60 protein-coding genes and 3 riboswitches (2 of these 63 only partly in view) are annotated in these 56,642 nt (G+C 49.8%); of the genes, 14 read left to right on the top strand and 46 right to left on the bottom strand.

Annotated elements, in window-relative coordinates; genetic code table 11:
* From atpD to prfA, 23 genes are all read right to left on the bottom strand, one after another.
* Positions 1–1,302: the 5' portion of a F0F1 ATP synthase subunit beta gene (gene atpD, locus AC3B4V_RS14935; protein ID WP_023469494.1), read on the bottom strand. Its footprint begins 117 nt before the window's first position; only the first 1,302 of its 1,419 coding nucleotides appear in the window; it begins with the start codon at positions 1,300–1,302; its stop codon lies beyond the left edge, outside the window.
* A gap of 36 nt (positions 1,303–1,338) precedes the next feature.
* Positions 1,339–2,190 carry an ATP synthase F1 subunit gamma gene (gene atpG, locus AC3B4V_RS14930; RefSeq protein WP_214747105.1) on the bottom strand — a complete coding sequence of 284 codons (852 nt, stop codon included), beginning with the start codon at positions 2,188–2,190 and terminating at the stop codon, positions 1,339–1,341.
* Positions 2,191–2,232: 42 nt separating this feature from the next.
* Positions 2,233–3,741, bottom strand: a complete 1,509-nt coding sequence (gene atpA, locus AC3B4V_RS14925; RefSeq protein ID WP_035395863.1) for a F0F1 ATP synthase subunit alpha — start codon at positions 3,739–3,741, stop codon at positions 2,233–2,235.
* Positions 3,742–3,760: 19 nt separating this feature from the next.
* Positions 3,761–4,294: a F0F1 ATP synthase subunit delta gene (locus tag AC3B4V_RS14920; protein WP_050676947.1), complete on the bottom strand. Its 534-nt coding sequence runs from the start codon at positions 4,292–4,294 to the stop codon at positions 3,761–3,763.
* Entirely contained in the window at positions 4,294–4,827 is a 534-nt protein-coding gene (gene atpF / locus AC3B4V_RS14915) for a F0F1 ATP synthase subunit B (protein WP_214858428.1), read from the bottom strand. Before atpF ends, AC3B4V_RS14920 begins: the two co-directional genes overlap by 1 nt.
* A 127-nt stretch (positions 4,828–4,954) precedes the next feature.
* Complete coding sequence (gene atpE, locus AC3B4V_RS14910) at positions 4,955–5,167, bottom strand: F0F1 ATP synthase subunit C (RefSeq protein ID WP_023469499.1); 213 nt, start codon at positions 5,165–5,167, stop codon at positions 4,955–4,957.
* 75 nt (positions 5,168–5,242) lie between these two features.
* Positions 5,243–5,986 carry a F0F1 ATP synthase subunit A gene (gene atpB / locus AC3B4V_RS14905; RefSeq protein ID WP_214858430.1) on the bottom strand — a complete coding sequence of 248 codons (744 nt, stop codon included), beginning with the start codon at positions 5,984–5,986 and terminating at the stop codon, positions 5,243–5,245.
* A gap of 8 nt (positions 5,987–5,994) precedes the next feature.
* Positions 5,995–6,381, bottom strand: coding sequence for an ATP synthase subunit I (locus AC3B4V_RS14900; protein ID WP_023469501.1), 387 nt, complete (start codon positions 6,379–6,381; stop codon positions 5,995–5,997).
* On the bottom strand, positions 6,378–6,596 hold the full coding sequence (locus AC3B4V_RS14895) for an AtpZ/AtpI family protein (protein WP_023469502.1): 219 nt from the start codon (positions 6,594–6,596) through the stop codon (positions 6,378–6,380). Before AC3B4V_RS14895 ends, AC3B4V_RS14900 begins: the two co-directional genes overlap by 4 nt.
* A 765-nt stretch (positions 6,597–7,361) precedes the next feature.
* Complete coding sequence (gene wecB, locus AC3B4V_RS14890) at positions 7,362–8,495, bottom strand: non-hydrolyzing UDP-N-acetylglucosamine 2-epimerase (protein ID WP_488378804.1); 1,134 nt, start codon at positions 8,493–8,495, stop codon at positions 7,362–7,364.
* Positions 8,496–8,620: 125 nt separating this feature from the next.
* On the bottom strand, positions 8,621–9,250 hold the full coding sequence (upp, locus tag AC3B4V_RS14885; RefSeq protein WP_029342745.1) for a uracil phosphoribosyltransferase: 630 nt from the start codon (positions 9,248–9,250) through the stop codon (positions 8,621–8,623).
* 72 nt (positions 9,251–9,322) lie between these two features.
* Positions 9,323–10,279, bottom strand: a complete 957-nt coding sequence (locus AC3B4V_RS14880) for a plant Invertase/pectin methylesterase inhibitor family protein (RefSeq protein ID WP_215147014.1) — start codon at positions 10,277–10,279, stop codon at positions 9,323–9,325.
* Between the two features lie 154 nt (positions 10,280–10,433).
* Positions 10,434–11,102: an ABC transporter ATP-binding protein gene (locus tag AC3B4V_RS14875; protein ID WP_488378803.1), complete on the bottom strand. Its 669-nt coding sequence runs from the start codon at positions 11,100–11,102 to the stop codon at positions 10,434–10,436.
* Positions 11,099–12,127: an ABC transporter permease gene (locus AC3B4V_RS14870; protein ID WP_488378802.1), complete on the bottom strand. Its 1,029-nt coding sequence runs from the start codon at positions 12,125–12,127 to the stop codon at positions 11,099–11,101. The genes AC3B4V_RS14875 and AC3B4V_RS14870 overlap by 4 nt, the downstream gene beginning before the upstream one ends.
* A gap of 75 nt (positions 12,128–12,202) precedes the next feature.
* On the bottom strand, positions 12,203–13,558 hold the full coding sequence (locus AC3B4V_RS14865; RefSeq protein WP_488378801.1) for a HAMP domain-containing sensor histidine kinase: 1,356 nt from the start codon (positions 13,556–13,558) through the stop codon (positions 12,203–12,205).
* A complete protein-coding gene (locus AC3B4V_RS14860; protein WP_029342750.1) occupies positions 13,555–14,223 on the bottom strand; it encodes a response regulator transcription factor in 669 nt (222 codons plus the stop codon). Before AC3B4V_RS14860 ends, AC3B4V_RS14865 begins: the two co-directional genes overlap by 4 nt.
* Positions 14,224–14,296: 73 nt before the next feature.
* Positions 14,297–15,556 (bottom strand): serine hydroxymethyltransferase, encoded by a 1,260-nt coding sequence (gene glyA, locus AC3B4V_RS14855; protein WP_029342751.1) that lies wholly within the window; start codon positions 15,554–15,556, stop codon positions 14,297–14,299.
* 111 nt (positions 15,557–15,667) lie between these two features.
* Positions 15,668–16,207, bottom strand: coding sequence for a TIGR01440 family protein (locus AC3B4V_RS14850; protein WP_023469511.1), 540 nt, complete (start codon positions 16,205–16,207; stop codon positions 15,668–15,670).
* Complete coding sequence (rpiB, locus tag AC3B4V_RS14845) at positions 16,207–16,647, bottom strand: ribose 5-phosphate isomerase B (protein ID WP_023469512.1); 441 nt, start codon at positions 16,645–16,647, stop codon at positions 16,207–16,209. Before rpiB ends, AC3B4V_RS14850 begins: the two co-directional genes overlap by 1 nt.
* Positions 16,648–16,652: 5 nt before the next feature.
* Positions 16,653–17,168, bottom strand: coding sequence for a low molecular weight protein arginine phosphatase (locus tag AC3B4V_RS14840; protein ID WP_023469513.1), 516 nt, complete (start codon positions 17,166–17,168; stop codon positions 16,653–16,655).
* Between the two features lie 17 nt (positions 17,169–17,185).
* Positions 17,186–18,184 (bottom strand): L-threonylcarbamoyladenylate synthase, encoded by a 999-nt coding sequence (locus AC3B4V_RS14835; RefSeq protein WP_064299235.1) that lies wholly within the window; start codon positions 18,182–18,184, stop codon positions 17,186–17,188.
* On the bottom strand, positions 18,181–19,029 hold the full coding sequence (gene prmC / locus AC3B4V_RS14830; protein WP_488378800.1) for a peptide chain release factor N(5)-glutamine methyltransferase: 849 nt from the start codon (positions 19,027–19,029) through the stop codon (positions 18,181–18,183). The genes AC3B4V_RS14835 and prmC overlap by 4 nt, the downstream gene beginning before the upstream one ends.
* A complete protein-coding gene (gene prfA, locus AC3B4V_RS14825; protein WP_023469516.1) occupies positions 19,029–20,087 on the bottom strand; it encodes a peptide chain release factor 1 in 1,059 nt (352 codons plus the stop codon). Before prfA ends, prmC begins: the two co-directional genes overlap by 1 nt.
* A 156-nt stretch (positions 20,088–20,243) precedes the next feature.
* Between prfA and AC3B4V_RS14820 the strand changes: the two genes are divergently transcribed.
* From AC3B4V_RS14820 to treC, 8 genes are all read left to right on the top strand, one after another.
* The gene (locus AC3B4V_RS14820; RefSeq protein ID WP_029342757.1) at positions 20,244–20,612 is read left to right on the top strand and encodes a GntR family transcriptional regulator; all 369 of its coding nucleotides are present in this window, start codon (positions 20,244–20,246) and stop codon (positions 20,610–20,612) included.
* Positions 20,606–21,472, top strand: coding sequence for an ATP-binding cassette domain-containing protein (locus AC3B4V_RS14815; RefSeq protein WP_029342758.1), 867 nt, complete (start codon positions 20,606–20,608; stop codon positions 21,470–21,472). Before AC3B4V_RS14820 ends, AC3B4V_RS14815 begins: the two co-directional genes overlap by 7 nt.
* Positions 21,465–22,439, top strand: a complete 975-nt coding sequence (locus AC3B4V_RS14810) for an ABC transporter permease subunit (RefSeq protein ID WP_488378799.1) — start codon at positions 21,465–21,467, stop codon at positions 22,437–22,439. Before AC3B4V_RS14815 ends, AC3B4V_RS14810 begins: the two co-directional genes overlap by 8 nt.
* Positions 22,440–22,609: 170 nt before the next feature.
* On the top strand, positions 22,610–23,968 hold the full coding sequence (locus tag AC3B4V_RS14805) for an alkaline phosphatase (protein ID WP_058704141.1): 1,359 nt from the start codon (positions 22,610–22,612) through the stop codon (positions 23,966–23,968).
* Between the two features lie 11 nt (positions 23,969–23,979).
* Complete coding sequence (locus AC3B4V_RS14800; protein ID WP_488378798.1) at positions 23,980–24,627, top strand: DUF4352 domain-containing protein; 648 nt, start codon at positions 23,980–23,982, stop codon at positions 24,625–24,627.
* A gap of 128 nt (positions 24,628–24,755) precedes the next feature.
* The gene (treR, locus tag AC3B4V_RS14795) at positions 24,756–25,463 is read left to right on the top strand and encodes a trehalose operon repressor (RefSeq protein WP_488378797.1); all 708 of its coding nucleotides are present in this window, start codon (positions 24,756–24,758) and stop codon (positions 25,461–25,463) included.
* Positions 25,464–25,646: 183 nt separating this feature from the next.
* Positions 25,647–27,086: a PTS system trehalose-specific EIIBC component gene (treP, locus tag AC3B4V_RS14790; protein WP_087681522.1), complete on the top strand. Its 1,440-nt coding sequence runs from the start codon at positions 25,647–25,649 to the stop codon at positions 27,084–27,086.
* 21 nt (positions 27,087–27,107) lie between these two features.
* Entirely contained in the window at positions 27,108–28,748 is a 1,641-nt protein-coding gene (treC, locus tag AC3B4V_RS14785; protein ID WP_488378796.1) for an alpha,alpha-phosphotrehalase, read from the top strand.
* A gap of 297 nt (positions 28,749–29,045) precedes the next feature.
* Here treC and AC3B4V_RS14780 read toward each other — a convergent pair whose 3' ends face one another.
* A complete protein-coding gene (locus AC3B4V_RS14780) occupies positions 29,046–30,404 on the bottom strand; it encodes an alanine/glycine:cation symporter family protein (RefSeq protein WP_029342765.1) in 1,359 nt (452 codons plus the stop codon).
* A gap of 188 nt (positions 30,405–30,592) precedes the next feature.
* Between AC3B4V_RS14780 and AC3B4V_RS14775 the strand changes: the two genes are divergently transcribed.
* A complete protein-coding gene (locus AC3B4V_RS14775) occupies positions 30,593–32,296 on the top strand; it encodes a methyl-accepting chemotaxis protein (RefSeq protein ID WP_488378795.1) in 1,704 nt (567 codons plus the stop codon).
* Positions 32,297–32,348: 52 nt separating this feature from the next.
* Here the strand turns inward: AC3B4V_RS14775 and AC3B4V_RS14770 are convergent, their stop codons facing one another.
* The 9 genes from AC3B4V_RS14770 to AC3B4V_RS14730 form a co-directional block, all read right to left on the bottom strand.
* A complete protein-coding gene (locus AC3B4V_RS14770; protein WP_064299228.1) occupies positions 32,349–33,170 on the bottom strand; it encodes a DUF6612 family protein in 822 nt (273 codons plus the stop codon).
* A 212-nt stretch (positions 33,171–33,382) separates the two neighbouring features.
* Positions 33,383–33,841: a 6,7-dimethyl-8-ribityllumazine synthase gene (ribH, locus tag AC3B4V_RS14765; protein WP_035395821.1), complete on the bottom strand. Its 459-nt coding sequence runs from the start codon at positions 33,839–33,841 to the stop codon at positions 33,383–33,385.
* On the bottom strand, positions 33,838–35,028 hold the full coding sequence (gene ribA, locus AC3B4V_RS14760; protein ID WP_488378794.1) for a GTP cyclohydrolase II: 1,191 nt from the start codon (positions 35,026–35,028) through the stop codon (positions 33,838–33,840). The genes ribH and ribA overlap by 4 nt, the downstream gene beginning before the upstream one ends.
* A complete protein-coding gene (gene ribE, locus AC3B4V_RS14755; protein WP_133207847.1) occupies positions 35,028–35,654 on the bottom strand; it encodes a riboflavin synthase in 627 nt (208 codons plus the stop codon). The genes ribA and ribE overlap by 1 nt, the downstream gene beginning before the upstream one ends.
* Entirely contained in the window at positions 35,639–36,679 is a 1,041-nt protein-coding gene (gene ribD / locus AC3B4V_RS14750; protein ID WP_488378793.1) for a bifunctional diaminohydroxyphosphoribosylaminopyrimidine deaminase/5-amino-6-(5-phosphoribosylamino)uracil reductase RibD, read from the bottom strand. The genes ribE and ribD overlap by 16 nt, the downstream gene beginning before the upstream one ends.
* Positions 36,680–36,838: 159 nt before the next feature.
* A riboswitch (FMN riboswitch) is annotated at positions 36,839–36,983 on the bottom strand.
* Between the two features lie 183 nt (positions 36,984–37,166).
* Positions 37,167–38,372 carry a M20 family metallopeptidase gene (locus tag AC3B4V_RS14745; protein WP_214724189.1) on the bottom strand — a complete coding sequence of 402 codons (1,206 nt, stop codon included), beginning with the start codon at positions 38,370–38,372 and terminating at the stop codon, positions 37,167–37,169.
* A gap of 22 nt (positions 38,373–38,394) precedes the next feature.
* Positions 38,395–39,213, bottom strand: coding sequence for a MetQ/NlpA family ABC transporter substrate-binding protein (locus AC3B4V_RS14740; protein WP_050676974.1), 819 nt, complete (start codon positions 39,211–39,213; stop codon positions 38,395–38,397).
* Positions 39,214–39,232: 19 nt separating this feature from the next.
* The gene (locus tag AC3B4V_RS14735) at positions 39,233–39,883 is read right to left on the bottom strand and encodes a methionine ABC transporter permease (protein ID WP_029342774.1); all 651 of its coding nucleotides are present in this window, start codon (positions 39,881–39,883) and stop codon (positions 39,233–39,235) included.
* Positions 39,873–40,901, bottom strand: a complete 1,029-nt coding sequence (locus AC3B4V_RS14730) for a methionine ABC transporter ATP-binding protein (protein WP_488378792.1) — start codon at positions 40,899–40,901, stop codon at positions 39,873–39,875. The genes AC3B4V_RS14735 and AC3B4V_RS14730 overlap by 11 nt, the downstream gene beginning before the upstream one ends.
* An 86-nt stretch (positions 40,902–40,987) precedes the next feature.
* A riboswitch (SAM riboswitch) is annotated at positions 40,988–41,091 on the bottom strand.
* Between the two features lie 249 nt (positions 41,092–41,340).
* Positions 41,341–41,442, top strand: a riboswitch (SAM riboswitch).
* Positions 41,443–41,509: 67 nt separating this feature from the next.
* Between AC3B4V_RS14730 and AC3B4V_RS14725 the strand changes: the two genes are divergently transcribed.
* Positions 41,510–42,268, top strand: coding sequence for an alpha/beta hydrolase (locus tag AC3B4V_RS14725; protein ID WP_488378791.1), 759 nt, complete (start codon positions 41,510–41,512; stop codon positions 42,266–42,268).
* Between the two features lie 72 nt (positions 42,269–42,340).
* Here the strand turns inward: AC3B4V_RS14725 and AC3B4V_RS14720 are convergent, their stop codons facing one another.
* Positions 42,341–42,955: a thymidine kinase gene (locus AC3B4V_RS14720; protein ID WP_029342777.1), complete on the bottom strand. Its 615-nt coding sequence runs from the start codon at positions 42,953–42,955 to the stop codon at positions 42,341–42,343.
* A gap of 183 nt (positions 42,956–43,138) precedes the next feature.
* On the opposite strand from AC3B4V_RS14720, the gene AC3B4V_RS14715 reads away from it, so the two are divergent.
* The gene (locus tag AC3B4V_RS14715) at positions 43,139–43,789 is read left to right on the top strand and encodes a DedA family protein (protein WP_050676976.1); all 651 of its coding nucleotides are present in this window, start codon (positions 43,139–43,141) and stop codon (positions 43,787–43,789) included.
* Positions 43,790–43,825: 36 nt separating this feature from the next.
* Here AC3B4V_RS14715 and AC3B4V_RS14710 read toward each other — a convergent pair whose 3' ends face one another.
* On the bottom strand, positions 43,826–44,071 hold the full coding sequence (locus AC3B4V_RS14710) for a type B 50S ribosomal protein L31 (protein WP_023469546.1): 246 nt from the start codon (positions 44,069–44,071) through the stop codon (positions 43,826–43,828).
* Positions 44,072–44,162: 91 nt separating this feature from the next.
* Positions 44,163–45,536, bottom strand: a complete 1,374-nt coding sequence (rho, locus tag AC3B4V_RS14705) for a transcription termination factor Rho (RefSeq protein ID WP_214771749.1) — start codon at positions 45,534–45,536, stop codon at positions 44,163–44,165.
* Between the two features lie 355 nt (positions 45,537–45,891).
* Here rho and AC3B4V_RS14700 point away from each other — a divergent pair, with 355 nt between their 5' ends.
* Positions 45,892–46,569, top strand: a complete 678-nt coding sequence (locus tag AC3B4V_RS14700) for a C40 family peptidase (RefSeq protein WP_058704154.1) — start codon at positions 45,892–45,894, stop codon at positions 46,567–46,569.
* Positions 46,570–46,639: 70 nt separating this feature from the next.
* Positions 46,640–47,407, top strand: a complete 768-nt coding sequence (locus AC3B4V_RS14695; RefSeq protein WP_488378790.1) for an SDR family NAD(P)-dependent oxidoreductase — start codon at positions 46,640–46,642, stop codon at positions 47,405–47,407.
* A gap of 276 nt (positions 47,408–47,683) precedes the next feature.
* Here AC3B4V_RS14695 and glpX read toward each other — a convergent pair whose 3' ends face one another.
* From glpX to AC3B4V_RS14670, 5 genes are all read right to left on the bottom strand, one after another.
* A complete protein-coding gene (gene glpX / locus AC3B4V_RS14690; protein WP_064299220.1) occupies positions 47,684–48,649 on the bottom strand; it encodes a class II fructose-bisphosphatase in 966 nt (321 codons plus the stop codon).
* A 32-nt stretch (positions 48,650–48,681) separates the two neighbouring features.
* Positions 48,682–49,929, bottom strand: a complete 1,248-nt coding sequence (gene murA, locus AC3B4V_RS14685; protein WP_488378789.1) for a UDP-N-acetylglucosamine 1-carboxyvinyltransferase — start codon at positions 49,927–49,929, stop codon at positions 48,682–48,684.
* 28 nt (positions 49,930–49,957) lie between these two features.
* Positions 49,958–50,605, bottom strand: coding sequence for a fructose-6-phosphate aldolase (gene fsa, locus AC3B4V_RS14680; RefSeq protein ID WP_023469552.1), 648 nt, complete (start codon positions 50,603–50,605; stop codon positions 49,958–49,960).
* A gap of 154 nt (positions 50,606–50,759) precedes the next feature.
* Complete coding sequence (fba, locus tag AC3B4V_RS14675; protein ID WP_058704156.1) at positions 50,760–51,614, bottom strand: class II fructose-1,6-bisphosphate aldolase; 855 nt, start codon at positions 51,612–51,614, stop codon at positions 50,760–50,762.
* A 132-nt stretch (positions 51,615–51,746) separates the two neighbouring features.
* On the bottom strand, positions 51,747–52,121 hold the full coding sequence (locus AC3B4V_RS14670) for a response regulator (RefSeq protein WP_035395791.1): 375 nt from the start codon (positions 52,119–52,121) through the stop codon (positions 51,747–51,749).
* Positions 52,122–52,215: 94 nt separating this feature from the next.
* Between AC3B4V_RS14670 and AC3B4V_RS14665 the strand changes: the two genes are divergently transcribed.
* Positions 52,216–52,725 carry a DUF2529 family protein gene (locus AC3B4V_RS14665; protein WP_035395788.1) on the top strand — a complete coding sequence of 170 codons (510 nt, stop codon included), beginning with the start codon at positions 52,216–52,218 and terminating at the stop codon, positions 52,723–52,725.
* 138 nt (positions 52,726–52,863) lie between these two features.
* Here AC3B4V_RS14665 and AC3B4V_RS14660 read toward each other — a convergent pair whose 3' ends face one another.
* From AC3B4V_RS14660 to AC3B4V_RS14640, 5 genes are all read right to left on the bottom strand, one after another.
* On the bottom strand, positions 52,864–54,186 hold the full coding sequence (locus AC3B4V_RS14660) for a PTS sugar transporter subunit IIC (protein WP_023469556.1): 1,323 nt from the start codon (positions 54,184–54,186) through the stop codon (positions 52,864–52,866).
* Between the two features lie 12 nt (positions 54,187–54,198).
* A complete protein-coding gene (locus AC3B4V_RS14655) occupies positions 54,199–55,605 on the bottom strand; it encodes a GH1 family beta-glucosidase (protein WP_214724197.1) in 1,407 nt (468 codons plus the stop codon).
* Between the two features lie 12 nt (positions 55,606–55,617).
* Entirely contained in the window at positions 55,618–55,926 is a 309-nt protein-coding gene (locus AC3B4V_RS14650) for a PTS sugar transporter subunit IIB (RefSeq protein WP_055969344.1), read from the bottom strand.
* The gene (locus tag AC3B4V_RS14645; RefSeq protein WP_488378788.1) at positions 55,926–56,270 is read right to left on the bottom strand and encodes a PTS lactose/cellobiose transporter subunit IIA; all 345 of its coding nucleotides are present in this window, start codon (positions 56,268–56,270) and stop codon (positions 55,926–55,928) included. Before AC3B4V_RS14645 ends, AC3B4V_RS14650 begins: the two co-directional genes overlap by 1 nt.
* A gap of 151 nt (positions 56,271–56,421) precedes the next feature.
* Positions 56,422–56,642 carry the end of a GntR family transcriptional regulator gene (locus AC3B4V_RS14640; protein WP_023469560.1) on the bottom strand. It continues 487 nt past the right edge of the window, so only the last 221 of its 708 coding nucleotides appear in the window; its start codon lies beyond the right edge, outside the window; it ends in the stop codon at positions 56,422–56,424.

Below are 56,642 nucleotides of genomic sequence, written 5' to 3'. Positions count from 1 at the left end.
GTCCTTAACTGGGACGTACGATCCTTTTTGTCCTGTGAACTGCTCAGCTACGTGGAAGTTCTGCGACAAGAAGAACTGGATACGACGCGCACGGTGTACAGTCAATTTGTCGTCTTCTGACAACTCGTCCATACCGAGGATTGCGATGATATCTTGAAGTTCTTTATAACGCTGAAGTGTTTCCTGAACTTGACGTGCAACACCGTAGTGCTCTTCGCCGACGATTTCCGGTGAAAGGGCGCGTGATGTCGAAGCAAGTGGATCCACGGCAGGATAGATCCCCATCTCAGAGAGACGGCGCTCAAGGTTCGTCGTTGCATCTAAGTGAGCAAACGTCGTCGCAGGAGCCGGGTCAGTATAGTCATCGGCTGGTACATAAACTGCTTGGATCGATGTAACCGAACCTTTGTTTGTTGATGTGATTCGCTCTTGGAGCATACCCATCTCTGTTGCGAGTGTTGGCTGGTAACCAACGGCAGATGGCATACGACCGAGAAGGGCCGATACCTCAGAACCTGCTTGTGTGTAACGGAAGATGTTATCAACGAAGAGAAGAACGTCTTGTCCTTGCTCATCACGGAAGTATTCTGCCATTGTCAAACCAGTCAAGGCAACACGAAGACGTGCACCCGGTGGTTCGTTCATCTGACCGAAGACCATCGCTGTTTGTTTGATAACGCCTGAATCCGTCATCTCGTGGAACAAGTCATTTCCTTCACGAGTTCGCTCACCAACACCTGCGAATACCGAGATACCGCTGTGCTCTTGGGCGATGTTGTTGATCAATTCCTGGATGAGGACGGTCTTACCTACACCGGCACCACCGAAGAGACCGATCTTACCACCCTTGATGTAAGGAGCGAGCAAGTCGACGACTTTAATTCCAGTCTCGAGGATTTCAACTTTCGTTGAAAGGTTATCGAAAGTCGGTGCTTTTTTGTGGATCGGAAGACGTTCCACGTCAGCAGCGATTTCTTTTTCATCAATTGGGTTACCGAGTACGTTGAAGACGCGACCAAGTGTCGCTTCTCCGACGGGTACCGAGATTGGAGCATTCGTATCGAGTACTTCCATTCCACGGCGTACTCCATCCGTAGAGTCCATCGCAATGGTACGGACGACGTCGTCACCAAGGTGCAGGGCGACCTCAAGCGTCAAGTCGATAGCCACTTCTTCTACAGTTTGCGGCGTATATTGAATACGAAGCGCGTTGTAGATGTTCGGTAAGTGTCCTTCGAACTTAACGTCGATGACAGGTCCCATGACCGCGACGACGCGGCCTTTTAAACCGAGTTCGTTCATCGTGTTTCCTCCTACCTATCGTTACGCCAGTCGGGATTACTGCTGCGCAGCAGCCCCACTGACGATCTCTGTGATTTCTTGCGTGATCGCAGCTTGTCGAGCTCGGTTGTAGACGAGAGTCAATCGACCGATCAAGTCATCTGCGTTATCTGTCGCACTTTGCATTGCTGTCATACGTGACGCATGTTCTGCTACTTTCGCGTCAAGAAGCGCACCGAAGATCAAGCTCTCCGCATAACGCGGGAGGAGTTCCGCAAGGATTTGTTCCTCGCTTGGCTCGTACTCATAAGTCGTCGAAGACGAAGCTTCGATTTCTCCGAGTGGGAGAAGGGTTTCGACTTTCACTTCTTGGCTGATGACAGATAAGAAGTGGTTGTAGCACAGCTTGAGCTCGTCGATTTCGCCGATCGTGAACGCACTCACTGTGCGCTTCACGATTTCAGCGACGTCGACATACGAAGGAGAATCGTTCAAGCCTGTGATCGCATCCGTGACCGTGATTCCGCGTGAACGGAAGAACTGGACACCGACTTTACCGACCACGAAGAGAACGTAACTGTCCGTAGTATGCTTTTCTTTGATTTCCCGGTAGACTTCACGCAGCACGTTGGCGTTATATGCACCAGCTAAGCCGCGATCCGATGTGATGACGATGTAGCCCGTCTTTTGGACGGGACGTTTCTCGAGCATCGGATGGCTCGCACCTGTCGTGCCATTCGCAATGGTTCCGAGTACCTCTTGCATTTTCAGCATGTAAGGTTGGAACTTCGCGCTATGTGCTTGAGCGCGGTTCAGTTTCGACGCCGAAACCATGTTCATCGCTTTCGTGATCTGTTTCGTACTTTTCGTCGAGTTGATCCGCGTTTGTATCTCGCGCAACGATGCCATTTCGATTCACCACCTTGTTAGTATCAAGAGCGTTCCGCCGGATTAAACCGTCGCTTGGAACGTTTTCTTAAATTCTGAGATTGCTGCTACGAGCTCTTCGTCTGCTGGAAGGTTACCTGTCTTACGGATCTCATCGCAAAGTTGTTTGCGGTTTTGATCGAGCCAGAGGTTGAGTTCCTTTTCAAAACGACGAATATCCGTTACAGCAACATCATCAAGGTGACCACGAGTCAAGGCATAGATGATGATGACTTGCTTATCGACAGTAAGTGGTTGGTTCAAGTCTTGTTTCAAGACTTCAACTGTCCGCTCACCACGGTTAAGCTTCGATTGAGTCGCTTTATCAAGGTCAGATCCGAACTGTGCGAATGCTTCAAGCTCACGGTAAGATGCGAGGTCAAGACGGAGCGTACCCGCTACCTTCTTCATCGCTTTTACTTGAGCCGAACCACCTACACGCGATACCGAGAGACCCGGGTTGATCGCGGGACGGACACCTGAGAAGAAGAGATCCGATTGAAGGAAGATTTGACCATCCGTGATCGAGATAACGTTCGTCGGGATGTAAGCTGAGATATCCGACGCTTGTGTTTCGATGAACGGAAGGGCAGTCAAACTACCTGCGCCAAGCTCGTCGTTCAACTTCGCCGCACGCTCAAGAAGGCGTGAGTGGAGGTAGAAGACATCCCCTGGGTAAGCTTCGCGGCCTGGTGGGCGTTTCAAGAGAAGTGAAAGCTCACGGTAAGCAGCTGCTTGTTTTGAAAGATCATCATAGATGACAAGAACGTGTTTGCCTTGGTCCATGAAGTGTTCACCCATCGCGACACCTGCGAATGGTGCGAGGTAAAGAAGTGGAGCTGGCTGTGAAGCCGCTGCCGAAACGACGATCGTGTAATCGAGGGCACCGTTTTTACGGAGCGTCTCGACGACGCCACGGACTGTTGATTCTTTTTGTCCGATTGCGACGTAGATACAGATCATGTTTTCTTCTTTTTGGTTGATGATCGTATCGATCGCGATCGACGTTTTACCCGTCTGACGGTCACCGATGATCAACTCACGCTGTCCACGACCGATTGGAACGAGGGCATCGATCGCCTTGATTCCCGTCTGAAGTGGTTCGTGTACCGATTTACGCGCCATGACGCCAGACGCCTTACGCTCGATCGGGTTGTAGTGTTCTGTTTCGATTGGACCAAGACCATCGATTGGCATACCGAGTGGGTTAACGACACGTCCGAGGAGTGCGTCTCCTGTTGGTACTTCCATGATGCGACCCGTACGGCGAACAGAGTCGCCTTCTTTGATTTCAAGGTAGTCACCGAGGATGATGATACCGACGTTGCCTTCTTCTAAGTTTTGCGCCAAGCCCATTGTGCCGTTAGCGAATTCTACGAGCTCTCCCGACATGACGTTGTCGAGTCCGTGTGCACGAGCGATACCATCACCGATTTGGATGACCGTACCTGTCTCGTTCACTTCCATCGTAGAACCGTACTGCGCGATACGCGCTTTAAGCAGGGCGCTGATTTCTTCAGCTCTAATGCTCATGCGTTTCACCCCTATTTTCTTACGCTTTTAACAGCTCACGCTCAAGGCGCGTTAGTTTAGTTTCGATCGTACCGTCATATGTCGTGTAACCGATTTGAACGCGAAGTCCTCCGATGACACGCGTGTCGACGACGTTCTCGACTTCAAGCGTTTTACCTGATTTTTGGCCAAACGTCTCTTTCACTTTCGTGAGTTCCTCGTCTGACAATTTGTATGCACTCGTGACGATTGCCGTCGCGACATTGCGGTGTTCATTCAACAATGCAATGAAGTGTTCCGGTAATGTAACGATCTCTGCTGCCCGGTCGTTTTCGACCATGACGAGCAATGTGTTCAAGACGATCGAGTTGAAGCCAGTGAAGCTTGTTTGAAGAACTTGCTTGAGCTCTTCAGCAGAAATCGATGGGTTATCTAAAACCGAAGCGAGCTCTGGTGTTGCGTGGAGCACTTCGCCGAGCGTCCGCACATCAGCTTCTGCTTGCTCGAGCACATGGTGCTCAAGCGCAAGATCGAAGAGCGCTTTTGCGTAGCGTCCCGCTACGTGATCACGCATTAGTTCGTGCCCTTAGTATCAGCAAGGAATTGATCGACGAGTGCTTTTTGAGCCGCTTCGTCCGTCGCAAGCTGTGTTTTCATGACGTGGCGTGCTGCAGCGATTGCTTGAAGAGCGACATCGTTCTTCAAAGCAGCTTGTGCTTCAGCGCGTTCACGTTCGATCGCACGGCGAGCTTCTTCCTTACTCATTTCGGATTCAAGACGTGCCTGCTCCATCGCACGTGCTTGCTCTGCTTCTGCCTGACGGCGTGATGCTTCTAAAAGGTCGCGTGCTTCCGTACGCGCCTTGTTTAATTCTTCGCGTTGTTGTTCTACGTAGACTTCAGCGTCTTTACGGCTCTTTTCAGCCGAGTTGATCTCGCTAGCCACATGCTCTTCCCGCGCTTTCATCATGTTGACGAGCGGGCCCCATGCGAATTTCTTCAAGAGGATGAGGAGCAAGAGGAAAACGACGATCGTGACGATCATGTTGGCGATAAGGGGTTCGTTGGATTCCGATACTCCTTCAGCCGCAAGATACGTTAGATTCATTCGATTACACTCCCCTCGTGGTTGGTTCGACTTCAATATCTACATAAGGGAGCCTAAGCTCCCGTGACGGTTCACTCAAACGTTGAACGAATAGCGCCCTATGTAGTCCGTTCTCGTTAATCGTGGATTAAGAGTTGAGAAGAAGGAAACCGACCGCTACACCGATGATTGGAAGTGCCTCGACGAGACCGATACCGATGAACATTGTTTGACGAAGTTCGTTTTTGAGTTCTGGCTGACGTGCTTGACCTAATACTGTACCGTTTACGATAAGACCGTTACCGATACCTGCGCCGAGTGCGCCGAGTCCGATGATGATCGCTGTTGCAATAAGATTCATGATAAATTGCCTCCCTAGAGTATGTTCATTGATTTGTCGTGCTGTTATCGGAAAAGCGGATGCTTTACCTTCGAATTAATGGTCGTGCGCTGCCTTATGTCCGATGTAAACCATCGTCAGGATAAGGAAGATGTACGCTTGGATACCACCGATGAAGAGTGAGAATCCTTGCCAGATCAACATCGGGATACCCGAGATGATCGCGCCTAGTGGTCCGGCGAATTGGAAATCGTTCGTACCAGAGACGATACCGATCGAAAGAATGATTCCGATCATGATTTCACCAGCGAAGATGTTTCCGTAAAGACGAAGACCAAGCGTCAACGTGTTTGCAAACTCCTCGATGATGGTAATGATAAACATCGGCGTCATGAATGTTTTCGCATAAGCGCCGAAGCCTCGCATCTTCACACCGTAGTAATGGCTCATGACCACTACCATAGATGAAAGTGCCAGTGTCACGTAAGGATCTGCAGTTGGTGAGTTGAACCAAATGTAGTGTCCCGTCACGACGTTGAATGGGAGACCCATGATGTTGGACACAAGGATGAACAGGAATAATGTCATTCCGAACGTAAGGAAGCGACCCCCTGTTTTCCAGTCCATCGTGCTGCTGATGATACCGCGAACGAATTCGAGGAACATCTCCATCACGTTTTGAGCACCGGTTGGCTTCATCACAAGACGTCGCGTACCGGCCACGGCAATCAAGAAGACGAGAGCAGCAGCAATCAATACTGTGATCAAGTTCGTCCAGCTACCGTACAGAACGAAGTCACCCCAGAGTGGGATTTCGTAAAGTGGCATTTCGTGGTTCATTTGACTATTCACCTCTTTTCCCGCTTGAGTTCGTGAGTCAAGAACTCACAAAATTGTATGACGTGGCCGGCGAGAAGGCCTATTACCACCGCAGTTAATGACAATTCAGTTTGATATTTCAAACCGATCATCACACAAAGTACCGCGACCGCCATGCGTGAAACGGTCCCTCGAGACACTGGCTTGCGCCCCGTCTCAATTACACGATACATTCGATCGACGCTGAGTCGTTGAAGCGTCAAGATCAGAAAGCTGCCAGTTCCACCAAGTGCTAGTCCATAAATGACTGGATCACTCGGGCGTCCAATGAGCAGCAGGACAGCCAGGATTCCATAAAAGAGTCCAAACCATCGTAAGTACGCACGATACAACGCATCTTGAAGGATGATGTTCATGTCTTCTCCCCTAACAAGTGCCTGATCATGGCGATCATGCAAAGAATGCCGATGAAAATCCCGATGAACACAGCGAACGTCGCACCCATTTTTTCCCACCATTGTTGTTGTTCCCCATAGTTCCCAACCAAAAAGCCAATGACGATCGGTGCAGCCAGTGCCGTCGAAATTTGCGAGGCCATGACCATACTCTTCGCGAGCCCACTTTGGCGCACTAGAGACGACCCCCTTTTTTCCCAATTGTGAGTTCTTTTTCTTTCCCACAATTTGCGGATTTTCATACTAGTCAAGAATACAATGAAGCAGCTTTCATAGTCAAATGAATTCACAATAAAAACAGAGCCGAAAAACCTATACATATCAACGATTGATAAGGTTTTCACAGATGTCTTCCGTGCAAGTCATTTCACGAAGATGTGAAGAAAATATGTAGTGCTATCAACGGTTAAAGAGATTGTTCATATGGTGAACAAAACCGTTGAACAGTAACGTTATATCGTGCCCGTTAAAGCGAAACAAGACCTCTAAAATTGATTTGTGTCGATTTTGTGAAAAAACATTTTTTGTTCACAATTGAAAACGCTTCCGAATCGGGACATAAAAACAGCTCTGACATCTGTTTGTAACAATACATTTCAGCGATTTCCATTTTTTCAATCGTGCGGTACGTCACAGCTTGAATCGTCATCGTTTCCTTTCCAGTTTCAAGGTCATCTGGTTTTACATTTTCTAAACAAATGAGCTGATTTTAGCGGAAATGACAAAAATAATATAGCTCCTTCGTGTAAGAAGCTACATATACTAGTATTTTATCTTGCTTTGAATTTTCCACGCTTCCTTCACCCGCTTTCCTCAGGCGAGACACAAGCCAGGATTCACGTTCCTTCCGGTCCGTGAATTCGGGTCTTGTTCGTCTCTGACAGCGCGACTTGTCGCGCTTTCTCCTGTAGGAGTCGGGTGATGACGCGTGTTGTCCTACTTCATTGCGTGAGTAACGGTGCCGGAGCTTCCCCTTGACCGAAGTGATGCAAGATCGCTTGGACGATCCGTTCTGAGGCATGACCATCTCCGTACGGGTTCGAAGCATGTGCCATCTCTTGATAAAGTGTTTCGTTCGTCAAGAGTTCCGTTGCCATCTGATAGATCGTCTCTTCTTCCGTACCGGCAAGTTTCAACGTTCCAGCAGCAATCCCTTCCGGACGCTCTGTCGTATCGCGTAAGACGAGTACAGGTACACCAAGTGACGGCGCTTCTTCCTGTACGCCACCCGAGTCAGTCAGGATTAAATGCGCACGACTTGCGAAGTTGTGGAAGTCGAACACATCGAGTGGGGCGATCAGAGAAATTCGATCATGCCCATCAAAGACCGTCTTCGCCGCTTCTTGAACGACTGGGTTGAGGTGGACCGGATAGACGACGTGTGTATCCGGGAACGCATCGACGAGACGGCGAATCGCTCGGAACATCTGATGCATCTTCTCGCCTTGGTTCTCACGACGATGTGCCGTCATCAGGATCAGCTTCCGGTCCCCGACCGTCTCAAGCATCGGATGGACATAATCGGTTTGAACGGTCGTCTGCAGAGCATCGATTGCCGTATTCCCCGTGATGTAGACACCAGCGTGACGGTTCTCGGATGCGAGATTCGCTGCAGCTTGTGCTGTCGGAGCAAAGTGTAAGTCCGCGAGCGACGACGTCAACTGACGATTGACCTCTTCCGGGAACGGCGAGTATTTATTATATGTCCGCAGTCCCGCCTCGACGTGACCGACTGCTATCTGATTGTAATAGGCAGCCAGGCTTCCGACGAACGTCGTCGTCGTATCCCCATGAACGAGGACAAGATCCGGCTTGATCTCCTTCATAATCGCATCGAGTCCCTCGAGACCACGCGTCGTAATATCAACAAGTGTCTGACGTTGCTTCATGATATTTAAATCATGATCGGGTTCAATCTCGAACAGTTCGAGCACTTGATCGAGCATCTCGCGGTGCTGGGCAGTGATCGTAACATGAACATCAAAAGCAGGGTGTTGCTTCAGGGCATTGACGAGCGGTGCCATCTTGATGGCTTCCGGTCGTGTCCCGAAAATCGGCATGACTGTAATCGGCATGGTGACTTCCTCCTTTTTTCCTTTTTTCATTAAAGCATATTTCAGCAGTCTTGCGCAGTTTACGAAATAGCAACGAAAAGACCGCAGATCATCGTCTGCGGTCTTTTTGTGTATCTTGCTGTTTTTTACTTCGTTCCGAAGAGACGGTCTCCTGCATCACCGAGTCCTGGGACGATATATCCGTGGTCGTCCAACTTCTCGTCGAGTGCCGCGAGGTAGATGTCGACATCCGGGTGTTCTTCTTGAACGCGTTTGACGCCTTCAGGTGCTGCACAGAGACATGCGAGCTTGATGCTCTTTGCCCCTTGTTTCTTTAAGGAGGAGATGGCGTCTGCCGCCGAACCACCTGTCGCAAGCATCGGGTCAACGACGACGAAATCACGTTCTGCGACGTCTGTTGGAAGCTTGAGGTAGTATTCCGTTGGCTCGAGTGTCTCTGGGTCACGGTACAAACCGATGTGACCGACTTTGACGTTCGGCATCATGCGGAGCATGCCGTCGACCATACCGAGACCGGCGCGGAGAATCGGGACGATCCCGAGTTTCTTGCCTTCGATCATCTTTTGCGTCGTCTTCGTGACCGGTGTCTCGATCGCGACATCTGTGAGTGGAAGGTCACGTGTGATTTCATATGCCATCAATGAAGCCACCTCGTCGACAAGTTCCCGGAATTGTTTCGTTCCTGTTTCGACTTTACGCATGATCGTCATCTTGTGCTGAATCAATGGGTGATCAAATACATGTACTTTACTCATTGTTTGCATCTCCTCTCCATTCTCTTTTCGCATTGTACTCTAAAAACGTACTGCTTGGGAACTGTTTTTTCGTCAGTTCCCGAGCGTACTCTTCCCTGATAGAATTGCTTTTGCGGCGTAAGACCATTCATTGTCCGGTTGTTTCGCGAGTTCTTGCAAGGTCGCACGATAATCACCTTTTTTATATTTTTGTTCATAGACCGCTTGCATCCAGAGGACGTCACTCATGTATCCGGACTTCGGGAAATCTTTCCGATAGGCAATATAATCCGCCTGTGTCGTCTGCTTGAGCTTTCCGGCAGCAATCAACTTATAGAAGCGTGCCATACCTGCTGTCTCTTTGTTCGTCAAGACGGATCCGGTCAAGACACTGTCTGCTCGTTTGTAGTCTTTCGCCTGAACAGCAGCAACCCCTTGCTCGAGCGCGTCTTTCGCAGACACTTTTGGCTCCTGCGTTTCCGTTTTTGTTTCCTTCTTCTCTGGCTTGATCGCTTTCGCCTTCTCTTGCTCACTTGCCAACTGTTCGTTTTTTTCTTTTAACTGTTCGACTTCCGTTTGCAACGCTGCGAGTTGTTGCTCGACCTCTGTTTGTTTCGTTGCGACCGGTGTTGCGGGTTCGCTATCCAACTGTGTCCAGACGAGAATGAGAGAGACGACAGCAACAGCTCCACCAATCCACCACTGGTTCATTTTTCCGAGTCTCTTCCAGTCTTTCAATTGTGGATGATTCTGAACCGTCATCGGAAACGATGACAGTCGTTTCTGCACAATGCGTTTTCCGCCTGCTTTTCCTGCAATCGCCAGGCGATAACGATAGACTTCTGCTGGCATCGGTAAGGTCTTCCACTGTTCAAAACGAGCATCTGCCTGTTCATAAAATCCTGCCTGTTGCATGATGACGATTGCTTTGAAATCTTCGAGCATCCGTTGATATTCCCGGCGCTCGCGGCTTTTATGTGTAAACCATTCCGTCAATCGTTCGGTCTGGATGGCTTGTAATTCACTTTGAATCAAGGCTGTCAAATTCACATTTATTTCCACCCTTATCTTTTTTTACTATGGTTAAGTATAACAAAGATAACGCTTCCGCAAATGGTCCGTTTCCCCTATCTTGTGGACAAATCATCAAAAAAACCTTTTGCTTTTACATGCACTGACGCACGAAAGCAAAAGGAAAAGTCGTTCAGCTATGAGAATAGGATCGGGATGCTGTTGCTTCCGTGATCCGCCCATCTTCAATCCGCCAAATCCGGTCACAGACGTCAAGCATCCGTTCGTCATGCGTGATGACGATGACGGTCTTGTTCGACTCATGCGCTTGTTGTTGCAACAGCTCCATCACCCGGCGACCATTCGGATAATCGAGACTTGCCGTCGGTTCATCCGCGAGTACAAGTCGTGGTTCATTGACGAAGGCCCGGGCAATCGCGACACGTTGTCGTTCGCCACCTGATAAGGCGTGCGGCAAATGGTCTTTCCGGTGCTCGAGTCCGAACACGGCGAGCGCCGCCGTCGCGTCAACCGTCCGTCCAGCCTCCTTTGCGACCAATTCGAGTTGCTCTCCTGCTGTCAAAAATGGTACGAGATGCGATTCTTGAAAGATGAACCCTACTTCCTCGAGACGCAAACGACGACGTTCTTCGTCCGCTGCTTCACTGACGCACGTATCATCAAAGTAGACGGCACCGTTCGTTGGTGTCTGTAACAATCCAAGCAACTGGAGCAATGTACTTTTCCCACTACCACTTGGTCCGACGAGGGCAATCAACTCACCCGCTTCTGCTTGTAAGTTGATGTCATGCAGAACCGTCATCTCACCATAACTTTGTTTAATCTGATCTAATCGAATCATCCGTTCATTCCTCCCATCGCCTCTGCCGCTTCAAGTTTTTTGACCATCCGTAACGGAACGAGCGCTCCAAGAATCGCTGTTACGAGTAAAATGCCGCCGTACATCAGACTGGTCGACCATTCAAAACGGAATGGAAGATCCGACGGTAGGAAACGACTCGTCAGATAGGTGATCGTGACACTGACACCGAAAGCGAGGCTCGTCAGAATCATGACTTGCACGAGCAGACTCGCACCCATCGTCCGTGTTCGGATGCCGATTGCCTTCAAGACACCGAGCTGTTTCATCTTCTGCATCGTCAAGATATAGAAGAAGGCTGTCAGAATCAATGCCCCGATGACAACGAGTGCGACCCGCATCATCTGGAAAGAGTTTTGCTCCGCTGCATAGCCTGGTACATTCTCAACGACCGCTTGTTTTGAAAAGACGGCTTGATCCGTTTGCAACGACTGACCAATGTACGCCGAAACATATGACGCACCCATCTTTAATTGCCACGCTTGCCATGATTCATCCGTCATCCAGAGGACCGGTGCGTGACTATAACGTCCGTCCGTCACTGTACCGGCAATCTGAAACGTCTCTTTCGTTCGAAAATCCGTGATCGTATCGCCGACACGGGTTCCGCGTTGCTCTGCATACGCAGCATCAACGAGAACTTCACCTTTTGCTAACGATTGCAGCTGTTCCGGACCATAGTTCGTCGTCTGTGGTAACGAAAAGACTGTCACATCGTCCTTCGTTCCGTCCTTCTTCTCAAGCACCATGTTCTGGACACCGAGCGCTTCCGCGCCCTCCGGTGTCTCGTCCGCCTGTAAGAACGAACGGGTCAGCTGCCCTTCCGCGTCTTTACTCAGCGCAAACTGTTCGACCGGCAGATTCCGGACGGCAGCCCCATTGTCGTAGGCCAGCCCGTCCGCAAGACCGGTAATCATCAAGATCAATAAGACGATCAACATCGTCACGATCGTCATCCAACCGAATCGTCCTTTCATTCGGACGAGTTCTTTCCATCCTAACTTCATCGCGTGATCCCTCCTGTATGTTCGCTACAGGATTGATGATACGACTGCAATATGAACGGAACATGAACGCACGCGTCAAATGCGTAAAAAAGTCAATGTCACAGTCAGACCGGATGAGTCAGACGACAAGCTCGCGTCCCCACCAAGTTGGCGCATCGTCTCTTTGACGATGGCAAGCCCAAGACCCGTTCCGCGTGACGTTCGAGAAACATCGCCTTGGTAAAAACGTTCAAAGGCATGTTCCATCTGTTGTTCGGTCATACCTGGTCCTTCATCCTTGATTCGGACGATGACCTGGTTCGCTTGTTCTTCCGCTTGAATATGAATCGTCGCCCCTTCTTTCGAGACCGAGACGGCATTTCGAATGACATTTTGGAAGACATGTTCCAGCGCACTGGCATCTGCTTGAATCTGTAGTGCTGGCGATACATCGAGTGCGACAGCGATGCCTTGCTCATCCAGCTGAAAGGCAAGTGTTGTGAGTGTCGTCTCTAGACTCGTTCGTAGATCGAGTGCTTGTCGCTTGAAGCGCCGTCCTTCATCGAGCTTTGCTAAGATCAATAATTGACGCGTCAGCTCCGACATTCGCGCTGCCTCTTGTTGAATGATTGCCCGTCTCCTGACGTCTTCTCCCGTCACGTCGAGTTGTCCAGCGTACCCCGAGATCGTCGTCAACGGCGACTGGAATTCATGCGAGACGTTTGCAACGAACCGGCGTCGTTCCGTATCGGACGCTTCAATCGCCATCGCCATCTCGTCAAAGCGTCGGGACAGTTCACCAATCTCATCGCGCGCCTTCGTTCCGACGCGAATTCCATAGTCGCCGTCTGCCATTTGTTCCGTTGCTTTTGTCAGGCGCCGGATCGGACGCACGAGATACCGGATCGAGAAGACGAGCAAGAGAAAGCTGATCACGACAAGCAGTCCGAGGAACAGACCAACGAACAGGTGTAACTCGCGAATCTGCCGACTCAAGTCCGGACGGACGAAGATTGCATCCGTTCCTTGTGCCGTCTTGACCGACGTCCCGTACGTGTTGATGACTTCGTTATCGAATAGTCCAAGCAGGAAGAGATGAAACGGATACTCACGCATCCCGTAGTACGGTTGACCATTTTTCACTTGCTCGATGACTTGACTCGAGAGCGTTTCATTGCGAAATGTGTTTCCGTAACGCTCCGTTCCGTCATCTGTTCGAACATACAGTTGAAAGCCAGTTGCTTGTAACATCCGGTAAAACGATTCCGTCTTTCCGTCACCGTGCGTCTCGTAATAATCGATCGCTGTCTCGACCGCTTCCTCGACTTTTTGGCTATAGCTGTCCTGCCAAAACGAATAGTAGGCAATGTTACTGATTAAAAGAGCGAGTAGTGCGGACACGAGTAGGACGACACAGACGAGTCCGACGATTTTCGTATAGAGGCTTCTCATGCTTCGACCTCCAACCGGTAGCCGAGTCCGCGGACGGTCTCGATCTTCACCTGATTCGTCTCCTTTAAGCGTCCACGAAGTCGTTTGATGTGGACGTCAATCGTCCGGTCATCCCCCATGAAATCAAGTCCCCAGACGTGTTCGATCAATTCCTCGCGGCTGAAGACCCGTCCCGGGAAACTTGCCAGCTGATGTAATAATTCGAACTCGCGCCGCGGGAGTGTCCACTCGGTCGACTGGATCGTTACGAGCTGACTTCGTTTATCAATCGTGACATCCCCGAGATGTAGAACGGGTTGCGCCGCTTTTTGATAGCGCCGAGCCACGGCGTGAAGCCGAAACACTAATTCTTCCGGATCGAACGGCTTTGTGATGTAATCATCAGCACCTGCTGCAAAGCCGTCTCGCTTATCCGTCAGTTCACCGAGTGCCGTCAGCATCAAGATTGGGATGTCCCCGTTTTGCCGTAATCGCTCACATAGGACGAGACCGGTCTGCCCGGGGAGCAAGACGTCGAGCACGGCTGCTTCAAACGTCATCGTCTCGATCCAAGCGAGCGCTTCGTTTCCGTCTGCTGTCGCTCGGACGGAATGTCCATCGGCTTGTAACGTTGAACAGACGAGTGCTTGAATATGTGGATCATCTTCAACGACTAGAATATACATCGTACGCCTCCTTTTTTAGACAAACAAAATCCCCTTCCCCTTCTCATAACGAAAAGGACGAAGGGGATGACGGTCACCCGCGCTCTGGGTAGAGTGGGAAACGACCTGTCAAAGCAACGACACGCTCGCGTGCTTGTGCGAGAACGTCTGCTTCTTCTGGATGGTTCAAGACGAGTTCGATCAACTCGGCGATTTCTTTCATCTCGGCTTCCTTGAAGCCACGTGATGTCATGGCTGCCGTTCCGATCCGGATACCACTCGTGACGAACGGGCTCGCTGGGTCGAACGGAATCGTGTTCTTGTTGACCGTGATGCCGGCTTCGTCAAGTGCATGCTCTGCGAGTTTCCCTGTGATACCGAGCGGTTGTAAGTCGACGAGGAGCAAGTGATTGTCCGTTCCGCCTGAGACGATCCGGAGTCCACGCTTCGTCAATTCCTCACCGAGGACTTTTGCGTTTGTGACGACTTGACCGATGTAGTCCTTGAACTCTGGTGCAAGAGCTTCACCGAACGCGACAGCTTTCGCGGCGATGACATGCATGAGTGGACCACCTTGGATGCCTGGGAAGATCGCTTTATCGATTGCTTTCGCATGCTCTTCTTTACAGAGGATCATCCCACCACGTGGACCACGCAATGTCTTATGCGTCGTCGTCGTGACGAAGTGTGCATGCTCAACCGGGTTCGGGTGCTGACCTGCTGCGACGAGTCCAGCGATGTGTGCCATGTCGACCATCAAGTAAGCGCCGACGCTGTCTGCGATTTCACGGAAACGTTTGAAGTCGATGACGCGCGGATACGCCGATGCGCCCGCGACGATTAATTTTGGTTTGTGCTCTTCTGCTAATTTCGCGACGACGTCGTAATCAATCATCTCTGTCTCTTGATCGACACCGTATTCCACGAAGTTGTACTGGACACCGGAGAAATTGACGGGGCTACCGTGCGTCAGATGGCCACCGTGTGAGAGGTTCATCCCGAGGACCGTATCGCCTTGCTCGAGAATCGTGAAGTAGACCGCCATGTTCGCTTGTGCGCCCGAGTGTGGTTGCACGTTCGCGTGCTCCGCTCCGAAGATTTCCTTCGCGCGGTCGCGTGCTAAATTCTCAGCGAGATCGACATACTCACAGCCACCATAATAACGACGACCTGGGTAACCTTCTGCGTACTTGTTCGTCAAGACGCTGCCTTGTGCTTCCATGACAGCTTGCGAGACGAAGTTCTCGGATGCGATCAATTCGATGTTATCCCGTTGACGACCTAGTTCCTGGCGCATTGCCGAAAAGAGTGCCTCATCTTGTTGTTTCAGATACGTAAGCGGTGTTTGTTCCATCTGAATTCCCCCATTTCATTTCGATAGACCTATCTTAACACGAATGTTTCGTTCTCGGCATCCCTAAAAACAACATCAAAAAAGCAAGGGGTGCGCAACCCCTTGCATCAATCATTCGTATTTAGCACGTGCTCCACCGATTAATTTCGGTCGTGTCACGGCTGCCGTCACGTGTGCCTCACCGATTTCCTTGTGCGGCAAGCGCACGGGAATCGCAACAGCTTTCAAGTGCATCCCGATGAACGTATCACCGATATCAATCCCGGCGTCTGCCTGAATCGCTTCGACGACGACCGGTGCCGAGAAGCGCTGATAGGCAGCACTCGCCATCGATCCACCGGCTTCTGGAACAGGAACGACCGTCACCGGATCGAGCCCGAGTCGTTCTGCCGTTTGCCGCTCAAGCGTCAGCGCCCGGTTGATATGCTCACAGCCTTGGAAGGCAAGATCGACTTGGTGCGACCGACGAAAGGCATCAAAAACGTCGAACAAGGCGTCCGCGACTTCCGGTGAACCGGCCTTGCCGATTTGTTTGCCGATGACTTCACTCGTCGAACAGCCGATCACGAGCAATTTTCCTTTTAAGGAAAATCGTTCATCCAGAGCGTTCAGTGCTTCTTCTAAATCGTGCTGGATGCGTGTCAAGTCCATTACTTCACCTCATAATCTGAAATTTTACAAACGCGGTTCTCATGACGTCCGCCTTCGAATTCCGTTTCAAGCCAAAGCTGTGCAATCTCACGAGCCAGTCCTGGACCGATGACGCGTTCGCCCATCGTTAAGATGTTCGAATCGTTGTGCTGACGCGTCGCTTTCGCGCTGAACGTATCATGGACGAGTGCTGCTCGGATGCCCTTGACTTTGTTCGCTGCGATTCCGATCCCGATACCTGTTCCACAAATCAAGATGCCACGATCAAACTCTCCGCTTGCGACTGCCTCAGCGACTGGAATCGCGACATCCGGATAATCGATCGAGTCGGCTGAATGCGTACCGAAGTCCGTATAGTCGATGCCGAGCTCTTGTAAGAGGTCGTTGATTTCTGCCTTTAACTTAAAACCGCCATGATCCGCGCCGATTGCTACTTTCATCTTTACTATTCCCCCGTTTGTTTAGGTTGTTTTTTCGGAAGTTTCCGTGTATCCGGAGCTTTTCTTCCGTTTCCGTTCTGCGTCAATTTTAACACAAGACGGTTGACGAGGGGTTCGAGTTCATTACGTACTTGCCGGTAGACGTTCATTGATCCGCCGTACGGATCGTTGATGTCCCGTTCAAGCCCTGTCACATATTCATATAAGGTGAACGTCCGTTCCTTCAGTTCCGGATAGCGTTCACCGACTTCCTGCTTGTGCTGACGCGTCATCGTCAAGATGATGTCAGACCAACGCCCGAGTACATCATCAAAGACTTGCGTATAGTGTTCGAGTTCGATCCCGCGCTCACGTAACACTTGTAAGGCGTTCTCGGACGCATCAAATCCTTGCATCGAACGTAGTCCTGCTGAACGGACGTCGAATTCCTGATCAGCGACTTTCGAGCGTAGTAACGCCATCGCCATCGGGCTACGGCATGTATTTCCTGTACAGATGAATAAAACGCGACGTGTGCTCATCTCCGTATCCTCCTTCTTCAAGGGCGAATGACCCGACCACCTGCTGCTTTATGGAGGCGGTTGCGGACCGCAAGCCCCACCCCTTCTTCTGATAGGTCTCGTACAAAAATCTGATCCACCGTCGTCTGATCAAATCGCCGTAAACAATCGTAAAGACGTTGTGCCGCCGTCTCCATCGAATTACCAAGGGAGCAGCGAACATCTGCGTCGACTTCCTCCCCGTCAAACAGGAGGACGCCCGTCTTGTGTCCGGTTTGTCGTGCATCATCGATGAGTTGCTGTAAGAATGAAAGATCTCCCTCAACTACGGAAAGTGTTGCTTCCGGTGCGTAGTGGGTATATTTCATCCCGGGTGCCTTCGGTGTAACATCTTTCATCGATAAGGCAGGATCGAGTGTGACAGGACCGATGACTGACTCGATTTGTTCGCGTGTCACGCCGCCCGGTCGTAAAATCGCCGGTGGCGTCATCGTACAATCGATGACAGTCGATTCGACCCCGATGCCCGTTTCCCCTCCATCGACGATCGCAGCGATGCGTCCCGAGAGGTCATGTGCGACGTGCGCAGATGACGTCGGTGAAGGTTTTCCGGAACGGTTGGCACTCGGTGCTGCGAGACCCAACCCTGTCGCCTCGATCAATCGAAGCGCGAGCGGATGGTCTGGCATCCGTAATCCGATCGTATCTAGTCCTGCTGTGACGAGTGTGGATGCGGTGCCGTTCGATTCGAGGATGATCGTCAAGGCTCCTGGCCAGAACGCCTCCATCAAACGTGCCGCGACATCTGGAATGTGCGTGACGAACTGATGTGCCTGTTCTACGGATGCGACATGGACAATCAGCGGATTGTCAGAAGGTCGACCCTTCGCGGCGAAGATTCGCCGAACAGCCGCTTCGTTCGTTGCGTCCCCTGCGAGACCATAAACGGTCTCGGTCGGCATCGCCACGACCTCTCCTTCCTGCAATAACCGAACTGCTTCATCCATCGTCTGTAAGTCAATCATTTCCGTCTTCACGCTTTACAATCCTTTCGTTCCGCATACACGATACGGTCTTTACCGTTTATATCTTTTAAAATACCCGTTTCCGCATTTGGATAACGTTCTTTTAACATCATTTGCACTTCTGGTCCTTGATTGTGTCCAATTTCAAACGCAATCAGTCGGAAATCGTCGCGTAGGACCCGTCCACTCTCCTCGACGAGACGTCGGTAAAAGACGAGACCGTCTTTTCCGCCAAACAGGGCGAGATGCGGTTCATGATCGAACACGACTTCACTGAGTAATTCTTCTTCCTCGATATAAGGAGGATTCGAAACGAGCACCCGAACGGAACCGTCCGCAAGTGGCGCTAGTAGATCTCCTTCAAGGAACGTCACGTCTCCACCAAGAGTTGCTTGATTTTGCTTCGCGACCGCAATCGCGGCCGGTGAAATATCGACGGTCGTGACCGGTTGCTCGAGTTCGAGGGCGAGCGTGATTCCGATTGCTCCACTACCGGTACCGATGTCGACGATCTGTCCCGCGGTGAACGACTCACGTTTGAGACGTTCCGTCACGAAGACGATCAACTCCTCCGTTTCTGGTCGTGGGATCAAGACATCCGGTGTGACACGGAAATCCCGTCCGTAAAACGGCTGATAGCCGATTAAATGCTGAACGGGCACGCCGTGAACATGAGCAAGCAAGTATTCACTGAATCGTAAATCCTGCTCCGGCGTCAATTCATCGGACAAGCGGACAAGGAGTCCGGTCCGGTCGACATCCAAGACGTGCATGAGTAACCATTCGGCACTTGAACCCTCGCGTCCTGCTTGTTCCATCATCGTTTTTGCATCATTTAGACGTTTTGCGATCCGCATCAGTTCGCCGCCTCCGATGCCCGCGCCTGATGTTCCATGACGAGCGTATCGATGACTTCATCCATCTCACCTTGCAAGATTCGATCAAGCTTCTGGATCGTTAATCCGATCCGGTGATCCGTCACCCGGTTTTGAGCGAAATTATACGTCCGAATCCGCTCTGAACGGTCACCCGTACCGACAGCCGACTTCCGTTTTTCATCATATTCCGCTTGCTGTTCGCGTTGAATCTTATCGTAGACACGCGCACGCAAGACCTTCATCGCTTTTTCCTTATTCTTGATTTGCGACTTCTCATCCTGACAGCTGGCGACGATTCCTGTCGGCACGTGCGTGACACGGACAGCGGACTGTGTCGTATTGACGGACTGGCCACCCGGTCCACTCGACGTGAACGTATCGACTCGGACATCCTTGTCATGGATCTCGACTTCGACGTCTTCTGCTTCCGGTAGCACGGCGACAGTCGCTGTTGATGTATGAATCCGCCCACCGGATTCCGTTGACGGAACGCGTTGGACGCGGTGTGCCCCGTTCTCGTATTTCAACTTCGAATAAGCACCTGTTCCTTTGACAATGAAGATGATTTCTTTGTAGCCACCGAGTTCCGTGTAGCTCGCATCGATGATCTCAATCTTCCAGTTCTGTTTCTCAGCAAACTTCGAGTACATCTTGAACAGGTCACCCGCAAATAAGGCTGCCTCGTCTCCCCCTGCTGCACCACGAATCTCGACGATGACGTTCTTATCGTCATTCGGATCCTTCGGTAATAATAAAGCCTTCAGCTTCGCTTCGAGCTCTTTAATCTCCGGTTCAAGCATCGCGACTTCTTCCTTCGCAAGGTCGCGCATCTCCGGATCCGTCAACATTTGACGTGCCTCTTGATAAGCTTCCATCTTCTCGCGGTAGACACGGTACGTCTCGACGGTCGGCGCAAGTTGTGACTGCTCTTTTGAGACCTCTCGCAATTGATTCGTATCATTAATGATGGCTGGATCAGCCAACATATCATTCAGTTTTTCATAACGGTCCTCTAACGCACTCAATCGATCCAACATCTCGGTCATCCTTCCTGGTGGTTCTTCTGTCGTCAGTATAGCAAATATTGCGATCGATGGCGTCATCGTCTTCTTGAAAAGAAACGTTGACAGACGGGTTTTAAATTCCTATAATTGGTGTATTAATTGAATTAGTACACTTAAGGAGGTGAAGAAATGTTCACCGTTGATCCGAAAAGTCCGTTACCGATCTATGAACAGTTGGTCGCTCAAATCATCCGCTCGATTGCCCGTGGTCTACTCCGCTCCGGCGAACAGATGCCATCCGTCCGTGAACTTGCCGGTACACTCCTTGTCAATCCGAACACTGTCTCCCGCGCCTATCAGGAACTCGAGAGCCGCAACTTCATCGTCACGATGCGCGGTAAAGGCTCCTTCATCTCAGACATCCCACTTCATGAAGTCAAACAAGCAGCCATCCAAGATCCACTCATCCGCCTTTGTGCCATCGCCGACGAATTATCCATCTCAAACGAAGAACTTTATCAACATATCTTACACATAAGGGAGGATTCCTCATGTTGACCGTTTCTCATCTGACGAAACAAATTGACCGTACCATGATTTATGAAAATGCATCCTTCACCCTGCCGGCAGGAACGATTACTGCCTTGATTGGTCGTAATGGTGCCGGAAAAACGACATTACTGAAAACACTCGTTGGAGCGCTCGAGCCGACCCGCGGGAAAGTCGAATGGAATGGTGAGTCGATCCACCACGTTCCGAAGACGCGGGAGCACCTTTTCCTCGTTCCGGATTCTGTCTCCGTCTACCGCCAGATGACGCTCGGTGAACTGATCAACTTCTACCACGTCTTTTATCCGAACTTCGAGAAGACGTATATCGAAAACTACTGTCGCTCGTCGAATCTCGATCGCGGACGTCGCGTCACTTCATTATCGAAGGGACAAGCCCAATTGTTCCTTCTCCAACTCGCGTTCGCAACGAATGCCCCGGTTCTGTTACTCGATGAACCAACCGATGGACTTGACCGAATCAACAAACGTGATTATCTGAAACAACTCGTCTCATTACTTGCGGAGCGCCAGACAGCCGTTCTGATTGCTTCGCATCAACTCGAAGAACTCGATTCCCTTGCCGACCGTGTCATGACGATCGAAAAACACCTCGTCCGCGAACCGAAGGCACTCGATGATGCCAAAGCTAGCATGCAGAAATGGCAAGTCGTCTATGAAGATGTTCCAGAGCTCAGTCATGCCGATCTCCACGTCTTATCCCAAACAGGTCGGGTCGTGACGTTACTCGTCTTATCCGATGCAGGCGCGCAGTATCTTGAAACGACGCGTCCTCTCTTAAAGGATGCTTTGCCAGTGCAGATGGAAGATTACTTCTTGGGGACATTTGGAGGGAAACGACATGGTTAAGCAATTGATCCGCTATCACATCAAGCAAGGCATTTGGCCACTCGCTTGTTTTATTCTACTGGCGATCTTCAGTTATGGTTTTGGTAGTTATACCATCATCAATGACTTTGAAACATATGAAGTATCTTATCAAACCGAAACGATTCAAGCTGTCCTCGTCAGTCCGTTCTTCGCTGGATTCGCTGCAATTCTCATCGCCGTCTTTGCGATCCTGATGCTTGGTTCGGAGCGTGGGAGTGGTCGCAGCCTGATTTTACATGCGTTGCCGTTCCCGAAGGTCTGGCTGTTCTGGATCAAATGGGCGATCGGCACTGTGACGTTGATCGTCTTCCCGATCATCGGTTTTTTCGCCAGTTGGTCATTACTGCAAGCATTCGGTATCAATCCGTTTGATTACGTCACGTGGTCGTCACTCCTTCAAGATTTTGGTCTATTCCTTCTATTTGATGTGACGATTTTGACGGTCTTCTTATTCGCCGGAACGATTGCTGGTGATATCATCGGACAACTGTTACTCGGAACGTTCTTCTTGTTCTTGAATTACTTCACGTATTTCAGTATCTATGCTATCGGTCAACTGGGTTTTGGCGTGGGCTACGAAGAGTTAGACAAACCAACAAGCTTTTTGATGACAATCACGACGCCCTTTGCACTCTTCTTCGAGTACAATACCGATTTCAACATCACTTATGCTGTATTGTTCAGTTTAGCCTTGACGGTCGTCTTACTGATTTTCGGTAGTCGTCTCTATGTCAAAGGTGCGAACGAACGTCTCGGGCGTTTCACGATTTTCCCGAAATTACATCCAGCACTCATCATCACCTTCTCGATCTATACGACAATCCTACTCGCGGGAATCATCGGTCTGATTTCGTCCGAGAATCAATTCCTGTACTGGCTCGCAATCGCGATTCTCGCGTGGCCGACGTTCAGCTCTTATCGCAGAATGATTGGGTGGAGTCGCTAATGCAACGAATGGATCTTCTGAAATGACTTTTCAGAAGGTCCATTTTTTTGTCATCGATTCTTCACAAAGCTTTACAAACGATAAACATGGATTTCACATTCTATCCGTAAGGTGGAGTTTGTAGGTCGTATCGATCATCAAACCCCAGCACCTTTCGAGGAGGAACTCTTATGAAATTAAAACGTATCATTCCGATTTTTGCCTTATCAACCCTTTCCCTTAGTACGATGCTCTCGATGCCTGAAGCAGAAGCAAAGACGAAACCGGTCAAATCACCGGAAATCCGGAACGTCATCTTCTTGATCGGCGACGGGATGGGTGTCTCCTATACATCAGCACATCGTTACTTAAAGAACGATCCATCGACACCGGTTGCTGAAAAAACAGCGTTTGACCAATACCTCGTTGGTCAACAGATGACTTATCCGGAAGATCCGAAGGAAAACGTCACCGATTCCGCTTCCGCAGCAACAGCGATGTCATCCGGCGTCAAGACGTATAATGCAGCGATTGCTGTCGATAACGATAAATCGGAAGTCAAGACCGTCCTTGAAGCAGCGAAAGAACGCGGTAAGTCAACAGGACTCGTTGCAACATCGGAAATCACGCATGCGACACCTGCTTCGTTCGGTGCTCATGATGAGAGCCGAAAGAACATGAACGCGATCGCAGACGATTACTTCAAGGAACGCGTCAATGGGAAGCATAAAATTGACGTCATGCTCGGTGGCGGTAAGTCGAACTTCGTCCGTCCGGATGTTGATTTGACGAAAGCATTCAAAAAAGACGGTTACAGTTACGTCACGGATCTGGATCAATTGCAAGGTGATAAAAACAAACAAGTCCTCGGTCTGTTCGCAGATGGTGGATTACCAAAACGGATTGACCGCGAAAACTCGGTCCCATCGCTTGAACAAATGACGAACTCTGCCATTAAGCGACTCGACTCGAACAAAAAAGGATTTTTCCTGATGGTCGAAGGTAGCCAAGTCGACTGGGCCGGTCATGACAATGATATCGTCGGTGCCATGAGTGAGATGGAAGACTTCGAGCGGGCATTCAAAGCCGCGATCGCATTTGCAAAGAAGGATAAACATACACTCGTCGTCGCGACAGCTGACCACTCAACGGGTGGATATTCAATCGGTGCAGATGGCATCTATAACTGGTTCGCTGAACCGATCAAAGCGGCAAAGAAAACCCCTGACTTCATGGCGCAAAAAATCGTCGATGGTGCGGACGTCCGCAAGACGTTGACGACGTATATCGATCAGGACAAACTCGCCTTGACGGACAAAGAAATCGATAGCGTCTCCCGCGCTGCTGAATCGAAGAAATTACTCGAGATCGATAATGCGATTGAAGAAATCTTCAACGAACGCTCGCATACAGGCTGGACGACAGGTGGACATACAGGTGAAGACGTACCGGTCTATGCGTTCGGTCCTGCTAAAGAACGTTTCGCGGGACAAGTCGACAACACGGATCACGCGAAAATCATCTTCGATCTCTTGAAATCGAAGAAATAAGGAGAATGTTCATGAGACAGATACTTGCTACTTTGATGCTCGGGACGGTGCTCGCTGGTTGTGGCACTTCAGCATCACAAGACACACCAAAAGAACCAGCGTCTGCGAAACAGGAGCAGCCGGTATCGCTTGAAAAAACAAGCGCCTACGTTCCAAACCCACAAATTCCAGACGATCGCGATTTGACAAAAATCGATCAGACCGTCACGGATGATAAGGGCGACCTGACGCTTAAACAATTCAAACGAGTGAACGAAACACGGAAGATTGGTCCGATCGAGATGACGATCGAAGAGATCAAAGTATTCCATGCTCGTCCAAGCTATGGCATGACTGATTTCTTCCATGGCTTTACGCACGATGAATCCTTTGATTTGATCAAGACACGGGTCACGATCAAGAACACAAGTAATGAACCGGTCACGTTCAATCCTGTCGCCCACTTCAAACTCGATGCTGCGACAGAAAAGACGCTCGAGGACGACGTCTATTTGGAGTCGCTTGCGAAGACTTACGCCCCGTCCGAGTCACGGAGTGGTAACTTCGGCTTCATCTTGGAACATCCGGTTGACTCGATTGAACTCTTGACGAGTGATGTTCTCGATGAAAAACAAGATGTCCTCAAAAAAGGAACGACGTTTTCGACGTCTCTTCGTTGACTGACATTCACACTTCTATGCTCTATCTATTTTCCGGTCATGTCCGGATCATAGGTGGAGCTATTTTGATGCCTGTAATCGTTCCGTGCTACACTAAAGGCATTATTTGAGTGTAAAGGATGGATCATATGCCGAAGTATTTAAACATCTATCACGCGCTCGCACAGCGGATTCAGGAAGGAACGCTCCCGGCTGAAACGAAATTACCTTCTGAGACGGAATTGATGCACGAATTCGAGGCGAGCCGCGGAACGGTCCGAAAAGCGATCGATGCCCTGCAAGAAAAAGGCTTCGTCCGTAAACACCAAGGGAAAGGTGTCTTCGTCCTGTCGCAAGAAGCGATCGAGTTCCAATTCAACGGCATCGTCAGCTTCTCGGAAGCACATCGCCGGATGGGGCGTCATACCGTCGAGACGGATGTCTTATCCTGCGAAGTCCTTTCCGCTTCCGCTGAACTTGCTTCGTTATTGCATGTGGCACAAGGAACGGACGTGACACGCATCGAGCGCATTCGCCAGATCGATGGTGAACGGGTCATCCGTGACATCAATCATTTCGTGACCGCACTCGTGCCTGGACTGACTACTGACATCGCTAAAGGTTCGATCTATCAATACATCGAAGAGACACTCGGTCGACAGATCAGCTACGCGAAACGAAAAATCGAAGCTCGCCCTGCGACAATGGAAGACCAAGAACGACTCGACCTTCATGATATGACGCATGTCATCGTCGTCACGAACGATACGTATTTCTATGAAGGACAACATTTTGAACGGACGGAATCGCGTCACCGGCTCGATAAGTTTCAGTTCACTGATATTGCCCGTCGTTGAATATAGGCTGCAAGATGAGGGAATCCGTAGATGACGGATTCTCTCTTTTTTATTCTTTTTCAACTTATCTATATAAGTTCTTGACCAACTTATATAGATAAGTTAAGATAAATGTGCGCAGATAAGAAAACGTTTTCATTTCAAAAGTGGTCGAGTATGTCACTTCCAAAAAGGAGCATCGAGATGAAACCAAACTATCGTCAGATTGCAGAGCAAATCATTGAGAACATCGGAGGCAAGGAGAACGTCGAGCAAGCAGCTCACTGTGTCACCCGCCTTCGTTTAACGCTTAAGAACCAAGAACTTGTCGATCAAGACGCCTTACTTGAAGTACCGCTCGTTAAAGGCGCGTTCTTGAACGCGGGTGTCTATCAAATCGTCATTGGTGCCGGTGATGTCGACCGGGTCTATGCAGAATTCATTCAACTGACCGGCTTACAGGCAACAACGATCGCAGATGTCAAATCGTCTGGTGCTGCTAAGATGAATCCGTTCCAAAAGTTGATCAAAGTCTTTTCTGATGTCTTCATGCCTATCATTCCAGCAATCATCGTTGCTGGTCTCTTAATGGGAATCAATAATCTATTCGGAATCGAGTTCGGTGGCAAGACGATGATCGATCGTTATCCGAACTTACAAGGACTTTGGGATCTCATCAATATGATGGCCAATACGGCCTTCGTCTTCCTGCCAGCACTCGTCGGTTGGTCAGCGACGAAACGCTTTGGTGGTAGTGAGATTCTTGGGATCGTCATGGGTCTGATGCTTGTTCATCCAGATCTCTTAAACGCTTGGAACTACGGACAAAGTGCTCTAAAAGGTGAAATCCCGACGTTCAACATTCTCGGTCTCTTTGAAATTGAAAAAGTCGGCTATCAGGGACAAATCCTCCCTGTACTCGCTGCCGCTTACGTCCTCAGTACGATCGAACGTTGGCTCAAAAAACGAGTACCGAATGCGATTCAATTACTCGTCGTACCGATTACGACGATTACATTGACCGGATTCCTCGCCCTTGCTGTCATCGGACCGGTCACGCGTCAAGTCGGTGACTGGATTACGATCGGTGTCGTCAATACGTTCGAAGCTGTTCCGTTACTTGGTGCCTTACTCTTTGGCGCACTCTATGCGCCGCTCGTCATTACCGGGATGCATCATATGTTCATCGCCGTCGACTTACAGTTGATCGGACAAAGCGGAACGACGTTCATCTGGCCGATGATCGCGATTTCGAACATCGCCCAAGGTTCAGCAACACTCGCGATGCTTTTCCTCGCGAAAAACGTTAATGATAAAAACATGGCATCAACGTCCGCTTTATCCGCCTACTTTGGAATCACGGAACCGGCCATGTTCGGGGTCAATCTCCGGTTCAAATATCCGTTTTACGCGGCACTCGTCGGTTCAGCAATCGCGTCAGCTTTCATCGCCGTCAGTGGCGTTCTTGCTCCTGCGATCGGTGTTGGCGGATTACCTGCTTTCATTTCGATCGTACCAGGCTCGATTCTGTCATTCATCGTCGGCATGGTGATCGCGATCATCGTTCCTGTCGCCTGTACGTTCCTGTTCCACTATGTCTCAACGAAACGCGCAAAAAAAGCTGCCCTGAAAAAAGCAGCGTAATTCTAGAAAGGTGTGTATCTCATGATCACGACAACCGATTGGCGCAAATCCGCCGTTTATCAAATCTATCCGAAGAGTTTTTATAGTCCGGAGGGCAAAGCGACCGGTACGTTACGTGGCGTCACTGCCAAACTCGATTATCTGGCGGATCTTGGTGTCGATTACCTTTGGTTGACGCCGGTCTATGCTTCACCTCAGAACGACAATGGCTATGATGTCAGTGATTATTACGCGATTGATCCATCCTACGGAACAATGGACGATTTCGAGACGTTAATTGCAGAAGCAAAACAACGCGGTCTGTCTGTCATGATGGACATCGTCGTCAATCACTGTTCAACGTCGCATGCCTGGTTCGAAGAAGGACGTCATCCCGATAGCCCCTATCACGACTATTTCATTTGGCGCGAGACACCGAACGACTGGATATCAAAATTCGGCGGTCCCGCTTGGTCATTTGATGAGGTAGCTGGTAAGTATTACTTGCACCTGTTCGACAAGACGCAAGCGGATCTGAACTGGGAAAATCCACGTTTACGAGAAGATGTTTACAACATGATGCGCTTTTGGCGGGATAAAGGGGTCAGCGGCTTCCGACTCGATGTCATCAATTTGATCTCAAAGACGCCAGGTCTTCCGAACGATCCAGCAGGAGACGGACGTGCGTATTATACGGACGGACCGAACGTCCATGACTACTTGCAAGAGATGAACGCAGAAGTCTTTGCTGGACACGATCTCATGACGGTCGGCGAGATGTCGTCGACGTCACTTGAACACTGCCTTCGTTATTCATCGCTTGATGAACAAGAACTGAAGATGACGTTCAACTTTCATCATTTGAAGGTCGATTATCCGAACGGTGAAAAATGGACGGCAGCACCATTTGATTTCAAGCAACTGAAACAGATTTTCTCCGACTGGCAATCCGGCATGAACGGACAAGCCTGGAACGCAATCTTTTGGTGCAACCATGACCAGCCACGCGTCGTCAGCCGGTTCGGTGACGACGTCACGTACCGCGTCGAAAGTGCGAAGATGCTCGCGACGACGCTTCATGGTCTACAAGGTACACCGTATATCTATCAAGGAGAAGAGATCGGCATGCCGAATCCGGACTTCACGGATCTGTCCGACTACCGCGATGTCGAGACATTGAACGCCTATCAGGAAGCTCGGAACAACGGTGTAACGGAAGAAGCGATTCTCGCTGCGATTCGTCAAAAGTCGCGTGACAATGCGCGGACGCCGATGCCATGGTCAGACGCACTCAACGGTGGCTTTAGTACAAGCGAGCCGTGGATCCCGGTCTCGCCGACGTATGATCACATCAATGTCGAGTCGGCTGTCGCAGACCCAAACTCGGTCTATCATCATTACAAACAGTTGATTCAACTCCGCAAACAGTATGACGTGCTGACGGACGGTTCATACCGTCTGTTGACACCAGACGATTCGTCACTCTGGGCGTACGAACGTGCCACAAGCGAGGAAGAGTTGCTTGTCGTTTCGAATTTCTACGGAACAGAGACGACGTTCACGTTACCTCGTGACGGATCGGATTATACAGTGTTGCTTCACAACTATCAGGAGATGCAGACAGAGGGACGCACTTTGACGTTACGTCCTTATGAATCCCTGATGCTTTATCGCAAAAAGTGATTGAATAAGACGAAGCACACGCGAAAAAGAGAAGATTGGTTTCTAGCATATCCTAGAAGCCAATCTTCTCTTTTGTTGAATAGATATAGAATGTGAATGCCTATCCCTCGACTACTACAGGAAAAGAAAGCATGGTACACGCTTTCGTCAGGGAAAGGAAAGACCCGGCGAACCGCATGGAATGCGGATCGCCGCGGCTTACCTCCCGCCTGTGGAAAGCGAGGATGGCAGAATCATTCGTTTTCAAAAATGATTCTTAAACACTAGTTCCTTTCGAGTCTTTCATTTTCGCATTCTCTATGAAACCTTCCGATTCGCTTCTTCTCGTTTCAACTGTTCGCGGAACAGTCGCGTCTCGGCAATGACGACGCCAGACAATCCAATCAAACCGATTAAGTTCGGAATCGCCATCAATCCGTTGAAGACATCGGAAATCGCCCAGACCATGTTCAAGTTCGTCGTCATCGCACCCGCTCCGGCGACTAAGACGAACAGGATGCGGTACGGTAGGATTGATTTTTGACCAAACAGATAATAGATCGATTTTTCCCCATAATATGACCACCCAAGGACCGTCGAGTAAGCGAACATGACGAGACCGATCGTAACGATGTATTTCCCAGCAGGACCGAGGAAGACTTCGAAGCTCGCCGTCGTCAATTCAACACCCTCCAACTTCGTATCGAGTTGTCCCCCCATGACGAGCGTCAGGCCCGTGATCGAACAGACGACCAATGTATCGAGGAACACTTGCGTCATCGAGACGAGCGCTTGACGCCCCGGGAAGTCCGTCTTCGCAGCAGCGGCTGCGATCGGTGCTGAACCAAGTCCCGCTTCGTTCGAGAAGACACCACGCGCGACACCGTAACGAATTGCCGCCCCGATTGCCCCACCCGTGATTGCCTCGTTTGAGAACGTACTACTGAAGATCGTTGAAATCGCACCTGGAATCAAATCATAGTTCATGATGAGAATCAGCAAGCCACTTCCGACATAGAAGAAAATCATGAACGGAACGAACAGACTGACGACTTTCCCGATTGACTTGACCCCACCGAGAATGACAACACCCGTCAGTACCATCAATACGATCCCCGTCACGTAAAGTGGCACATCGAACGTTGATTTCATCGCGAGGGCGACCGAGTTCGTCTGGACCCCGTTTCCGATCCCGAACGCAGCGATCGAAGCGAACGCGGCAAACAAGACACCGAGCCATTTCTGCTTCAGTCCACGCTCGAGGTAATACATCGGCCCCCCTGCCATCTGTCCTTTTTCATCAACGACACGATATTTGACGGCAAGAATCGCTTCCGCGTATTTCGTCGCCATCCCGAACAGACCGGACAGCCACATCCAGACGATCGCGCCTGGTCCCCCGAGGACGACGGCGGTTGCGACACCGACGATATTCCCCGTACCGACGGTCGCAGCCAGTGCCGTCATCAACGCTTGAAAGTGACTGATGTCACCTTCTGACTTATCGTCCTGATGCTTTGAAAACGCAAGCTTCAGCGCATACGGCAGTTTGGTAATTTGAATGAATCCTAAGCGAATCGTCAAGTAAATCCCCGTACCGACCAACAGAATGAGTAACGGTGGTCCCCATACGATATCGGACACCGCACTAATCCACTCACTAAATGAATTTCCCATTCGTCTTACCTCCCTTTATGAGATATGTAGTTCCTTACCATTTTTTCAGAATTTACTGATAATTGTCAAACTATTTTTTCATAAAACTATTTTACGTTTTAATTTTTTTGATAATAAGTAAATTTTTTACTTGTGAAGGTATAATCAAGAAAATAAATAGTTCATCTTGCAAAAAAGGAGCGAATCATATGAAGATTAAAACGAAGCTTATCTTATTGTCCTCCATACTTTTGCTTAGCTTGATCGGTGTCGGTTTATACGGCGCATCTTCTCTCAATCGCGTTGACCAAGAGAGTCAAACGATCACCTCGTCTTGGATTCCTGGTCTGAACTTATCCCATGAAACGAACACGGCACTGTCTGATTTGCGACGTGTCGAATTATTACACATTCAAGAAAATGATCCAGAGATCAAAGCCGGTTATGATAAGCGTGTCAAAGACGGTTTAGCGACCGTTGACGCGAATCTCGCGAAATACGAGAAAACGATTTATTTAAAAAGCGATCGCGAACTGTTCAATGATCTCACTAAAAAATGGCAAACTTTCAATGAGACGACTGATCGTCTTCTCGCCCTCAGTACACCAGAAACCCAAAAAGAAGCAGTCACCTATTATGAAGGTGAGAGTCGTGATTCATACTTCGCTGTCTCTGATCAATTAACGAAAATCGTGAAATACAATAATCAACAAGCGAAAATAAATGGTGATGCCATCACAAGTTCTGCCAATACAGCTCATATCCTTCTCTTCACGATCATCGGTGTCGTCGGATTACTCGGTGTCATCTTCACCGTCTTGATTTTACGCTCGATCTTCGGTCCACTCCGTCAACTGCAGGCGAAAACGCATGAACTGGCAACACAAGGCGGCGACTTGACGGCTCAACTCGACGTCGTGCGTGATGATGAAATCGGACAAATCGCCCAGTCGATGAATCAATTCATCGCCCACTTACGGACGATCATCATTCAAGTCGATGATACAGCAACCCACGTCGTATCGACCTCACGTCACGTCTCCGGTCGAATCAGCGAACTCGATCAGGATATGGCGTCGACTTCCCATACGATCGAAAACTTATCAGCCGGTATGCAGGAGACAGCCGCCTCTGCCGAAGAGATGAACTCGTCTGCTGTCGATATGGAAGCAACGATTCATGATATCGTCTCTAGTGCAGAAGCGAACGGAAAACGGGCGCAAGAAGTCGGTGGGCGTGCTGAATCACTTCAAGTCGTTGCAACAGAAGCGAAACAGACCGCGAATCACATTCTCGCTGAAACAAAAAGTAAACTCGAGGATGCGATGGCACGTGCGAAGGCCGTTAAAGAAATTTCCGTCTTATCGGACGCGATTCTTTCGATTGCGGCGCAAACGAATCTCTTATCCCTTAATGCTTCGATTGAAGCAGCACGCGCTGGTGAAGTCGGTCGCGGATTCGCTGTCGTCGCCGATGAAATTCGCAAACTTGCCGAAAGTAGTCGGGATACCGTCGAACAAATCCAAGATGTCTCGATTTCTGTCATCGAGTCCGTTGAACACTTGAACGCTGCGTCCGGCGAGATGCTCTCTTTCATTGATACAAAGGTCGCCAAAGACTATGATTTGTTTGAGGATGCCTCCGTCCAGTATCGAAATGATGCACAATTATTCGGCGATGCAGCGGAACACTTCGCCGTTCAAGCCGGTCAACTCCAGGAACTGACAGCAAACATGCTCGGTGTCATCCACGATGTTGCCGTCACCGTCAATGATGGGGCACAAGGCACACAATCGATGTCAGAACAAATCAATCATTCCGTCCAAGCGTTCCGGGATGTCCATGACCAGACTTCCGTCAGTCAACAGCAGGCAGAGGCACTAAAAGAGGTCTTACGCCAGTTCCAAGTCTAAACGACAAGCCCCTCGTCTTCAGATTAGAAGAGAGGGGCTTGTTTTTTATTACTTATTGTCCTGCACCTGTGAGCGGTTGTGCGTCTTTTGCTTCCGCCGGTAATGTGATCTCGTCGATCTCATTGAATTTCGAGAACGTCGACTCATTCTTCATATTGAATTCGGTCTCTTTTTCAATCGCAAACACCATGTCCATGTCGAGAGACTTCGGATAGAACGTCTTCGCGTCATATGTCATTTTGTAGTTCATCTTTTTATAATCGATGCTATCCATCGCGTCTTTCATCTGTGCCATCTGTCCTGTCTGTTCGAGTGAATCCTTCATGAAGGCTTTCAGATCGTCACCACTCAGCTTAACGTCGATCTGATAGACGTCGCCCTCTTTTTTCGCTGTCCAATTATCTTTGTATTTCTTTAGGAGCTGTAGGTTTTGTTCCGTTGATGCCGATGATTCCATCGCTTCGACCATTTCGCCTAGCTCCGAAACATCTTGAACAATCCATTGTCCGTTTTGTGAGAGATACATTTTATCGTCAACGATGTAACTTTCGATCGTCACGTCTTTCCCGTCTTCAGGATTCTTCATCGTCATCGTCTGCTTCATCGCGAGCGGCTTTTGAATGATGTCAGCTGAAACTTTCTGATCCATCGCCATCTCACCTGCTTTAGAGCTGACCGTTCCTTCCATATGGAACGATTTGATGTCCTCTTGAGCGGCTGTCGCTTTCTTTAATAGCTCTGTGTTCGAGAGTTCCCCCGACTTCGTCGAACCCGATCCGCTACCACTACCTGAATCCGTCTGTCCATCTTGGCATCCGGCAAGTCCAATGGATGCTGCGACAATCCCGGCTGCTACCCACCTTGTTTTCTTCATATTCATTTCCTCCTTTATACGCGTTACCCTGATTTACGAAAAACATTGGAAAATGTTTCAAAGTTTCTTTAGTAGACCATTACCGTTATACTTCAAAACGAACCCTCAAATTTCAAATCTACTATTCTTTTTTTGAAATTTGGTTCAGTGTTCGTGAGATTCCCGCAAAAAAACAGGCTGATGGAAGCTTCCATCAGCCTGTTTCTGGTTCGTTAGATCGTCCGTAAAAGATTCGCCATCTCAATCGCAGAAACCGCAGCTTCATAGCCTTTGTTTCCAGCTTTCGTACCAGCACGTTCGACTGCTTGCTCGATTGAATCCGTCGTCAGGACACCAAAGATGATCGGTACACCTGTGTCGCGCGACGCACTCGCGACACCTTTCGCGACTTCGTTACAGACATAGTCATAGTGCGACGTCGCCCCGCGGATGACAGCACCCAGCGTGATGACTGCGTCATACTTGCCGCTTTTCGCTAATTTTTCCGCGACGAGTGGAATTTCGAATGCTCCCGGGACCCACGCCGTATCGACAGCATCCGCTGCGACACCGTGACGACGGAAAGCGTCGTTTGCTCCTCCGACGAGTTTTGAAGTGATCAATTCGTTAAAACGTGCAGCGACGATTGCGACGCGTAGTCCTTCTCCTGTTAAGAAACCTTCGTAGATCATAATGTGTGTCCTCCTTGGATATCGAGCCAGTGCCCGAGTTTCGTTTGTTTTGTTTTCAGATAACGCTGATTTTCAGGTTCAACCGGTACTTGATGGGGTACACGTTCGATGACTTCGATGCCTTCTTGTTCGAGCACCTGTTGTTTATCCGGGTTGTTCGTCATCAAGCGGATCTTCGTCACGCCGAGATCACGCAACATGTTCGCTGCGACCGTATAATCACGCATGTCAGTCGGATAACCGAGTGCATGGTTCGCTTCGACCGTATCGAGTCCTTGTTCCTGTAACTCGTACGCTTTTAACTTCGCCATCAGACCGATGCCGCGTCCTTCCTGACGTAAATACAAGACGGCTCCCCCTTCTTGTTCAATCCGCTCGAGTGCCGCATCGAGTTGCGGTCCACAATCGCAACGCTTCGAACCGAAGACGTCCCCTGTCAGGCATTCCGAGTGTAGACGGACGAGCATCCCGTCGTGCGCTTCACCGGATAAGACAGCGACATGTTCTTTATCGTCTGGCGTCGTATAGCCAATCATTCGAAAGGCTCCGAACGTCGTCGGAAGCAACACTTCCGCCTCCCGCTTCAACGGTCGCTCAAGATACGCGACGAGTGCTTCGATCGTAATCAGTTTTAAATCATGTTCTTCCTTATAGAGAAGTAGATCATCGACCCGTGCCATCGTGCCGTCTTCCTTAATGATTTCACAGATGACGGCGATCTCATCGCTACCGGCAAGACGGGCAAGATCGACACCCGCTTCCGTATGTCCACGTCGCTCCCGGACACCGCCCTCTTTGGCGATCAATGGGAAGATGTGACCCGGTCGTTTGAAACGTTCCGGTCCATCCGTCAGCATCCGCTGAATCGTTAGCGACCGTTCCTCAGCACTGATGCCGGTCTTTGCTTCTTCATGATCGATGCTGAGCGTAAATGCCGTTCCATGCGGATCTGTATTATTCGCTGTCATCGGAGCAAGTTCGAGTCGCTGTGCGATCCGCGGACTGACTGGTACACAGACGAGTCCTTTTCCGTATGTGATCATGAAGTTGATGTTTTCTGCTGTCGCGTGTTCTGCGAGCATGACGAGATCGCCTTCATTCTCACGATCCTCGTCATCACAGACGATGATCGGTCGTCCTTTTTTCAAATCTTCTATTGCGTCTTCAATCAAGTCGAATCCGTTCATTACATGTCGCCTCCTAAGAATGCTGCCCAGTCCGTCTGCTTCTCATGCTGCGTGAAATGATAGAGATGTTTCGCCATCATGTCACACTCGATATTGACGACTGCGCCGCTTGCCAATCGATCAAACGTCGTCACTTGACGTGAGTGCGGAATCAATGAAATCGAGATCGTTTCCGGCGTGACGCCTTGCAACGTCAGGCTCGTACCGTTGATTGCGATCGAGCCTTTCGGAATACAATACTTTTGCCACGATCCGACATCAAACGTATAGACCATCGCTTCTCCATCCGGTCGCCGACTGATCAGCCGAGCTGTTCCGTCGATATGTCCACTGACGAAATGGCCGCCGAAGCGACCGTCTGCCGGCATCGCCCGTTCGAGTTGCAATGGGCTTCCGACGCGGTACGTGCCGAGGGCTGTTGACCGAATCGTGTCATGGACGGCATCTGCCGTGAAACCGGTCGGACTCATCGACGTGACCGTCAAACAAATCCCATCGACGGCGATGCTATCTCCGATCTTCGTTCCTTCGAGTACCCGGTGCGCCTCAATTTCAAGCGCTAACCCGTTCGGTCGCGGGATCTTTCGTTTTAAGGTTCCGACTTCTTCAATCAATCCGGTGAACATGTTGTCTCCTCCTTTCGGATGTACGTCAGATGGAGATCCGGTCCAACCGTCTCAACCTGGTCGATTTGAAAACGATCTTCGATATCGTGTTGACTATTCCACGCATCGCCTTCAAAAATCGATGGGGCTTGGTAGACTTCGATTCGGTCAACGAGATCTGCCTCAAGGAAAGCGGCTTGAATCGTCGGTCCACCTTCGATCAAAACACTGCGAATGTCTTGTTCGTATAAGCGTTTTAAAATCGCTTCCGGCGTCTCATACTCACCGACGAGCACCGTCACCTGATCGTGACTGATCCGAGGAACACTCGTCAGCCAGTAGGTTGGATTTTTACCATCGCGGAAAACTTGCGCCGTCTCCGGGACCCGACCACGGCGATCGACGATTACCCGAATCGGTTCGATACCTGACGCCGCGCGTAAAGTCAGTGCCGGATCATCGACGAGGACCGTCTCACTGCCGACGAGGATCGCATCATGGCGTCCACGCAGGGCGCGACCATTCGCGCGTGCTTCTTCTGACGTGATCCAGCGCTGTTCACCTGTCGCCGCGATCCCGTTCATCGTCTGAGCGATCTTGACGGTCACGGTCGGGCGTTTTCGTTCGATCGTCTTCCAGAATTCCGTGTAGAGAGCTTCTGCCTCATGGCGTAACAGGCCGACCTCGACTTCGATTCCCGTGTCCTGTAGCCGTTTGATTCCGGAACCAGCGACGATCGCATGTTTGTCCTCCGTTGCGACGAAGACTCGTTTGATTCCTGCTTGTAGAATCGCTTCCGTGCATGGTGGCGTCTTGCCATGATGATTGCATGGCTCGAGCGTCACGTAAAGATCGGCACCGCGGGCGGCTTCTCCTGCCATCCGTAAGGCTTCGACTTCTGCGTGCGGACCACCGGCAAACCGGTGCGCACCGAAGCCGATGATGCGTCCTTGTTTGACGATGACACAGCCGACACTTGGATTCGGACTTGTTTGTCCGTGTAACATTTGTGCTAATTGCATGGCATAACTCATCATCTGTGACATCGCGTTCACTCCTTTCAAATGAAAAAAGACGCCCCTTGAAAAAGGGGCGTCTGTATAGAAGGGTTCACGAAATACACGGTTCGCTCCCAGCATTTTTTCATGCAGAAAGAGACCATCTCCTGAAAACATTTTTTCAGAAAACGGCTTGAATCGTGTCGTTTCGTTCTTCTCCCATCCGGACTTTACCGTCGGCCCTGGAATCTCACCAAGTCAGCCATGATGCGTACATCACAGGTCGCGGGCTCGTCGATCAATCGATCGCATCACCGCCGGTTGGGATTTTCACCCTACCCCGAAGAACTGGATTATTGAGTTATACAATTTTAGCCTAGCATATCTTTTTCAAGAAAACAAAGCGCAAATGCTTCTGTCTTGTCTCTTTTTTGATTTCGCTCCAGTTCTGTCACTCATCACCAATTCGTGATCGACTGCATCTCAAAAACGACCGGAGCACCTGATAGCAGTGCATCCAGTCGTCGTTTTCCGCTTATAAATATCCGTTCTTCCGGTCGTGGAATTCTTGAGCGATCGCCCCGCGCGTCCGTTCATCAGCGAGGACGCGAAGCGCTGTCCGAGCGAGGATTTTCGCCCCCGTGATCAATGCTTCATCTCCAGCTTCTGAACGAGCCGCTTCTTTGAATGCTTCCGTATGCGCGACGAGATCGTCCGGACCTATCTTGATATACGGATGGATCGTCGGAATGACTTGACTGATGTTACCGGCATCCGTCGAACCAAGACCCGGTCGTTCGTCTAAGTGGACCTTTTCACCAAGCGATTCTGCTTCTTCTTGGAACAGACGGTCGAACGTCCGGTTGAAGACGAGGTTATCGACTTCATTTTGGAAGGCGATGACGTCAAGTGTCGCCCCAGTCGCGAGTGCCGCGCCTTGGGCGACGGCTTTGACTTTTTCCGTGACGGCATTCAATCGTTCCCGTGTCGTCGCCCGGATGAAGAAACGTGCTTTTGCGTATTCCGGGATGATGTTCGGCGCATCACCTCCATGCGTGATGATTCCGTGAATCCGGACATCGTCCGGTAATTGCTGACGTAACGCATTGATTCCATTGAAGAGTTGAATGACAGCGTCAAGGGCGTTGATGCCTTCCTCTGGTGACGCCGCTGCGTGTGCCGGACGACCCGTAAAGGCAAAGTCGAGCGGATCGACCGCAAGGGAAGAACCCGTGATCCGTGTTTGTCCCGACGGATGGACCATCAAGGCCGCATCGATCCCTTCCAACAACTGATGTTTGACGAAACTGCCTTTCGCACTACCGTTCGGTCCACCTTCCTCGGCTGGTGTTCCAAGGACAACGACACTCCCGCCGACTTCATCGAGCACTTTACTGAGCGCGATCGCCGCTGCGACGCTCGTCGTGCCGATGATATTATGACCGCACGCGTGACCAATACCCGGCAACGCATCGTATTCAGCAAGAAAGGCAATCGTTGCGCCTGGTCGGTCGCTCGATTTCTTCGCGAAGAACGCGGTATCGTGCCCCGCGACGCCGAGTTCTACTGTAAAACCTTCCGCTGTTAGACGCTCCGCATGGAGCCGCGAAGCAAAGAATTCCTCGTTCCCGATTTCCGGCGTTGCATGAATCCGATGACTTGTCTCAAGATACGATTCCCGTTTTTGTTCGATGTCCTGTTCAATCGTCTCTACCCATGTCGTGCGTACTGGTGTCGTCATACTGTCCACTCTCCTTTTGAAATTATTCGCCGATATCGCTCAGTGGAACGAACGTCGGGATCGTACTGCCTTTATATTCTTTTTTGATGAAGGCCGCGACATCTTTTTGTTGATACAGCGATGCGATTTTTTTCAGTTCTTTTTTGTTCTTGTCTTCCGTCCGTGTCGCGATGATGTTGATGTATGGTTTTGCTGTCTCGTTCTCATGGACGATCGAGTCCTTGATCGGGTTGAAGCCAGCGTCAACGGCAATGCCATTGTTGATGATTGATGCCGCGACGTCCGGTAAGACGCGTGGCGTTTGCCCGGCGACGATCGGAACGATTTTTAGCTTTTTCGGATTCTCGACGATCTTATCGACCGAACCGTTGCCATCGAAGTCGTCCGGTAGCTTGATCAGACCTGCTTCTTGCAGTAACAAGAGGGCGCGTCCCATGTTCGTCGCTTCGTTCGGAACAGCGATTTTTCCGCCAGTTGGAATGTCTTTGACGTCCTTGTATTTATCCGAGTAAATCCCCATCGGTGCGATAACAGTCGTCGCAATCGGCGATAGCTTCAAATTATGTTCTTTCTTGAAAGCGTTGAAGTAGGAAATCGTCTGGAAGGCATTGGCGTCGATCTCGCCCTCAGCCAGTGCCATGTTCGGCTGGACATAATCGGAGAACTTGACGAGCTCGATTTTGATGCCCTCCTTTTCTGCTTTTTTCGCGACATAGTCCCAAACTTGTGTGTCTGAACCGCTGACACCGAGCTTGATCGTCTTTTCGTCTTCTCCTGATGCTGCGCACCCGGCAAATAAAATCGTCGTGAGTGTTGCTCCAATTGCTACTGTTTTTTTCATGGCTGAATCGCTCCCTTGATTAATGTCTTCTAATTTTTCGTGCGACGATGTTGCCTGTCGTCTGTAAGCCTTGGACTAAGATGACGAGAATCCCGACCGTGATGATCATGACTTTCGTGTCGAATCGTTGATAGCCATAGGTGATCGCTAAGTCACCGAGACCACCGCCTCCAATCGCACCTGCCATCGCTGACGCCCCGATCAAGCCGATCGTCGCGATCGTTAAGTTAAGGATGAGTGAACCGAGTGCTTCCGGTAGGAGGAAGCGGAAAATCGTTTGAAACGGTGTCGCGCCCATCGCTTCTGCTGCTTCAAGAACGCCTTTATCGACTTCGAGTAAAGAACTCTCGATCAGACGCGCCATGTATGGTGCAGCGTAAAAGACGAGCGGGACGATTGCGGCTTCTGTTCCGATCGATGTCTGAACGATCAAGCGCGTCAACGGGATGATCGCGACGAGTAAGATGATGAACGGAATCGAACGGAAAATATTGACGATACTGTTGAAGAACGTGAACAGCGGGACATTTTCAAGCAATGCTCCTTTTCGCGTGACGACAAGCAGGATACCGAGTGGTAAGCCGATCAAGGTCGAGAATAAGAGCGAAACGGATACCATCGTCATCGTCTGCAAAAATGCTGTCCAGATATCACTGTAATTAACTAGCATGAGCAAGTACCTCCTCGACCGTCACCTGTGCCTGATTGATGTAGTGTAACGCTCGTTTCACTTCAGTCGGCTCACCAATCAACTCGACGAGTAAGGTGCCGAACGGCGTATCCTGCAACTCCGTGATGCTACCGTGCAAGATGTTGACATCGACGTCAAAGCGTTTCGCAACTTGCGATAAGAGTGGCTGCCCGGTGTGATGTCCGAGGAAATGAATCTTATAGATCGGATTCGCATTCCGGGACTCGATCAACTGGCGAATCGATGCTGGAATCTCGTCGTGCATGACGGAGCGGACGAAGTTCTGTGCTGTCTCGGTCTGCGGGTTTGAAAAGACATCAAAGACCGTTCCTGACTCGATCAGTTTCCCAGCTTCAATGACAGCGACGCGGTCGCAAATTTCCCGAATGACGCCCATCTCGTGGGTGATCAAGAGAATCGTGATCCCGTACTCCGCATTGATACGTTTTAATAACTGGAGAATATGATGTGTCGTCTGGGGATCAAGCGCTGACGTCGCTTCGTCACACAAGAGGACGGAAGGTTGCGTCGCGAGTGCCCGGGCGATACCAACGCGCTGTTTCTGCCCACCCGACAATTGATCCGGATAATGATCCGCCTTGTCCGCGAGATCGACGAATTCGAGTAACTCCGTCACCCGGCGGCGAATTTCGTCTTTCTTGACGCCTGCGAGAACGAGTGGTTTCGCGACATTCGTAAAGACCGTGTTCGCATTCAATAGATTGAAGTGCTGAAAAATCATCCCGATCCGTTGTTTTGCTTGGCGCAATTTTTTCGGAGACAGTTGCGTTAAATCTTCTCCATCGACCGTCACCGTTCCTGACGTCGGTCGTTCTAATAGATTGACACAGCGGAGCAGTGAACTTTTTCCGGCACCGCTAAAGCCGATGACACCAAAGATTTCGCCTTTTTCGATTGTCAGGTCGACACCGTCAAGCGCTGCGATCGACTGATCTTTCGTGACGTACGTTTTTTTGACTTGATGAAATGCAATCATTCCGTTTTCCCCCTTCATTCAACAAAAAAGGTCCCTTCTTGAGAAACAAGAAGAGACCTGGATCCGCACAGTGGCAGAATCCACTCTACTCATCTCTCAGACATCTGTCTGATGGAATTGGCACAGTGCTCATAATGAGTCTGTTGCCGAGGTTTCGTAGGGCCAGTCCCTCCACCTCTCTGGATAAGTATTGCGGTATGAAATTCGTATGTGTGTTGTTGCGTTGTTGCTTATGTCGTAAAACTAATTTTTACATTACGGGTCGAAACTTTAAAAGTCAACCAACTTTGCAAAAATAATCCATTTGGCGCATATCGACGGATGATTAAGTTATGAATTAGCTTAATGAACGGATCATGATTCGTCAAGAACGATTTGACAAGTCATTTTCGAACGTGCTACCATCGTTTCAATGATTATTCCGACAATTCCAATATGATATTTATCAAGAGTGAACGAGAGACCTGGCTCTATGACTTCACGGCAACCTGCAATCTGTAAGGTGCTCCGACCAGCAAAGCGCGGCTTTGGATGATACGGTGAAAAACTCGTGGGCGTCCAAGCAGTGACGTCGACGAGTTTTTTTCATGAATGGAGGAAAAATAGTAATGATGAACTATCCTGTACTGACTGGTGCTGAAGCGTTTTATTTTCAAGGTGGATCGATCGGCATTCTAATCTGTCATGGGTTTAATGCAACACCGCAAAGTGTCCGAGACGTCGGTGAGGCATTCGCTGCTGAAGGTTTTACCGTCTATGCCCCGCGCTTACGTGGACATGGAACGAACGTCCGCGAGTTTGAACAATCGACTGCTCGATGTTGGAAGCAAAGCCTGCAAGACGGCTATGAACGTTTACAAGAAACATGCGATCAAGTCTTCGTCATCGGTCAATCGATGGGTGCGACGCTTGCACTGTCACTCGCCGCTGACGGCATTCCGTTTGCCGGCATCATTACGATCAATGCCGCACTCTCCGTTCCTTCTTACGAAGCACTTTCGTTCGAGGACGGTCCAGAGTATTTACCAGAAGGGGCACCGGACATCAAACGGTCTGCTTTCGAAATCATCTATGACCTCGTTCCAAGTCGTTGTGCGTTCGAACTCGTCCGTCTGATGGATGAGACGAAAGGACGCCTCGGATCGATCCTTCTGCCGACATTAATTCTCTACTCGGCGACCGATCACGTCGTCCCGCCGTCGAGCTCGGATTATCTGCATCAGCACATCGGAACGAATGATAAACGAAGCTACTGTTTACTGAACTCGTACCACGTCGCGACCCTCGATCATGATCAGGATTTGATCGTTCGTGAGACGATCCGTTTTATCGAACGCTCAAGCCGGTTCTCACAGGAAACGGGATAATAAAAAAACAGCTATTCACTTAGAAGCGAATAGCTGTTACATCAAAGGACGACCGCGACCGGTTCGTCTTTTTTAATTTTCTTGGTGCTGCACCGATTGGAGCGGCTTCGGTTTTCCAGGCACCTCATGGCAATGGCGGCACCGTGGCTCATATGATTCTGAAGCGCCAACTAGGATGATCGGATCATCGTAGTTCGCTGGTTTTCCATCAATCAACCGTTGTGTCCGGGAAGCCGGATCACCACATGAAAGACAGATGGCTTGCAGCTTCGTTACGAATTCTGCGCGCGCCAGTAATTCCGGCATCTTGCCAAATGGCTCTGCCCGGAAATCTTGATCAAGGCCTGCACAAATGACGCGTTTTCCGTCTTGTGCAAGTGCTTCGATGACTTGTACGATCTCATCATCAAAGAATTGAACTTCATCGATTCCAACGATTTGTGTTTCCTCTGCTACTGCTGCGTAGAGATCGCGACTCGTCGCCATCGGAATCGCCACGACGGAGTTGCCGATATGAGAGACGACATGCTCTTCATGGTACCGGTCGTCGATTGCCGGCTTGAATACTTGAACGGGCAGTTTGCCGTACTGCGCCCGTCTGACACGACGAATCAACTCTTCCGATTTCCCGGAAAACATACTGCCACAAATTACTTCGATCCAGCCGTACTGATTTATTACATGCATCATCGTCCGACACCGTCCTCTAAAAATAGTCACTTTAACGAGTATAGCCCGAAACGGTATCGAGAAAAAGGGTTGACTTCCGGAAATCAAAATTCATTTTTTCTTTACCTAGAATTTTTGTCCTTTCATTCCAACCGTCCCCTATTTCCTGTACACTGAAGAAGAAGACTCTCACGAAAGAAGGTGTCCCCGATTCATCATCTCTTACATGACATCCTGCACCAATATGGTGCCCTTGGTCTCTCCGTCCTTCTCGCAGGTGGTATCGTGGGATTGCCGGTTCCTGATGAGACCCTGCTCGTCCTGTCCGGTTTTTGGATGCATCAAGGCAATCTACCACTCGTCGGTACGATTCTCGCTGCTTACGCCGGCAGTTGTATCGGGATGACGATCAGCTATTTACTCGGATTAAAACTCGGTATGCCACTATTACACCGCGTCGGACCGAAAATGCGTATCTCAGAAAAACATATTCTTTCCGCTGAAGCCGGATTTCGTCGTTACGGGAAATCGGTCTTGATCATCGGTTACTACATACCTGGTCTCCGCCAACTCTCTGCCTTTTTTGCAGGTGTCTCGAAAATGCCGTTTCGCGTGTTTGCGAGTTATGCGTATACAGGTGCGTTGATTTGGATCAGCGTGTTTTTAGGCGCCGGCTACTTCGTCGGTCGTCATCTCTCGTTCCACAAAGTCATGGACTATATCTTGGCACATCCGGAAGTCATGCCGTATTTAATCGGGATTGCCGGTGGAATCGCCTTCTCCTTCGTCTTGAAGACGTATCTCGCGTATCGTTCACAATTCAGTCTATACAAAAACAGCCTGCTTCCATAATGGAGGCAGGCTGTTTTTTTAAGAACCGACAAGTGATTACTTGCGGCCGTATTTTTTGTTGAAGCGATCGACACGACCATCTGCCGCGTTGAACTTTTGACGACCTGTGTAGAATGGGTGCGAGTCTGAAGACACATCCACACGGATGAGTGGGTACTCGTTACCATCTTCCCAAGTGATCGTTTCGTTCGAAGAACGAGTAGAACCGCTTAAGAATTTGTACTCAGTCGTTGAATCCATAAATACTACTTTGTTGTAGTTAGGGTGAATTCCTTGTTTCATGGTTGATTTCTCTCCTTCCGCCCTGGTTCATTTGCTGAGCCAGAGTAAGTTACCTTCCTATACTAAACGATTTTTTTACGCGTCGCAATAGTTATTTTTCCGTCGTCGTTTCCTTCTTGACGGTACGCGGTTTAGCCGGTGCGCGTCGGACCGTCTTCTTCTTTTCTTTCTCGAGTTCAACGAAAAATTCTTCATTATTTTTCGTATCGCGAATCTTACGCAGGAACGTATCGACGAACTCGTTCGACTCATTCATCGTCCGGCGAATCGTCCAAAGCGCATCGAGTTGCTCTTTTGGAAGCAAGAGTTCTTCCTTCCGTGTACCGGACTTCCGAATGTCAATCGCTGGGAAGATCCGACGCTCTGACAGCTTACGATCAAGATGCAACTCCATGTTGCCCGTCCCTTTGAACTCCTCATAGATGACGTCATCCATGCGTGATCCTGTCTCAACGAGTGCTGTCGCAAGAATCGTTAAACTACCACCGTGTTCGATGTTTCGCGCTGCCCCAAAGAATCGTTTTGGCTTATGGAACGCAGCCGGGTCGATCCCCCCTGAGAGCGTCCGACCGCTTTGCGGTACCGTTAAGTTATAGGCACGTGTCAGACGCGTGATCGAATCCATCAGGATGACGACATCCTTCTTATGTTCGACGAGTCGCATCGCCCGCTCGAGGACAAGCTCAGAAATCCGGACGTGGTTGTCTGGTGTTTCGTCAAACGTCGAGCTGACAACGTCTGCTCCTGGAACCGAGCGCTCAATATCTGTTACTTCCTCAGGACGCTCATCAATCAAGAGAATGATCAGTTCGACATCCGGATGATTCTCCTGAATCGAGTTTGCGATTTCTTTGAGGAGTGATGTCTTCCCTGCTTTTGGCGGTGCGACGATCAAACCACGTTGACCAAACCCAACCGGTGCGATCATATCCATGACACGCACAGATAGATGGCGTGGTTCTGTCTCAAGTCGCATTAGACGATCCGGATAGATCGGTGTCAGTGCCGGGAAAAATAAACGGTTACGGGCAGTATCTGGTGCTTCACCGTTGACGGCTTCCACGCTAAGTAATCCTTGGAATCGTTCGTTTTCCTTCGGTGGACGGACTTTACCTGTGACGACATCACCATTACGTAGATTAAAGCGTCGGATTTGAGATGCTGCGATATAAATATCTTCAGAGGATTGGGAATAATTGATAGGACGAAGGAAGCCAAAGCCACCATCGTTTTGCATTTGTGGGTTGCCAGGGATGACTTCGAGTACCCCTTCGAGGAAATAAAGACCAGTCGATTCAGCCTGTGCTTTTAAAATCTTGAACATCAACTCGCGTTTACGGGCTTCCCGGTATTGTGGGACATTCTTCGTCTTTGCGATTTCATAGAGTTCTTTTAATGTCAGTTGGCTCAATTGAGCCAGTGTATAGGAACGTTCTGGTTTATCTTTTTTATCAGTTGTTGGCATGTTCTTCACCTATTCTTTATAAATTCAACTGCATTCAGCATACTTCCATACATACATCAGGAGGTATGTAATTTTATTCGTGAACTAAAGGTATCATATTTTTTTGAATTCGTCGTTAACAATCCTCTGCGTTTCTTACTTTGTAATATTCAAGGATATTATTTCAGTTATGTTACAAAAGCATCTGTTTTGTCTTCTAACTGAAAAAACGTTTTCAAGTGTGCTCGTGCTAAGATATTCCTGCAGACAAAATTCTTACACAGTTGTAAGGTAGACTGCTTAATCACACACTTAATGATTTCATCATATAACTTACGGACGCAACACACTACATTTAAACGGAGGAATTCTTAACATGAAACGTTTTCTAGCATCGATCGCGACGGCAGCCTTAGTGGTTTCAGGTTTTACATCAGTGGGTACAGGTAAAGTTGAAGCAGCGACAGTCACGAAAGTCAAGATCACGGACAACGGTCTTCGTGTTCGGACAGCACCTTCTACGAAAGCAAGCATCGTCGGGAAAGTCAACGCTGGTCAAGTCTTTACATACAAAGGCAAATCAGGCAGCTGGACAAAAATCTCATACGGCGGTAAAACACGCTATGTCTACTCACAGTACACAAAGACATACAAATCATCTTCTAGCGCTAAAAAATCAACAAGCTCTTCTTCTAAACGGACGAAAATCCTGAACGAAGCAGCAAAACATAAAGGTACACCTTATGTATGGGGCGGAACAACGACTCGTGGATTCGACTGCTCTGGTTTCACAAGCTACGTGTACAAGAAAGCGGCTGGTAAAACATTGCCACGTACGTCTTCTTCACAATATTCTTCTTCTAAGAAAGTCAGCGTTTCAAAAGTACAACCAGGAGATCTTGTCTTCTTCTCACACGGTAGCGGCATTCAGCACGTTGGGATCGCAACAAGCAAGTCAAGCATGGTCAACTCAGAAACAGGTGGCGTTAAATACTCAAGCTTCAAATCAGGGTACTGGGGTTCACGCCTTGTCGGCGCAGGATCTTACCTATAATTCATCATCTCAAAGCGGTTGAGCATTGGCTCGATCGCTTTTTTTATCTCATTCATAAGGAGGAAACAAGATGCATGTCTTAATCACAGGTGCTTCAAGAGGTCTTGGTCGTGAATTCGCTTATCTGCATGCCAAGCAAGGGGATCACGTCCTGCTCGTCGGACGCGATGCGACAGCGCTCTTCGAGACGAAGTTCCATGTCGAGCGACTCGGGGGAACGGCAACCGTCTTTCCGTATGACTTAACGCAGCGGACGCATCGTCTGGCACTGTTTCGGGCAACGGAACAGATTCCGGTCGACTGCGTCATCAACAATGCTGGAATCGGTGTCTTCGGTTCCTTCCTTGAGACCTCGTTTGAAGACGAGTCCCGGATGATTGCTTTAAACATCGAAGCGTTGACACACGTGACGAAGATCTATGCCTCACGGATGAAAGAACAGGGAATCAAAGGACGTATCGTCCATCTCGCGTCAACGGCTGCATTTGAAGGCGGACCATGGCTGAGTGTCTATTACGCGACAAAAGCCTATGTCCTTCATTTCTCGGAAGGCTTGACAGAAGAGCTCGCAGTAGACGGGATTCAAGTGAGCGTCGTCTGTCCGGGCGCGACCCATACCGGCTTCGAATCGGCAGCAAATCTTGATCAATCACGCTTGTTCTTGCGACCAGGCGTCATGGATGCTCCGACGGTTGCGCGCATCGCCTACCGTGGCTATATGAAAGGGAAAACATTCATCGTGCCTGGCTTCGGCAATGCCTGGTATATCTTTTCAACCCGTTTTCTACCGCGTCGGTACGTCACCCGACAAGCAGGAGAAGTCCAGCGTCCGCGGTGATAGTTATAATGTTGATTATTTCAATATTTATGACGTTCATCCTCAACTCCTACAGGAAAAGGAAACGGGTTCAACGTTTCCGTCAGGGTAAGGTAAGACCCAGCATTTCGCATAAGTTGCGAGATGTCGCGGCTTACCTCCCGCCTGAGGAAAGTGAGGATATGAACGTTATCAGTTTTAAACATCATCAAAAAAGAGTTGGCATTCCGGAAATCATCCGCAACGCCAACTCTTTTTATGTGGATTCAGACGTCCTGTTTGAGGAGTCGTCCTGTTTTACTTAATGACAAGCTTAGGTTTCTTCTTGAACGAGTGGATACCCTCGACAAAACGAACCGTTCCTGATTTCGCACGCATGACGACAGAGTGCGTCTGACCGCCTTGCGCCGTGAACTGGACACCTTTCATCAATTCGCTGTCCGTGACGCCTGTCGCAGCAAAGATACAGTCGTCTCCTGCGACGAGATCATCCATCATGAGGATCTTCGACGGATCCTCAATGCCCATCTTCTTGCAACGCTCAATCTCAGCCTCGTCTGCCGGTAACAAACGTCCTTGGAGCTCACCACCGAGACATTTCAAGGCAACGGCAGCAAGAACGCCTTCCGGTGCTCCACCTGAACCGAGCAAGATATCAATCCCTGTATGCGGGAACGCCGTGTTGATCGCACCAGCAACGTCACCGTCACCGATCAAGCGAATCCGTGCCCCTGTTGCCCGAATCCGTTGAATGATCTCTTCGTGACGTTCCCGATCCAGGATCGAGACGACGACGTCTTCGATTTCCTTGTTTTTCGCCTTCGCGACGGCCGCGATGTTTTCTTCGATCGTCGCATCCAGACTGATGTGTCCTGCCGCTTCCGGACCAACTGCGATCTTATCCATGTACATGTCCGGTGCATGGAGTAAATCTCCTGCATCCGCGACCGCGAGGACAGCAAGCGCGCCCCATGTTCCTTTTGCGACGATGTTCGTTCCTTCAAGCGGATCGACAGCGACGTCGAGTCGTGGTCCATACCCATTTCCTAGCTTTTCTCCAATGTAAAGCATCGGTGCTTCATCCATCTCGCCTTCCCCGATGACGACGGTTCCTTTCATCGGAATCGTATCGAAGACGTCACGCATAGCGCTTGTTGCCGCATCATCCGCTTCGTTCTTCAATCCTTTTCCCATCCAACGCGCAGAGGCAAGCGCTGCTGCCTCCGTGACGCGTACAAGTTCCATTGATAGACTTCTCTCCATGTGTATGTCCCCTCTCCCTTGTTACAAATCGGTCAAATCGTTTCACGCCATACGAGGGCGCCCAGTTCCTTCAACTTCTGATCAAATCGTTCGTAACTCTGGTCAAGCACTTCTGCGTGGTGCAACGTCGTCTCCCCTGAAGCGAGAAGTCCCGCCAAGACAAGTGCTGCGCCACCGCGTGGGTCCGGTGCCTCGATTTCCGTACCAAGTAAGGTTTCTCCACCACGAATGATGATTGAGGCGTCTTCATGCGTGATTCGAGCATTCAAGCGTCGTAACTCCTGCACGTGCCGGAAACGTTGCGGGTACAACTTATCGACGACGATACTCGCTCCCTTCGCTTGCAACAACGCTGCCGAGATGACAGGCTGTAAGTCGCTCGGGAATCCACCGTAGTGGAAAACACGAATATCGACCGGCTTCGCCTCCTGAAACGTCGCCGTGACGGAATCATCCGTTACTTCAATCAACGCACCGTACCGTTCGAGTTTTTGGATGACGCTCTCGAGATGAAGCGGAATGACGTTATCGACGGTGACGCGTCCAAGTGCCGCCCCCATCGTCAAGAACGTTCCTGCCTCCATGCGGTCCGGAATCAAGGTATGCCGGCAACCACTTAGTTGCGATACGCCCTTGATTCGAATCTCGTCCGTTCCTGCCCCTTTGACGCTTGCCCCCATGTTCGTCAACATCGTACTGACGTCGATGACTTCCGGGTCATAGGCAGCGTTTTCGATGACAGTCGTTCCTTCAGCGAAGACAGCGACGAGTAACGCACTGATCGTCGCTCCGAAAGACGGAAGATCGAGGTAAATCCGGTTGCCGACGAGACGATCGACGCGCATGTAATGGACGCCTTGCTCGTTACGTACAGAAACACCGAGACGCTCTAGTGCTTTGATGTGTAAATCGATCGGTCGTGGTCCGATGGCATAACCTCCAGGCAGACCGACGACTCCTTGTTTGAATCTGGCTGCCAGAACGCTCATGAGGTAGATCGATCCGCGTAACTTGCGCGTCTCCGCACCAGTCAACGGCATCGATTCGACCCGGCTTGGATCAATCGTCACCATATCGCCTTGACGTGTCACGACCGCGCCGAGCGTCTCCAAAATCTCGATCATCGTCGCGACGTCGCCAATCTCCGGCACGCCTTCCAGAACGACCGTCTGATCCGTCAGGAGGGCTGCAGCAAGACACGGGATGGCGCTTTGCTTCGAACCACTGATTGATACGGTTCCTTCCAGGCGTTGTTGCCCTACGATATGCAAAATGTCCACGTTCCATCAACCTTTCTCTTCGCTACGATTATTGCTGCGTTTTTTCCCAGTCGGCGAGGAACTTTTCAATTCCTTGCGTCGTGAGTGGGTGGTGTGTGAGTGACTCGATGACCGAGAATGGAATCGTCGCGATGTCTGCGCCCGCAAGAGCAGCGTTCGTCACGTGAACCGGATTTCGGACCGACGCCGCGATGATTTGTGTCGGAATATCGTGTACGACGAAAATTTGAGCAATCGTCTCGACGAGCCCCATTCCATCTTGTCCGATATCATCTAGACGACCGAGGAATGGTGATACGTATGTCGCACCAGCACGGGCTGCGAGTAATGCTTGGTTCGGGTTGAAGATCAATGTGACGTTCGTCGTGATCTTCTCTTTTGAAAGTGCTGCGACTGCCTCGAGTCCGGCCGGAGTCATTGGAACCTTAACCGTAATGTTCGGTGCGATCTGGGCAAGTTCCTTCCCTTCGCGAATCATTCCTTCTGCATCAAGCGCGATGACTTCAGCGCTGACAGAGACGTCCCCGACGATTTCACAAATTTCACGAAGTCGTGTATGGAAATCGACGCCTTCCTTAGCGACGAGCGACGGATTCGTCGTGACACCATCTAAAATCCCCATTTTATGTGCTTTCTTGATGTCCTCTACGTTTGCTGTGTCAATGAAAAATCTCATCTTTCTCGTTCCCCTTTCATCCCTTGAAATCGCTTACGACTCTATTATAGGTTTTTTTCACGAGAAGTCCTACTGTTTTCCATTGAATACACGTTCACATGATATGAAAAAAGCACGGTAGACCGAAGTCTACCGCACTTTAAAGAGGAGTCGATTAAGCTTTGTTGCTTGAACCGAACTCACGCATCTTACCGATGACAGTTTGTTTGATTGCTTCACGACCTGGTGCGATGAATACGCGTGGGTCATATGCTTCTGGTTTCTCAGCCAACACTTCACGAACGACTTTCGCGAATGAGATTTGGTTCTCTGTGTTAACGTTGATTTTTGAAGTTCCGAGTGAGATCGCTTTTTCGATGTCGTGTGTCGGAATTCCAGTTCCACCGTGAAGAACGAGTGGGAGGTTTGTAGCATCACGGATTTCTTCCATCTCTTTGAATCCGAGGTTTGGTTCACCTTTGTATGGTCCGTGAACAGAACCGAGTGCAGGCGCAAGCGTGTCGATTCCAGTTTCTTTGACGATGCGTACACACTCGTCAAGTTTCGCGTACATGACATCACCGATGACGTCGTCTTCTTGTCCGCCAACTGTACCAACTTCTGCTTCTACTGAAACGCCTTTAGCGTGAGCGTATTCAACGACTGCTTTAGTTGTTTCGATGTTTGTGTCGATCGGGCTGTGCGAATCATCGATCATGACAGATGTAAATCCAGCGTCGATCGCTTCTTTACATTTTTCAACGCTCGAACCGTGGTCGAGGTGGATTGCGACTGGAACTGTGATTTTCATGTCGTGTACGAGACCTTCAACCATTTTCACGACAGTGTAGAATCCGCCCATGTGGCGTGCTGCACCTTCAGATACTCCAAGGATGACTGGTGACTGCTCTTCTTGAGCCGCACCGAGAATCGCTTGTGTCCACTCGAGGTTGTTGATGTTGAATTGACCTACTGCATACTTACCTTCGAGAGCTTTGTTTAACATGTCTGTCATAGATACTAATGGCATAATGACATCCTCCTCTGTTTTGATCGCTGCTTACACGAACTCGTGCAATTTCAGACTGATTATAACATACTGATTCATCGGAACGTACAGCATTTCGCTCGGTTTTTTGGTTTGTGACGGCGACGTGAAAGATTAACCGCTTACATCGTGAGAAATTTGCACAGTCACTTCTTTTTTTAATTCAAAGATGTCAAATGGCTTCCCGAAGAAGGCGACGACCCCTAATCGTTTCGCTTCTTCCATCGCTTCTTTTTCACCGAGTGCCGTCATTAAGATCGTCCGGACACGTCGTCCGATCCGGTCCTGATGACGCAATACCTCGATCCCGGTCCGCCCCGGCATGTTGACATCCATCAACAATAGATCGTATGCCGTTTCCTGTAAGTAGACGATCGCTTCCTCTCCATCGACGGCGACGTCCGTTTCATACCCTTCTGCCCGGAACAATTGTGCAAGCAAGTTCCGGATTCCCGGCTCATCCTCGACGATCAACAATCTGCCTTTCATCTTTGCCACTCCCCCTCTAGTTATTTCCATTCTACACTAAAGCAAAACTTGCTTTATACTGTCCTTGAGAGAAACATAGAAAGGATGAAGAAAAATGATGAAAATCTTAGCTACACAGTTCAACGGAAAATTGCAAACGCTCGCAAAACAGGAAGACGAACTATTCGATGTCGTCCGTCTACTCGCACAGGCGCTCGTCGGAGAAGGTACGGTCTATGTCGACGCTTATGGTGAATGTGAAGGACTCTATCCGATGCTCTCAGAAGGACCGGACCAGATGAAACGCGTTACGAAGATCAAGGATCGAAAGACCTTGCATGCTGTCGATCGTGTCTTGATCTTCACGCCGGATACGGAGCGCTCGGATCTCCTCGCTTCTCTTGCTCGTTACGACGCATGGCATACGCCTTATGCGATCGTCACACTCAGTGACGTGACGGAAACGCTCGAGCGTTCGATTGCTCCGCTCGCATTGAAGTTCAATAAAGGACTGCTTCCGGCAGAGGACGGTTCACGTCACGGACTGCCAAGTCTTGCCCTTTGCGCGTTCCTCTTGACGCATATCTTGACGCAACTACAAGAGATGACGGAAGAGTGGGATTGACGTTTTTCTTCTATAATATAAAGCTCACTAGATACGTGTCCGCGTCTCACTAAGCTTACGATCTTCATTGAATCAAAGTGAAACCGTTCATGACCGGTATACAAAAAGGAAGCGCCATTCGCGCTTCCTTTTTTTTGATCATGCCGAAGCATGTTCTTCTTGTGCTTTTAGTTCTTCGCCGTAAGACAGCTGATCCTGCATGCGGACGAACGGTAGATAGATCGCGACCGACATCGCAATCGTCGCCAGCTGGAGCAAGGCACCCTGCCAGCCGCTGATCAAGAAACCAGAGATGACGGGTGGTGTCGTCCATGGTACTTGAAGCGCATTAAATGGTTCGACCCAACCCCAGAGGATCGAGAAGTAGACCATGAAGGATGCAATCGCTGGTACGATGACGAACGGAACGAACATGATCGGGTTGAAGACGATCGGCATCCCGAAGATGACCGGTTCGTTGATGTTGAACAAACTTGGCGCAAGTGAGAGCTTCCCGAGTTGCTTCAAGTGAGCCGAGCGAGCAACGATCAATGTCGCGATGATGAATCCGACCGTAATTCCTGTTCCACCGAGCTTCGTAAAGACATCGAGGAACTGAATAGTAACGATCTTCGCGTTGTCACCGACGACAAGTTCTTTCCCGGAGTCGATGATCGCTTGGTTTTGTAAAGCGTTCGCTGTCAGCAACGGTCCCATGATTCCCATGATGATCGCTGCGCCATGAATCCCGCACCACCACATGACAGACATCAAGATCATGATCAAGACTGCTCCTGCGAGGGTATCCGTCAAGTTCTGAATCGGTGCTTGCAAGACATCGTAAACGACTTCTGTGAACGTCCGGTCAGCGAATGCTTGGAAGACAGCAAACGTGACGACAGACAACGTGATGATCGCGAGTCCCGGAATAAGTGCCGAGAACGAGTTTGAAACGCCCGGCGGTACACCGTCTGGCATTTTGATCCGGATGCCTCGCTTGATGAACTGCGAGTAGATGAAACCGACGACGAGTCCGACGACGATCGAGGCAAGGACCCCTTGTCCGCCCGTCCATACTTTCGGTACGACACCCGTGACGACTTCCCCTGACTTCGACAAAACGGATGATTGTGTAATGATCAAGAAGGCGATGATTCCGAGAATTCCGGCTGGAACCCCTTCAATCTTCTCGTTTTTTACATAGGAGTAGGCAATACCGAAAACACCGATCAATGCGAGGATATCAAACGTTGCACCGACGACCTGTGTGAGCGGTAATGTCCAGTCGGCACCGAATAGGCCCGTCATGAACTTCTCCCAGCCTGGGATTGGTAACGCGAGAATCAGTAGGAATAACGAGCCGATGATCGTCATCGGCATCGTTAAGATGAAGCCGTCCTTGATCGCAAGGACAGGCTTGGCGTTCGCGAATCGTGCGAAGGCAGGAGTGACTTTTTCAAATACGGTTTCTAATCGGTTCATTCCGACTCCTCCTTATAGTTCAGCAGCACGTGTCGCGATGATTTCCTGGTACCAATGGAACGACTGTTTCTTCTTCCGTGCCAGACCATTCGCATGATCGACATAGATGAATCCGTACTGCTTTTTATATCCGTTCAACCAGCTGAGTAGGTCGATGACGGACCATGCATAATAACCAGAGACATTGATGCCCTCTTCGACAGCACGCTTGACGGCGCGAAGATGACTTTCGATGTACTCGATTCGTGGTGTATCCATGATTTCTTCGCCGACGATCGGATCCTCGTCACCGAGACCGTTCTCTGTGATGTAGATTTTGATATCGCCGTATCGTGCTTGGAGCATCCGCATTCCTTCAAGGAAGGCATCCGGTGCGATTTCCCAGCCCCACTTCGTGTAGACTTTATCGTCCATCAAGACTGTCTTATAGACGCCATCGAACGATGGGTTCCCAGGACGTCCGGTTGAGTTTTCGCGGCCACCTGCCATGACGAGCGCCGAATCATTCTTCATGACACGTTGTGGACAATAGTAGTTCAGTCCGATGAAGTCGTTCAACGGTGCTGTCCGTTTCAAGAGATCGAGCTCTTCTTCTGTCCATTCCGGTAACAAGCCCTGCTTTTCTAAATCTTTCACGACATATGCTGGGTACTCCCCCTTTAAAATCGGATCATAGAACCAGTGTGTCGCGTATTCATTCGCATGTACTTCGGCCTGTTTGTTCTCTGGCGCTTCATCGATGCTGAATGCCGGGTTGAAGACGTGGGTGATCCCGATTTCTCCTTCATATCCCGCTTCCTTGAACGCTTCGACTGCGCGAGCGTGAGCGACGAAGACGTTGTGCGTCGTTTGGAAGTACGCTTTTGCATCGCCTGTGATGCCGGGTGGGTGTGCGCCCGTCAAGTAGCCGAGCGAACAGAAAATGACCGTCTCGTTGAAGGTAATCCAGTTGCGGACACGATCGCCGAACGCTTCGAAACAAGTCTTCGCAAAACGCACGAAGGCATCTGCTGTTTCAGGACTACGCCAGCCGCCTTGTTCTTCAAGGACTTGTGGTAAATCCCAGTGATAGAGTGTCACGAACGGGACGATCCCGTGCTTAAGGCACTCATCGATCACGTTGTTATAGAACTCAAGTCCTTTTTCATTCACTTCACCTGTGCCGTTCGGGAAGATGCGTGGCCATGAGATCGAGAAGCGATACGATTCAAGACCCATCTCGGCCATCAGACCGATATCTTCTTTGTAACGGTGGTAATGATCGATTGCGACATCCCCGTTCGTCGCTTCAAACGTCTTTCCAGGAATCTTCGAGAAGACATCCCAGTTCGAGACGCCTTTTCCGTCTACGTTCCAAGCACCCTCTACTTGATAAGAAGCAGAAGCAGCGCCGAATAGAAAATCTTTTGGCATTTTCATCATCTTCACCTCTTATTTGTTTGCGAGTTTGATTGCTTGGTCGAGTACTTTCGTTCCGTTCATCATGCCGTAATCAATCGTGTTGATGACATCGATTGGCACACCTTTTGGTTCACAAATCTGTTTCCCTTTTGAAAGAAGGTACTTCACCTGTGGTCCGAGGAGAGCGACATCGAGTTCGTTGACGTACGTTTCCATCTCTGATTCCGGATATGCTGCGATGTCTGCTTCTAAGCCGCGCTCCGAGGCAACCGCTTTCATTTTTTCTACTAACATACTCGTCGACATACCTGCCGCACAAAAGAGTCCGATTTTCATCATTATTGATCCATTCCCTTCAATTGGTTGATTTCGTTTTGCATGTTCATCATATATCCGAGCATTTCATTGACGAGGATCGTGTTCATGAGGTGATCCTGCGCGTGTACCATCAGGACGCCAACCGCCGCTGTCTTACCTTGTGCTTCAAGTGTGACGAACTTCGTCTGAATGCTATGCGCATCCTTGAGTGTCGCGTCACCTGCTGCAACAGCCGCTTGTGCCTCTTCGACTTTACCTTCTTGCATCAGTAACATCGCTTGGTGGTAGCTTGCTTTGGCGTCGCCCGACAAGGCGATCAATCCAAAAATATCTTCCGGGGTAATTTCAATCGTTTCAGAAGTCATGCTGTCTCTCCTTTGTTGTATGGATAACTTAAATTCATAGGTACAAATTATACAGTTCGATAATAGCATGCGCTTTCATAACGTGTAAACCCTTTCTTTTTAAAAAATTTAAATAAAAAAACACACGAAATTTGCTTCGTGTGTTTCCTTCTTATTTAATATTCGAGACCTTCAGCATCTTCACGTGGCGGAAATGATGCGTCGCCCGCGAGACGTCGAAGATTTTCCCATTCGTCAAATAGACCGTATTATCGACGAGTAAGGATGGATCGTTCTCTTTTAATCCAAGCAACTCGGCGTCACTGCTATTCAAGTAATCGGCATAGATGACGCGATCCGCAAATCCGATCGACAGATTTTGATCGTTGCGTA

This window comes from Exiguobacterium sp. E17S, assembly GCF_057772545.1.
Note: the sequence above shows the minus strand (reverse complement) of the source record. Positions and strands in the feature narration are given on the sequence as shown.

What these genes read in the sequence shown, in the direction of transcription:
- atpG (WP_214747105.1), bottom strand. Translation starts at nt 2,190, where the DNA reads ATGGCATCGTTGCGCGAGATACAAACGCGGATCAACTCGACGAAAAGT.
- atpA (WP_035395863.1), bottom strand. Translation starts at nt 3,741, where the DNA reads ATGAGCATTAGAGCTGAAGAAATCAGCGCCCTGCTTAAAGCGCGTATC.
- AC3B4V_RS14920 (WP_050676947.1), bottom strand. Translation starts at nt 4,294, where the DNA reads ATGCGTGATCACGTAGCGGGACGCTACGCAAAAGCGCTCTTCGATCTT.
- atpF (WP_214858428.1), bottom strand. Translation starts at nt 4,827, where the DNA reads ATGAATCTAACGTATCTTGCGGCTGAAGGAGTATCGGAATCCAACGAA.
- atpE (WP_023469499.1), bottom strand. Translation starts at nt 5,167, where the DNA reads ATGAATCTTATTGCAACAGCGATCATCATCGGACTCGGCGCACTCGGC.
- atpB (WP_214858430.1), bottom strand. Translation starts at nt 5,986, where the DNA reads ATGAACCACGAAATGCCACTTTACGAAATCCCACTCTGGGGTGACTTC.
- AC3B4V_RS14900 (WP_023469501.1), bottom strand. Translation starts at nt 6,381, where the DNA reads ATGAACATCATCCTTCAAGATGCGTTGTATCGTGCGTACTTACGATGG.
- wecB (WP_488378804.1), bottom strand. Translation starts at nt 8,495, where the DNA reads ATGCCGATTACAGTCATGCCGATTTTCGGGACACGACCGGAAGCCATC.
- upp (WP_029342745.1), bottom strand. Translation starts at nt 9,250, where the DNA reads ATGAGTAAAGTACATGTATTTGATCACCCATTGATTCAGCACAAGATG.
- AC3B4V_RS14875 (WP_488378803.1), bottom strand. Translation starts at nt 11,102, where the DNA reads ATGATTCGATTAGATCAGATTAAACAAAGTTATGGTGAGATGACGGTT.
- AC3B4V_RS14870 (WP_488378802.1), bottom strand. Translation starts at nt 12,127, where the DNA reads ATGAAGTTAGGATGGAAAGAACTCGTCCGAATGAAAGGACGATTCGGT.
- AC3B4V_RS14865 (WP_488378801.1), bottom strand. Translation starts at nt 13,558, where the DNA reads ATGAGAAGCCTCTATACGAAAATCGTCGGACTCGTCTGTGTCGTCCTA.
- AC3B4V_RS14860 (WP_029342750.1), bottom strand. Translation starts at nt 14,223, where the DNA reads ATGTATATTCTAGTCGTTGAAGATGATCCACATATTCAAGCACTCGTC.
- glyA (WP_029342751.1), bottom strand. Translation starts at nt 15,556, where the DNA reads ATGGAACAAACACCGCTTACGTATCTGAAACAACAAGATGAGGCACTC.
- AC3B4V_RS14850 (WP_023469511.1), bottom strand. Translation starts at nt 16,207, where the DNA reads ATGGACTTGACACGCATCCAGCACGATTTAGAAGAAGCACTGAACGCT.
- rpiB (WP_023469512.1), bottom strand. Translation starts at nt 16,647, where the DNA reads ATGAAAGTAGCAATCGGCGCGGATCATGGCGGTTTTAAGTTAAAGGCA.
- AC3B4V_RS14840 (WP_023469513.1), bottom strand. Translation starts at nt 17,168, where the DNA reads ATGAGCACACGTCGCGTTTTATTCATCTGTACAGGAAATACATGCCGT.
- prmC (WP_488378800.1), bottom strand. Translation starts at nt 19,029, where the DNA reads ATGCGGATCGCAAAACGTCTAAATGATGCAAAAACGATGATGGAACAA.
- prfA (WP_023469516.1), bottom strand. Translation starts at nt 20,087, where the DNA reads ATGTTGGATCGATTGAGTGCGTTAGAGGACCGTTATGAAAAACTGAAT.
- AC3B4V_RS14820 (WP_029342757.1), top strand. Translation starts at nt 20,244, where the DNA reads ATGTTCACCGTTGATCCGAAAAGTCCGTTACCGATCTATGAACAGTTG.
- AC3B4V_RS14815 (WP_029342758.1), top strand. Translation starts at nt 20,606, where the DNA reads ATGTTGACCGTTTCTCATCTGACGAAACAAATTGACCGTACCATGATT.
- AC3B4V_RS14810 (WP_488378799.1), top strand. Translation starts at nt 21,465, where the DNA reads ATGGTTAAGCAATTGATCCGCTATCACATCAAGCAAGGCATTTGGCCA.
- AC3B4V_RS14805 (WP_058704141.1), top strand. Translation starts at nt 22,610, where the DNA reads ATGAAATTAAAACGTATCATTCCGATTTTTGCCTTATCAACCCTTTCC.
- AC3B4V_RS14800 (WP_488378798.1), top strand. Translation starts at nt 23,980, where the DNA reads ATGAGACAGATACTTGCTACTTTGATGCTCGGGACGGTGCTCGCTGGT.
- treR (WP_488378797.1), top strand. Translation starts at nt 24,756, where the DNA reads ATGCCGAAGTATTTAAACATCTATCACGCGCTCGCACAGCGGATTCAG.
- treP (WP_087681522.1), top strand. Translation starts at nt 25,647, where the DNA reads ATGAAACCAAACTATCGTCAGATTGCAGAGCAAATCATTGAGAACATC.
- treC (WP_488378796.1), top strand. Translation starts at nt 27,108, where the DNA reads ATGATCACGACAACCGATTGGCGCAAATCCGCCGTTTATCAAATCTAT.
- AC3B4V_RS14780 (WP_029342765.1), bottom strand. Translation starts at nt 30,404, where the DNA reads ATGGGAAATTCATTTAGTGAGTGGATTAGTGCGGTGTCCGATATCGTA.
- AC3B4V_RS14775 (WP_488378795.1), top strand. Translation starts at nt 30,593, where the DNA reads ATGAAGATTAAAACGAAGCTTATCTTATTGTCCTCCATACTTTTGCTT.
- AC3B4V_RS14770 (WP_064299228.1), bottom strand. Translation starts at nt 33,170, where the DNA reads ATGAAGAAAACAAGGTGGGTAGCAGCCGGGATTGTCGCAGCATCCATT.
- ribH (WP_035395821.1), bottom strand. Translation starts at nt 33,841, where the DNA reads ATGATCTACGAAGGTTTCTTAACAGGAGAAGGACTACGCGTCGCAATC.
- ribA (WP_488378794.1), bottom strand. Translation starts at nt 35,028, where the DNA reads ATGAACGGATTCGACTTGATTGAAGACGCAATAGAAGATTTGAAAAAA.
- ribE (WP_133207847.1), bottom strand. Translation starts at nt 35,654, where the DNA reads ATGTTCACCGGATTGATTGAAGAAGTCGGAACCTTAAAACGAAAGATC.
- ribD (WP_488378793.1), bottom strand. Translation starts at nt 36,679, where the DNA reads ATGTCACAGATGATGAGTTATGCCATGCAATTAGCACAAATGTTACAC.
- AC3B4V_RS14745 (WP_214724189.1), bottom strand. Translation starts at nt 38,372, where the DNA reads ATGACGACACCAGTACGCACGACATGGGTAGAGACGATTGAACAGGAC.
- AC3B4V_RS14740 (WP_050676974.1), bottom strand. Translation starts at nt 39,213, where the DNA reads ATGAAAAAAACAGTAGCAATTGGAGCAACACTCACGACGATTTTATTT.
- AC3B4V_RS14735 (WP_029342774.1), bottom strand. Translation starts at nt 39,883, where the DNA reads ATGCTAGTTAATTACAGTGATATCTGGACAGCATTTTTGCAGACGATG.
- AC3B4V_RS14730 (WP_488378792.1), bottom strand. Translation starts at nt 40,901, where the DNA reads ATGATTGCATTTCATCAAGTCAAAAAAACGTACGTCACGAAAGATCAG.
- AC3B4V_RS14725 (WP_488378791.1), top strand. Translation starts at nt 41,510, where the DNA reads ATGATGAACTATCCTGTACTGACTGGTGCTGAAGCGTTTTATTTTCAA.
- AC3B4V_RS14720 (WP_029342777.1), bottom strand. Translation starts at nt 42,955, where the DNA reads ATGCATGTAATAAATCAGTACGGCTGGATCGAAGTAATTTGTGGCAGT.
- AC3B4V_RS14710 (WP_023469546.1), bottom strand. Translation starts at nt 44,071, where the DNA reads ATGAAACAAGGAATTCACCCTAACTACAACAAAGTAGTATTTATGGAT.
- rho (WP_214771749.1), bottom strand. Translation starts at nt 45,536, where the DNA reads ATGCCAACAACTGATAAAAAAGATAAACCAGAACGTTCCTATACACTG.
- AC3B4V_RS14700 (WP_058704154.1), top strand. Translation starts at nt 45,892, where the DNA reads ATGAAACGTTTTCTAGCATCGATCGCGACGGCAGCCTTAGTGGTTTCA.
- AC3B4V_RS14695 (WP_488378790.1), top strand. Translation starts at nt 46,640, where the DNA reads ATGCATGTCTTAATCACAGGTGCTTCAAGAGGTCTTGGTCGTGAATTC.
- glpX (WP_064299220.1), bottom strand. Translation starts at nt 48,649, where the DNA reads ATGGAGAGAAGTCTATCAATGGAACTTGTACGCGTCACGGAGGCAGCA.
- fsa (WP_023469552.1), bottom strand. Translation starts at nt 50,605, where the DNA reads ATGAGATTTTTCATTGACACAGCAAACGTAGAGGACATCAAGAAAGCA.
- fba (WP_058704156.1), bottom strand. Translation starts at nt 51,614, where the DNA reads ATGCCATTAGTATCTATGACAGACATGTTAAACAAAGCTCTCGAAGGT.
- AC3B4V_RS14670 (WP_035395791.1), bottom strand. Translation starts at nt 52,121, where the DNA reads ATGAAAGGCAGATTGTTGATCGTCGAGGATGAGCCGGGAATCCGGAAC.
- AC3B4V_RS14665 (WP_035395788.1), top strand. Translation starts at nt 52,216, where the DNA reads ATGATGAAAATCTTAGCTACACAGTTCAACGGAAAATTGCAAACGCTC.
- AC3B4V_RS14660 (WP_023469556.1), bottom strand. Translation starts at nt 54,186, where the DNA reads ATGAACCGATTAGAAACCGTATTTGAAAAAGTCACTCCTGCCTTCGCA.
- AC3B4V_RS14655 (WP_214724197.1), bottom strand. Translation starts at nt 55,605, where the DNA reads ATGAAAATGCCAAAAGATTTTCTATTCGGCGCTGCTTCTGCTTCTTAT.
- AC3B4V_RS14650 (WP_055969344.1), bottom strand. Translation starts at nt 55,926, where the DNA reads ATGATGAAAATCGGACTCTTTTGTGCGGCAGGTATGTCGACGAGTATG.
- AC3B4V_RS14645 (WP_488378788.1), bottom strand. Translation starts at nt 56,270, where the DNA reads ATGACTTCTGAAACGATTGAAATTACCCCGGAAGATATTTTTGGATTG.